We start from the raw sequence: 57,671 nt of genomic DNA, 5'->3' as shown, positions 1-57,671 counted from the left end.
GTCGACGGCGACCGCGGCGCCGCGGACGGCGGGCAACCGTCTGGTGACCACGGTCCCGTCGGGAACGGGACGCGAGCCGAGCCGGTCGGCGGAGAAGCCCGACCGCACCGTACCGCCGACGATCAGGGAGAGCTTGTCCTGGTGCGCGTCGTCGTATCCGGAGTTCAGCAGGGTCTTCAGGTCGAACAGACTTGGGTCCACCGTGCCTCGGGCGATCAGCCGCTCCGCGTCGGAGGGGATCACATACAGGTGCTCTCCGGTGTCCTCGACCCGGAAGCCGATGTCCTCACGGCCCTTGGCCGGCTCGAAGGACAGGAGCCCGCCGTCCGCGTCGAGGCGGAAGCGGTCCCCGGTGATCAGCGTCACCGCGGTCGTCGCGGACGCGGCACGCGGTGAGCCGATGGCGGCGGCCGGTTGGGCGACGGACGTCACGAGTGCCAGAGGCGCGAGTAACGTCGCGCAGGCGAACCAGGTTCTTCGAAGGGGTGACACGAGGCGGCCTCCGTGGAGGTGAGGGGGCAGGCGCACGCACCACAAGGTGACAGACGGCCGTTACCGCAACAACGAGATCGGAAGGCTCGTCCACGCCATGACGCAAACACGCCAGCCTCGACGCCGGCCGACCGCGTCGGCCTCGGTCCGGCGACTACGCCGCAGGTCGCCGCCGTCCACTTCACGCACACCGCGTCGACGAGGACACAAGGACCGCTCCCGCAGCGCCCTGGGGGCCGGGCGGGAGACACCTGGCCTCCCGCCCGTCCCCGGTTCCACCGAGGTCAGGGCGCCGCACCGCCGGTGGGCGGTGCGGTGCTCCGCCTGTCCCGGGTCACCAGGTCGGGTTCCAGCCGTCGGTGCCCGCGAGGTACTTCCGCGGGGTGCAGTCCCCCGCCTGGGTGGGGGTGAGCTGCGGCCGGTTGGCGTTCACCCCCGCTCCGGGCCCGCTGTTGTGGTACTCGGAGAACCGGGCCGACTTCCAGGAGTAGTCGGGGGTCATGTCGGTCCAGGGCTGTGCGGCCGTGATGGCCGCGGGCAGCGAGCTGTCCCGGATCACAGCCTGGGGCTGGGCGGTCGTGGTGTTGTGCCACGGCTGGCCGAGGAAGAAGGTGTCCGCTGCGGCCGAGGAGGTGATGCTGCTGTTGGTGATGAGGATGCCGTACCTCTTCGACTTCGCGCCGTCGTCCACCGCGTCCGGCGACAGCTGTCCCATGACCGCGGACTCGACGTTCCTGATCTGGGCGACCGTGAACTGGACGCTGCGTGCCGTGGTCGGTACCGGCCAGTCCGCGGGCTTCTCCCCGAAGGACGAGGCCCAGTCGGTCGGGTTGGCCACAGTGAGGTCGGAACGGTCCTTGGGGAAGATCAGGACCGGGCCGATGGTGGGGTCCTCGAAGGCCGCCAGCGCGCAGTTGTAGTCCCGTAGGGCCTTCAGCTGCTGCCACTGGAGGTCGGAGCGGTCGTCGTTCAGACCGCTCGCCGGGACTGGGGCGGGTTCCGGTGTCTCACCCGCGGTCCGGTTCTCCGGAGCGCACTTGTCCGAGGGCTCGGTACTCACCGGCGCCTTGATCTCCAGCTGGTCGGGGTACGTCGTTCTGAGCTGGTCGGTGACGGACGCGGGCGCGTCGATCCGCACCACGATCCGGTCGTTCTCGCCGTCGTAGTAGTAGTCCAGCTCGTACGCGGTCTCGGGGACGAGCGTGTCCGAGGTGGGCCGCACCCGGTCCACGACCGCGTCCTCGATGTCGTCGATCTGCTGTTGGGTGAACTGGCTGCGTACGACGGAGTCGGGCTTCGGCCAGGTCGTGGGGTCACCCCGTAGTCGGACTTCCAGTTCTTCGGGGCGACCAGGCAGTTGTTGCAGAATTTGTCGTCCGGGTAGTCCGAGGACACACGCATCCACGCGCCGGTGCCCCCGGTGATGCCCGTGTCCTGCTGCCCCATGGCCAGTACGCCGCTGTTGTGGGCCAGCGCCTGGAGCTGCTGCCACTGCACCTCGCGCCGGTTGGCCTCCTCGGCCACCTCGTTCGCGGCCAGCGCCCGGTTGTAGACGCGGCAGTCCCGCATCCGGCCCTTGAAGAGCTTGTCGCCGGAGTTGAGCGACCGTCCGACGTAGTCGGCGGTGGTCGTGCCGCCGCCGATCGCGCTCGGCTTGACGCTGACGGCGGTGTTACGGGCCTTCTCCACCCCGTTCTCGTAGAGGACGCCGGTGCTGCCGGTCTCGGTTTAGGTCACGTGCTTCCACAGGCCGCGCGACAGCTGGTACGCGGCGGCGGGCTGGGTGCCCTGCTCACCTTGGGAGTCGCCCGTCGTGATCGCGGCACGGAACTTGTTGCCGGTGGCCGACAGGTAACCGTTGCCGGAGGAGCCGCTGGTGTTGCCCAGCGAGAAGAAGGAGTACGGCGCGTCCAGGCTCGGGTCGGTCCACACGTCGAAGTCGACGGTGATCGAGCTCAGTCCGGACATGAGGCTGTCGGCAGCTTGACGTAGGTGGTGGAGCCGTTGAACTTCAGCCCGTCCTTGCCGCCCCAGTCGGCGGTCCCGTTGACGGTGCCGTCGTGGTTGTTGCCCGAGGTGTCCGTGGACCACCGTTCCGGAGAACTCGTCGAGCGGATAGTCGAGAAGCAGACCGCTGGTGACGTCCGCCTGGTCGGGCGAAGTGACACCGAAGGCGAGACCGCCGGCGGTCAGGACCACGGCCAGGGCGCCGCAGACGCCGGCGATCCGGCGCCGGCGCGCCGAACTGCCCCATGTCGTTGTTCGCATGCTTTTCCTTTCGCCGCTCTCGCGGCACATGCCCGCACGCCGGAGACAGCGCTGTGGTCCGGCGATCGCGGGAGTCGGGGCGGGGCGCGTCGGCGATACGGCCTCGGGTCCGCGGCGCGGGGCGCGAGAGCGGCGCGCACACGACAAACCTGGGCCGGTCACGCCTTCACGACCGCCCACCGATTGACAGACCGTCACGAAAGACGGCGCCCGGCAGACGGCGGGCGAATGCCGCCCGTCGTCGCCGCGCCCGCACCCGGTACCGCCCTGCAGCGGGTCCTGCTTGTCGTGGCCCGGTCAGGAACCAGCCTGGGTGCACGGGCGGGTCCCGGACCACTCGGGCAATTACCGGTGTTCGGCCCCCGGTGTTTCTACGGGGCCGAGGATTCCTGCGCGACCCACCAGGCGGCGACCTGGGCGCGGTTGCCCACGCCGAGCTTGGCCCGGATGTTCTCGACATGGAAGTCGATCGTCCGCGGTGACACGACGAACTCGGCGGCGATCTTCCGGTTGCTCATGCCCCTGGCCACCAGTTCCGCGACCTGGCGCTCGCGACGGGTGAGCGGACCGGGGAGAGCGGACGCGGTCGTGTCCTGGTTCCCGGGCTGCTCGTCCCGCGCCGGGTCCAGGGCGTACGTCACGGCCAGGCAGGGCCTGTCGTGGCGTCCGCCCACCGCGAGCGCCTGCTCGTACGCCGCGTGCCCCAGGGCTTCGGCGACCTCTTTCGCGCAGCGCTCGTGATGCTCGACCGGGCGCGGGCCGAACGCGGCGAGCGCCGTGCCCGCGGCCTTCCACAGGGCCTCCGCGGCCCCCATGAGCCCAGCCGCACGTTCATGACAGCCGCCCGACGCCGTGGCCCAGGCGAGGAGTTCGAGCATCCGCCCGACCATCGCGTAGTCGTCGAAACCCCGCATGTTCTCCAGCGCGGACCGGGCGTGTGCCCCTGCGGTCTCCGGATCGCCGTGCTCCCAGGCGTGGTGGCCGAGAGCCATCAGCAACTGCGCACGGCCCCACCGCTCGCCATCGGACTCGAACCCCTCGAGGACCTCCCTGCCGGTCTCGCCGGCGCGCGGGTCTCCGGCATACGCCTGGACACAGGACAGAGCGAGGAGCCAGGAGACGGCCTGTCGCTCCTCACCGAGCGCGTTGAGGGCGGCCCACGCTCTCTGGTACAGCTCGATGCTCTCCTGAGGGCAGCCGTGATAGTGCGTCGACGCCCCACGCAGGCCGAGTGCCTGGGCCGTGGTCACGGGGTCGCCCAGTCGCTCCCCCAGCTCGGCGGCTTCGTCGAGCCAGCGATCGGCGGCCACCAGGTCGCCCTGCGTCAGCGCCACCCAGACCGCCGCGAGGAGCGCCTGGCCCCGCGCCACCGTGGCGTCGGGTGCAGCCGCAAGGGCCAGCTCCAGCTGACGACGTCCCTCACCCAGGAAGCCGCCGACACACCAGTGCAGCCCGAGTGTCCCGGCCAGCCGCAGCCTGGACTGCGGATCGACGTCCTGGTCCAGGGCCGCCAGCAGGTTGGGGTGTTCCAGCCGCAGTCGGCCCAGTGCCGCCACTTGGCCAGGGCCGTACCAGCGTTCGTCCACACGGCGGGCCAGGGACAGGAAGAAGTCCCGGTGCCGGCCCCGCAGTTGCTCCTCCTCCCCGGACTCCGCGAGCCGCCGGAGCCCGTACCGCCGAATCGTCTCCGGCATCCGGAAGCGTGCCGGGCCCTCGCCCTCGGTGATCAGGACGACCGACTGGACGACGAGGCGTTCGAGGAGGTCCAGTACCTCGCTGCGGGCGATGCCGTATCCCCCGCAGACGGTCTCGACCGTGTCCAGACCGAATCCGCCGGCGAAGACCGACAGCCGGTTCCACAGCAGCTGTTCGGCGGGAGAGCACAAGTCGTAGCTCCAGCCGATCAGGTCCCGCAGCGTGCGCTGGTGCGGGCGAGCGGTCGCGCTGCCCCGTGTCAGCAGGTCGAATCCGTCCACCAGCCGCTCCGTGACCTGTCCGACCGTGAGTGTGCGCAGCCGGAACGCCGCGAGTTCGATCGCCAGCGGAAGTCCGTCGAGCGCGGCGCACAACCGGGCGGCCTCGGCCCGGTTCGCCTCCGTCACCTCGAAGCCCGACCGCACGGCGGCGGCACGGTTCCGCAGCAAGCGGATCCCGTCCGCCTGCGGCAACGGCGGTACCACGAGCACATGCTCGCCCGTCATGCCCAGTGTGTGCCGGCTCGTCGCGAGAACACACAGCCCGGGTGCAATCGCCAGCAGTGTCCCCGCCGTCTCGGCGCACGCCTCGACCACCTGCTCGCAGTTGTCGAGGACGATCAGCGTCCTGCGGGCCGCCAGAAACCCCGTCAGCCGCTCCAGGGCGCCCCGGGCGCCCACGTCCGGCACGCCCAAGGCCGTGGCCATCGCGTCCGCCACCGCCGCCGCCTCCCGGACGGGGGCCAGATCCACCAGCCACACGCCGTCCGGGAACACATCCGCGGCCACCGCGGCGGCCTCCAGGGCCAGCCGCGTCTTGCCCACCCCGCCAGGCCCGGCAAGGGTCACCAGACGCGCTTCACCGAGCAGGCTTCGGATCTTCGCGACCTCCGGCTCACGGCCCACGAAGCTGGTCAGAGCGGTCGGCAGGTTTCCCACCCGCTGCGGCCGGGCCGTCACCACGCTGTCCCGCACCCGCGACGTGGCGAACCCTGGCCCGACGTTCTCCGGGCACGGTCATCGCACGCCCCGTGCGGGGGCACGCTCCGGCGGATCTCCCGGACCGGAAACCGCTCAGCCGCGCCGTTCATGCCCAGCCTCTCTCTCAGGTGCCGATCGCTGCCGGGTCACAACCCGACGCACCTCCCCCTAAAGCGCTTAAATAATGCACCCCGCCCTGCACGCCGTCACCCGCATCCGACGGTGATGTCCGCAACAGAACAGGTTTGCGGTACGTCGGTCACCGGCCGTATTCAGCAGCGTGTCGGACCCCGCTCGCCGTCGGGCAGGCACGGCGGCGTCAGGAAACACCTCCTGGCGCTCGGCGCGAGTGTCGCCGACGGCAGGCGCCTCGCAACGCCCCTCTCGGCATCGACGGCCGGGAGCCACGAGATCGAGGACTTCGCGGCGGCACTCGGCCGGATGGCCGCGGGGCATCGTGGTCCCGAACGCCGTCGGATGATCAGTCATCCGGCAACCGGCGGCCGGGGCCATGCTGCCGGTCCCGTCCTTGCCTAGCACCCCTTTCCGGGCGAACCACCGCTCGTGACACGCTCCTTGTGCCCACGCGTCACGTCCTGGGGGCTCGCCCGCAAGGCGTGATCGCGTGGGTAGACAGCCTCCAGCAGCGGACCCGTCATGGCAGTGGTCACAAGGGCCATCACCACCATCAGCGAGTACAGACGGGTGTCGAGGATGCCGAGCTGGCGGCCGACGCTGAGGATGATCAGCTCGGTGAGGCCGCGGGTGTTCATGAGGACGGCTATGGCGGACGAGATGCGGTGATCGAGTCCGCCCGCGAGAGCGCCCGCGTACGCGCCGAGCAGTTTCCCGCCGATCGCGACCAGCAGGATCAGCGCCAGTTGGAGAAGGTCGGACCATCCGAGCCCGGACAGGTCGACCTGGAGGCCGGCGGTCAGGAAGAACACGGGGAGCAGCAGGACGTTGTTGACGGTTCCGACGCGTTCGTGGAGGTCGGCGCGGAGCCGGTCGGTGCCCGGGCGCGGGACGGCGACGCCGAAGAGGAAGCACCCGAAGATGAAGTGCAGACCCATCCATTCGGTGGCCGCACCGGACAGCAGAAGGCCGGCGAACATGAGGGCGAGCAGCAGCGCGGAGGGTCGGCCGTCGACCGTCGGCCGGGGCAGCAGCCGGCCCACCAGCCATCGGACAGGGCCAAGCATCAGCAGCAGGTACGGCACGAGGAGCAGCGCTCGCCAGGGGCTCCCGCCGGGGGAGACGACGGCCACCACCACGGCCAGCAGTGACCAGGCGAGCACGTCACTGAGCCCGGCGCAGCACAGGGCAAGGGCACCGAGCGGCGTACGGTGCATGGCCCGGTCGGTGAGGATGCGGGCCAGGACCGGGAACGCGGTGATGGACATGGCGGCACCCATGAAGAGGACGAAGCCCGTGTGGTTGTGGGTGGGGTATGCGTGCAGCAGCTGGCCGGCGAGTGCCATGCCCAGTCCGCAGGGCAGCACAAGCGCGGTCAGGGACACTGATGCGGCGATCCGGCCGGTGCCGCGGATCAGGGTCCGGTCCAGTTCGAGCCCGACGAGGAACATGAAGACCGCGACTCCGACGTCGGCCAGCGCGGTCAGTAAGGGCCTGGTGGCAGCGGGCAGCAAGGTTCGGGAGACAGCGCCTGCGAACAGGGTGGGGCCGAGGAGGACGCCGGCGAGGATCTCGCCGACGACGGGTGGCTGGCCGAGTCGCCGTGCGAGGTTTCCGAGCAGTCCGGCGGCGACGATGACAGTGGCGAGGGCGACGAGGAGGGGGGCCGCCTGCGGGGAGGTCACGGCTGTCCGACCCTGATCCTGCCGGAGGTGAGCAGATGGACCTTCTTGTCCGGCGCCACCCGCGGCACGGGGCGGTGTTTCATCCACATCGTGCCCTGGTGCGCGAGGTGGTCGAGGTACTCGGCCCGCACCTCCTGGTAGCGAACCGCGGTCTCCGGGAAGACCAGTTCGTAGATCATGTCGCAGAGGTCGAGGTTGCGCCGCCAGTGCTCCTCGTCCTGCGCGGTGACCGGCATGACGCCCCAGAAGCGGAACGGCACGTCGAGGAGCCGGTCGCGCGCGTCGGGAATGTAGGGCGTGTAGATGTTGGACTGGATGTGGTAGTTGGGCACGAGGCCGCGGTCGATGATCTCGCGGATGTAGTGGATCTGGGCCAGGTCGACGTCGTAGTCGATGTCCAGCAGACCGGAGATGAAGCTCGGTTTGATCGAGATGCCCATGCCCGCGGCGACTTCGAGCCGGTCCTCGAACCGGGTCACCTCGACCGGTTTGTTGATCTCCTTGCTGGTGAAGTTCTCGATCCCGACCAGGACGGACCGGCATCCCGTCTCGGCCATGCGTTCCAGGTTCGGGTCGGTGAGGGTCACCAGGCAGGTCTGCTGCGACCAGGCCATGCCGGAGTCGGCGAACACGTCCATGATGTCGTCGGCGTGTTCCTGGCGCATGAAGAAGAAGGGGTCCGCGACGGAGACCGCGTCCGCGCCGTACTCGTCCCGGAGGCAGCGGAGTTCTTCACGGAAGATCTCCGGATCCTTGTAGTTGATCTTGTAGACCATGGGGTTGAGGCAGAACGTGCACTTGTAGGTGCAACCGATGCTGGTGACGACGGTGTAGCGGATCTTGTCCCGTGTCTCGGGCGGGTACGTCTCGGCGATCCACGAGTTGTCGGGCCGGAAGGTCCGGAACTTCAACTCGTCGACCATGCCGAAGACCTGCTTGGCCCAGGCGAAGATGTCCCGGTCCGTGACCACGAACTCGCAGTCGACGTCGAGTTTCAGCAGGTCGGGCCGTAGGAAGTAGTTGGAGCTGACCGCCGGACCGCCGACGAAGAGCTTGGCCGCCGATCGGCGGGTGACGTCGACCGAGATCTGCTTGGTGCTGTCGTAGGAGTTGACCGTGGACGAGATGAGGATCGCGTCGGGCCGGTAGTCGAGGACGCGCTGCACGTTGTCCTCGTGGCTGCCGAAGTTGAAGTCGACGACCCGGACATGGGGCGTGTAGTGGCGGGCGGTGCTGTACAGGTAGGTGAGCGCCTGCGCTATGTGGTATGTGGAGCCGTTCCTCACCTCCGTCGCCAGATGGGGGCGCCAGCCCGTGCAGTAGCCGACGTGCGGAAAGACGATGACGACCCGCATGGGTTTCCTTCTCTCTTCAGCGTGTCTCGTGTTCGAGCGGCGTCAGGACTCCGTGCGGGTCGAAGCGGTGTTTGGCCTGTACGAAGTCGTGCCATCGGGGTCCGAAGTGCCTGCGCCAGTCCGCCGCCGACATCGGCAGCGCGTTGACCGGGTACGCCACCGCGTCGACGGCCAGCGCCCGTTCGTAGAGGGAGCGGTTGGCCGAGACCGCGGAACGCTCCGTGCCGGGGGCGGTCGTGCGCAACAACGCGAACATGAAGGCCGTCGTCGCGGCCGGCGTCCGGACGAACGGTGTTCTCAGCCGCGCGGTCGGTACGGGGTAGGCCATGACGAGTCCGGATCTGCCCAGGGTGTCCACGGTCAGCCCGGCGAGCGCGCTCCGCACGAACGCCGCGGTGGCGTGTGCGGGCAGCAGGACGTTGAGCCAGGGGTGTGGCCGGAACCAGTCGCCGGCCGCCCGGAGCCGGGACTCGCCGGCGGCCATGCGGTTGATGAAGTCGGCGTGGACGAGGTCCTCGGCCTGCTCGACGTCGCGTGCGCGGCCGCACGCCGGAAACAGGCCGGCCGCGTCGGGCGGTTGGCGGCGGGTGTAGTGCCGGGCGAGTTCGATCCGATACCGCCAGGTGCCGTCGGCCGCCGGGATGATCCGGCCCTGGACGTGGTCGTACATGCCTTCGTCCACGAAACGTTGCTCATCGGCGAGGAAGAACGCAAGGTCGTCGTACCAGATGCGGTACCAGCGGGTACGCTCGCGGGCCGGAGTGAGGCTCAGGGTCGCCCGGGTGATGACGCCGAACCGACCGAGTCCGCCGCGCACGCTGTCGAACAGCTCGCGGTTCTCGGTGGCCGAGCAGGTCAGCCGGGTGCCGGTACCGGTGACGACCTCCAGGGCCAGTACGTTGTCGGTCTGGGCGCCGTGCCGGTGGCTGGCACCGCCGAATCCGCCGACCGACAGGGTGCCCCCGACCGTGGTCCCGAGGTAGTCGGTGAGCACGGGCGGGGTCAGTCGGCGGGTGAGCGAGGCGTCGACGACGTCCGACCACAACGCGCCCGCGTCCACGACGACACGGTCGGCGGCCACCTCATGCACGGCGCGCAGCCCCGTCATGTCCAGCACGATCCCGTCGGCGCACTGGCTCTGGCCGTACGTCGAGTGTCCGGCGCCGCGTGCGGCGACGCGCAGTCCCCGGGTCCGCGCGTAGGAGATCACTCCCTGGACCTCCGCCGTCGAACCGGGTACGACGACCGCCGCCGGACGCGCGCTGACGCAGTGCCCGAAGTCGTCGGCGGCCTGGGCGAGTCGGACCTCGTCCGTGCAGAGGCGACCGACGGAGAGCGAGGTGTCGAAGGCGTTAATCGAAGACCTCCGAGAAGATCCTGTCCTGGAGGAATCCGTGCTCGGCGTGCCGGTCGCCGACCATCGTCGACAGCTCCTCGAGCATCGGCTCCGGCAGATCGAGGTCGGCAACGCTCTGCGGCGGGATCGAGTGTTTCGCGCACCATTCGAGAACGCGGTCCGGGCCGGGCAGCACGGCGACGAACGGCCGCCGTTCCGGAGCGGTCCACGCCGCCACGAACTCTGTGAGCAGGCTTCTGCCCAGGCGATCGGGCAGCAGCATGTGCCGGGCCCGGGCGCGCAGCCGTTTCCGGTAGCCGTCCGCGTCGATGATCCGCATGACCCGCACGGACATCGGGACGGGCAACGCGTCGCGCCGCTCGGCCAGCCCCAGCATGACCGAGACGGAACCGCCCTCCAGCACCACGAGCGGGTACTGGTCGACGAGTTCACCGAGGCTGGTCAGCGCCAGATCCACCGCCACGGCCGGCGGGATGTCGCCGTCGCGGACGGTCCGCTCGCCGAGCCAGATCCGGCGGATGCCCTGGGCGTCCTCGTCGGTGGCCCTGCTGCTGGTGACGGCCAGGTCGGTGAAACACTGGATCCGGTCGGCAACCAGGACGGGAGCACCGGTGACGGAGGCCAGCTCGGTCGCCGCAGCGCTCTTTCCGACACCCGTCGGGCCCACGATGGCGTGGACCCCGGACTCACCCGGCATCCCGGCCTCCCGGTTCGAGGACAAGGAAGGACCTGATCTCCTTGCCCAGGGTCACGGGGTCGAGGCCGTGCAGGAGCTCGTGCTCCTCCGGGGTGCCGTAGCTGCGGACCTCCAGATCGCGCCGGACGCCGAGCGTCAGCAGCCGATGGGGGACGTCCACGAGAGCCGAGGCCACCTGATGGGCGGATGTTCCGGCCAGATAGGGCTCGACCAGGACGATGTCGGTGCGCTGTCGGGCGAGCACCGCGGTGCGCAGGCCGTGGGCGTCGAAGGGCCGGATCGTCGACGCGTACAGAACGGTCACGTCCAGCACGGAGGTCGCGGCCAGCACCTGGTCCAGGGTCGGTCCGACGGCGAGGACGACGCCTCGTCGGCCTTGCCTGAGCACCGTGAACCTGCTCGACACCGGGTGCGGCCGGCTGTTGGTCCGGCTGGACAGCCGCAGATACACTCGCCCGTCGCCGGGCAGCGCGTGTCGCAGCAGGTCACGGGCCTCGTCCGGGTGACCCGGGACATGGATCGTCCAGTTCGGCAGCGAGTCGAGCGCGGCGACGTCTCCGGGTGCGAAGTGCGAGAAGGCGTACGGGGGCAGGTCGTACGAGGCACCCATGCTGACGAGCACCGCGCCCACGTCCTGCTGCGCGAAGTTCAGTTTGACCTGTTCGAAGGGACGCTCGATGAGGAAGGGCGCCACCGTGTGCACCACCGGTCGCAGACCGCACAGCGCGAGCCCGCCCGCGACCCCCATCATGAGCTGCTCCCGGATCCCCACGTTGATGATCCGGTCGGGATGTTTCCGCCTGGCCTCCCTGAACAGATGGGTGCCGATGTCGGCCAGGACGACGGCCGTCCGCGGGTCGTCGTCCAGAGCGTCGGACATCGCCCCGCCGAACGCGCTCCACATATCCCCGTAGGTCTTCTCGACGCTGAGTTCGTCTTGGGATTTCACGCTGATCCGCTCCTGGTGGACGGGGTTAGCGGCTGACGGTGGCCACGACGGCGAGCGGCCGGTCGGGGTGGTCCCGGGTGAGCGCGGCGAGGATGTCCTCGTGGTCCTCCCCGTCGACGACGGCGGTGTCCCAGCCCTCGCCGGCGAAGCGCCGGTGGATGCCACCGGGCCAGCCGTGGCTGGCCGTCCCGTTGTCCAGGGCGATCACCGTCAGGCGGTCCAGCCGCATCCGGCCAGCGACGGCCATGGCCTCGTGGTTGCTGCCCTCGTCGAACTCGCCGTCGCCGATCAGCACGAAGACCCTGGGCTTCGTCCGCCCCTGGATACGCAGGCCCAGTGCGACACCGACCGCGAGGGGAAGTCCGTGGCCGAGGGAACCGGTGGACATCTCGGCTCCCGGCACGTTCGCCCGGTCCGGCGAGTAGCCGAGGGGCGAGTCGAAGGCACCCCACTCGCTGAGCTGTTCCGGCCGCAGGAACCCCTTCGCCGCGAGGACGGCGTAGAAGGCCATGGGGCCGCTCGCTTTGGAGAGCATGAAGCGGTCGCGGTCCTCGTCCTCCAGGCGGTCCGGCGCTACGTCCAGTACGCGGTCGTAAAGGACCCACAGGACGTCCTTCGTGGATGACGAGGAGAACGAGTGGCGTTCGTCGCCGGTCAATCGGGCGATCAGTTCGGGAAGTTCGCCGTACCCGAATATCTTGGATTTCATGGTCCGCTACCCCTCAGATTAATCCCGGCGCTGTGCTGCCCGGTAGCCGACCGAGGCAGACGTTCGGCAGAATTCGAGCCTATGTATTCGACTCTTCGGTGGCCATGCTCATCAATGCACAATCGCGCTGCTCGCTTTTACATAGTGGTAAAAGACGGGCCGTCGAAGTTCACGGTGCGGAGACCGTCTCCGGCGGTGGGTCCGGGGTCGATGCGCGGGTCCGCTCGGCCCGGGTGCGCAGAGTAAAGGTGGCCGCGATCGTGCCCGCCGTCACGAGTGCGGCCGCGGCCAGGAAGCCGAGCCGGAAGCCGTCCGTCGACGCCTGGCGCGCGGCGACGCCGTGGTGGACCTCGTGCGCGGTCCACCAGGTGGCCAGCGAGGCGAGTAAGGCGAGCCCGAGGGCGCCGCCGACCTGCTGTGACATGTTGATCAGCCCACCGGCCAGACCCGCCCGGCGTGGTTCGACCCCGGAGACGGACAGGACGATGAGCACGACGAACCCGAACCCGCCGCCGACGGAGACCAGTGCGGCCGGGCCGAGAATGTCGGCCGCGAAGGAACCACGGGGCGACAGGAACGAGAACCAGACGTACCCGAGGACCGCGGCGCCCATACCCGTCAGCAGCGTCCTGAGCACACCGACCCGGACCAGTCGACGCGCGGCGATCCGCGCGAACACGACCTGGCCCAGCGCGAGCGGCAGGAGGGACAGGCCGGCCCCCACAGGTCCGTAGCCGATGACCTGTTGGGCGTAGAGGGTCACGAAGAAGTTCGTCGCCACCACACCCGCCATGAACACCACCATCATCGCGTTGGCCACGCACAGCGCGCCGGAGCGGAAGACGTCGAAGCTGATCAGGGGCGTGGACGCACGGAGTTCGGTGAGCGCGAAACCCACCAGCAGGAAAGCCGCCGCCCCCAGGGCGGCAAGGGTGGCGCTCGAGCCGAGACCGTGTTCGCCGGCCTGCACCAGGCCGAAGATGAGGAGGGTCAGACCGGCGGTGGCGGTGAGCGCGCCCAGGACGTCGAACTCCCGCGCGGACACACAGCGTCGAGCACCGGCATCGGTGATCAGCCGGATGCCGAGCAGGGCCGCGCCCAGGGTCAGGGGTGCATTGACCCAGAAGACCCAGGGCCAGCCCAGGGCGTGGGTGAGAACACCGCCGAGCACGACTCCGGTGGCACCGCCGGCGCCGGACACGGCCGTCCACGTGCCCATGGCCCTGTTGCGTTCCGTCTCCTCCTGGAAGGTCACGGCCACCAGGGAGAGTCCGGCCGGCGACAACATCGCACCACCGAGTCCCTGCACGGCGCGTGCGGCGACGAGTTGCCAGCCGGTCTCGGCGAGCCCGCAGGCCACGGAGGCCAGACCGAAGGTCACCAGTCCGGTGAGGAATATCCGCTTGCGTCCCAGCAGGTCGGCTGCCCGCCCGCCGAGCAGGAGAAAGCCGCCGAAGGTGAGCAGGTACGCGTCGACGACCCAGGCCAGATCCGGTCGGGAGAAGCCGAGTGCCGTCTCGATCGACGGCAGGGCGACGTTGACGATGGTGATGTCCAGGACCACGGCGAACTGCGCCGTGGCAAGCAGTGCGAACGCCTGTCGGCGGCGGGCCGCCGAAGCGTGTTCGTCGGTCATGGGGGCCTCGGATTCCGGTCTCGGTGCTGCCACGGGGAGCGCGGGATACGCGGGCGCGTCCGCGCGCAGTCTCGCTCCAAGGGCCGTCGCACCGGAACTTCCGTGAGGAAAACTTCACCGTTTCTCACCTCCCGCTGGCGCAACGGCACGCTTCGACAAGAAAGTGTGCGCGGGATGACAAGAAAGCCCGACATCGCTCTGGCACGATTCGGGTTGGAATGAAATCGGCCGCCGCCTGGCGAGAAGTCGGCATTCGCTGTCTCTCATCCCCTCGGTAACGAAGCTCGGTAACGAAGGACGAATTACTATGCCGATAGAAGCCGTCACCGTGTTCTGCGGAGCAAAGCCGGGTCTGGCCGAACAGCACCTTCGAGCGGCGGGCGAGCTGGGCCGGACGTTGGCCCGGGCCGGGCTCGATGTCGTCTACGGAGGTGCCTCGGTCGGGCTCATGGGCCCGCTGGCGGACGAGGCCCTGAGCGCCGGCGGACGTGTCGTCGGAGTGATTCCCGAGAGCCTCCACGCCCATGAAGGTGCCACCCATCCGAGGTTGACGGAGCTTCATGTGGTGTCCGACATGCACCGCCGCAAGGCCGTCATGGCCGACCTGGGTGATGCCTTCGTCGCGCTGCCCGGCGGGCTGGGCACCGTCGAGGAGTTCTTCGAGGTCCTCACCTGGTCCCATCTGGGACTGCACGGCAAACCCTGTGTGCTGCTGGACAGCGGCGGCTACTACCGGCATCTGCACGCCTTCCTCTCCGACGCCGTCCGGGAGGGGTTCGTCACCGCGGGCACCGCTCGCCGCCTCGTGGTCTGCCGGCGAGTCGACGAGGTGCTCGCGGCACTCGGTCACCCCCGCGCGCACACCGTCGTGACGGAGCGCGGGTAGACATGGGCAGGGCAGCCGTGCGCAACGGCGAACTCGGTGCGATCGTCTCCTTCTTGTCCTTGCACGGGCGCGAGGTCGTCGAGCGGCTCTCGGCCGCCGCCGACCGCAGCGTCCCGGCCCATGCCAGGATCGCGGGCCCGCAACGGACCGAGTACGAGGACCTGTTGCGCGCCCTCTGGTCACAGCTCGTCGAGGCGTTCCGCGACGACAAGGACTGCCTGGAGGCCGGCACACGCCCGTTGTGCGAGGTGACGCGCATCCTCGCGGACCACGCGTTCACCGGGGGCGAGGTCCTGCAGGTCGTGCGGGTCGGCCTCAAGACGGCATGCGAGTACGTCCTTGAGCAGAGCCCGCCGGAACTGGTGGTCGGACTCATGGCCTTCGTCTCGTACTGTCAGCCGGCCGTCCGCTCGCTCTCCCACGGCGCCGTGGCGGGATACCACCGCCACCTGATGGAACGGGGGCAGGCAGCCTCGCCCCATGAGACCGTCGGACAGGACCTGGTGTGCGGAAACGTCGCCGACACCGGAGTCGCCGAACTGGGTCCGGCCCGGTTCACTCCGTCCACCGTCCTTTTCCTGTCCTGCCGGTGCCACTCCGGGGAGGGGGCCAAGCACACCTGGCGCAGGGTGGCGAAGGGCCTGGAAGCCGAGGACGTGTTCTGGGCGCTGGTCGGCGACGATCTCGCTCTCGTCGTTCCCGGCCGTCTCGGCAAGAGGGCTGCCGACCAGCTCCACCGGCGGGTGGCACAGGAGTCGGACACGGCCTTCTGGTCCCTGTTGTCGCCGCCCGTGGGGGCCACGGAGATCCAGACGGTGACCAGGGAATGCCAGGCCTCCCTGGCGAGTCTTCGCCGGCTCGGCTATCCCGCCCAGTGCTACGAGCTACGGTCCCTGCTCTTCGAGCGGATCGTCCTCAGCGCGGATCCGGGGACACTCGACCAGGCCATCGAGCTGATCCAGCGGGTCACCACCGACACGAAACTCGCCGACACACTCACCGCCTGGATCGCCTGCCACAGCCATCGTGTCGAGACAGCCTGCTCCCTGGGCATCCATCCGCGGACGCTGGACTACCGACTGCGGCGGATTCGCACCCTCGTCGGGCTCGACCCCACCGAATCATCGGCGATGTCCCTGCTGCGCTGCGCGTCGATCGCCTGGCTGGCCGACAGCGCACCGCCCTCCCGTCCGAACCGTCCTACGAGAAAGGGCGCCCCCTCATGACCACGACCAGGACCGAGAGCCATGCGCGCAACGCCTACGAACGCGACCTCAAAGCCCACTGGGACGCCAAACGGTCCGACGACATCAACCTTCTGCTCGGTGCCGACGACGACCTCTACCACCACCACTACGCCATCGGCGACTACGACCACACGGTCCTGGACACACCGCCCGAAAAGCGAGAGGAGGCGATCCTGCGGGAACTCCACCGCATGGAGAGCGATCAGGTACGGCTGATCGTCGACGCCCTCGCGGACGTGCCGTCCACGGCCCGGGGCATGGACGCCGGCTCCGGTCGCGGCGGCACCGCCTTCACCCTCGCCCGCGAACTCGGCTGCCGGGTCGACGGCGTCAACTTCTGCGAGCACCACGTGGAATTCGCCGAGCGGATAGCGATACGGCACGGCTGGGACTCACAGGTCCGCTTCCACCTCGGCAACATGCTCCAGACGCCGTTCGCCGACGGCCGGTTCGACTTCGTCGTGTCCAACGAGACCACAATGTACGCCGATGCCTTCGAGGCGATGCGTGAGTTCGCCCGGCTCCTGCGCCCCGGTGGCCGCTACGTCATGACGACCTGGTGCCGTGACGACGCGGTCGACCCTCGCTCCGAGGCGACGCGACGCATAGACGAGCACTACGTGTGCCGGATGCACCGGCGCGGCACCTACTTCCGGGCTCTGGCGGCCAATGATCTGGTCCCCTACCGGGTCCGGCGCTACACACACGAGGCCATGCCCTACTGGGAACTGCGCAACCACACCGCCCTGCGCACCGGAGTCGAGGACGCCTTCCTGCAGGGCTACCGAGACAGCACGCTCAACTATCTCGTCATCGCCTCCGAACGCGTCTGAGCCGCTCCGACCGACCGGCCCGCATCCGAACCACCCTGGAGGAGCCCCCATGCCAAACCTGGACGTCGTCACCCTCGGCGAGCACGACATCGAGCAGCGGAGCTACTGGGACACCAAACAGTCGGACGACATCAACCTCCTGCTGGGCAGCGAGGACGGCCTCTACCACCACCACTACGGCATCGGCGACTACGACCACACGATCCTGGACGCGCCGGCCGAACAGCGAGAGAAGCTGATCCTGCGGGAACTTCACCGCATGGAGTCGCTGGAGACCGGCCTGATTCTCGACGCCCTGGGGGACGTGCCGTCCGCGTCCCGCGTCATGGACGCCGGATCCGGCCGCGGCGGCACCTCGTTCATGATCGCCGACCGTTTCGGCTGCCGGGTCGACGGCGTCAACTACTGCGCCCACCACGTCGAGTTCACCGAGGAACTCGCCCTGCGACGCGGTGTCGCCGACCGCGTCCGGTTCCACTTCGCCAACATGGTCAGCGCCCCCTTCCCCGACCGGACCTTCGACTACATCGTCTCCAACGAGACCACCATGTGCGTCGACATCCACAAGGCGTTCGCCGAGTTCGCGCGCCTGCTGCGCCCCGGCGGCCGCTACGTCGCCGTCACCTGGACCCGCCACGACGCCGTGCACCCGCGCTCGGAGGCGTCCCGGCGGATCGACGAGCACTACCTGTGCGGCATGCACAAGCGCAGCACGTACTTCGAGGCCCTGGCCGCGAACGGTCTGGTCCCCTACCACGTGCAGGACCACACCGAGGCGGCCGTCCCCTACTGGGAACTGCGTGAGCGGTCGGCCCTGCGCACCGGAGTCGAGGCCCCGTTCCTGGAGGGATTCGGCGAGCACAGCATCGACTATCTGGTCATCGCCACCGAGCGAGTGTAGGCCGGGCCGGCCCGTGGGACCGGCCTTCCCCGGAAGCCGGACGGAGTACGTGCCGGGGCTCGCCTCGCGTGCCCCGGACGACGAGAGGCGTGAAGATGAGGATGGTGAGCAGGCGATGACCGACGCGGCAGAACTGCCACTCGAGATGCGGCGCGAAGGCCTCGACCCGGTCCAGGAGCTGGCACGGGTCCGGGACCGTGAGGGCGTGGTGCGCCGGCCGACGCTGTTCGGTGCGCCCGCCTATCTGGTCTGCCGCTACGAGGACGTCCGCGAGGTGATGGCGGACTCGACCCGGTTCAGCCTCGCCCGTACCCCGTTGTTCGGGCTGACGAGCGGCGGCGACGTCAGCGAGGCCGAACTGGCCAGGATGCGGGCGGGCAATCTGCTCGGCTACGACCCGCCGGAGCACACGAGATTGCGCCGGATGCTCATCCCGGCGTTCACGGAGCGCCGGATGCGACGTCTGGAGGCACGGGCCGTGGAGATCGTGGAAGCATCACTGGACCACCTGCAACGGTCCGGGCCGCCCGCCGATCTGATGGCCGACTTCGCGCTGCCGATCCCCATGATGGTGATCTGCGAGCTGCTGGGCGTGCCGTACGCCGATCGGGCCGGTTTCCAGGACCGGTCCGCCCGGGTCCTGAACCTGTCGCTGCCCATGCAGGAGCGCAACGCGGCGCGCCGGGCGGACCGGGAGTACCTCGCCGCTCTGGTCGCGCACCGCTGTGCGGATCCGGGCGACGACCTGATCGGGATGCTGGTCCGTCACCACGGTGACGAACTGAGCACGGACGAGCTGATCGGCATCGCCGGGCTGCTGCTGCAGGCCGGCCACGAGACGACCTCCAACATGCTCGGACTCGGCACCCTGGCGCTGCTGCGCCACCCGGACCAGCTGGCAGCGATCCGCGACGACCCGGCTCAGGTCGACGCGGCCGTCGAGGAGCTCCTGCGCTGGCTCTCCATCGCGCACACGCTGCCGCCGCGTACGGCCACGACGGACGTGGAGATCGCTGGAACGGTCATACCCGAGGGCTCGTTCGTCATGCTGTCGATTCCCGCCGCCAACCGGGACAGCGCGTTCGTCAGCAATCCCGACGCCCTCGACATCACCCGGGACGCGGCGGGGCACATCGCCTTCGGGCACGGCGTACACCATTGCATCGGAGCGCCGTTGGCCCGGATGACCATGAGTGTGGCCTTCCCCGCTCTGCTGCGGCGCTTCCCCGGCCTGGCGCCGGCCGATCCGGATGGAGGGGCCGAGTTCCGGGGCTCCAGTCTGGTGTTCGGGCTGAGCTCACTGCGGGTGACCTGGTGACGGCGGGCCGCACCGGGCAGGCCGTGCGGGTGACAGCCGACCGGGAGGCATGTATCGGCGGCGGGATGTGCGTGCATGCCGCCCCCGCCGTCTTCGACCAGGACGAGTACGACGGCCGGGTCGTCCTACTCGTCCCAGAACCCACCCCCGAGCACGCTGTCCACGTCCGCCGCGCCGTCACGATGTGTCCGGTCCGCGCTCTCGGCCTGGTACCCCGCGACGGTGCGCGAAGCTCAGACGACGTCGTGCCCGGCGCGGTACTCACGGGGAGACACTCCGAGGACGGAACGGAACTGGCGTGAGAACTTGGAGGCGTCGTCGATTCCCCACCGAAGGGCGATGGCGCTGACGTTCTCGTGCCGAAGCGCCGGGTCCCGGAGATCGCTCGCGCACCGGTGAATCCGCTGCTCAAGAACCTCGTGCGCGACACCGCGATGCTCCCCTTCGAAGATTCTGTGCAGCTGCCGGACCGAGATATGAAAACTATCGGCGATCATGGCCGGCCCGAGCGAGATGTCCGCCAGATTTCGCGCAATGAATTGCCGTATGGCCTCCGCATCTCCTTCACTTCCTTGTCCCGCATATTCCATGTCATGCATGGACTCAGCCAGTACCGTATCGAGAAGCATTCGTATCGACCGGTACACCACACGAATCGACTCTTCACTAAAATGCGTAAGGTTCATAGTGACGGCCCGTAAGAGACAGGCAGTCGCATTGCTTATACCGGACGTTCCGTCGATGATTTGCACAGAAACATCGGATGAAAGCCAGGCATGGTCGACGGATGCTCCCCCGGGGATACTGATCAAAGCCAATCGCGCCCCCTCGGCCATACATAATCGCCCCTCTCTGCCCAGATCACAGATCCCCAGGTCACCGGCGCCCAACAGAGCCCGACCAGGCTGGTTCTCCTGCCTGATCGCCACTTCTCCATCGACGACGTGGACCAGGCTCCAGAACTCGGGACGCGGGACTCCCTCATCATGCCCGTCATATCTGATCTCGATGTCGCAAGGCGGGGACAGAATATCCGCCAACATCTCTCCGTCGACCCGGCGCCCGGTCAGGTGAGCCCCTCTGTCCGTCCTCGCCCGGTACCACAGGGAATGCCAGCCGGACCGGGACCCCTCACACCACTTTCCCGGCTCACCATGCAGCAAAATCCGAAAGTTTCCGTCGCCGTGCGATAATCGAGCACCGTCCACCATGCCTCCACCCACAACAGATCTCCCCAGGAAGAGATCTCACAGTAACGACACCGCGGCGCACACTTGGTAGAAGTTTAAACTTACTCTTGGAGGGGATTCAACCGCAAGGCCCCCCTTCCGTCACCAAGAAATATTTAAGAAGGTAAATTCCCCGCCTTGGTCAGTTGTTCGGCCATTGAGCTTCTTCGGGTTGGCCTCCGGTCGGGTGACGGTCCATGACGCGCAACGAGCGAGGCCCTCGGGCTCTTGGTCGAGACGTCCGACGTCTCAACCACGCTGGTCGTCACCCGCGAGGGGACCGGCGCTGCAAGGTCCGCCCGTCCCAGCGCGCGACGGCTGCACTGGTGTAACTGCGCGAACACACCACCCTGGCGAAGATCGCCGCCGGGTTCGGGACCAGCCGACGTCACCAGGCCCGTGGACGAGGACGTCCACCGGACGGGCAAACGGTGCCCGCCGCGAACCTTCAGCCCGAGGGGTGAGCCACTGCGGACTGTCGACCGAAGGCCGACAGCTGGTCACCACGGGTGTTCCGCAGCAACACGCATCGACCCCCCCCTTGTCACATCAGCACCAATCGCATGCCCCTCGGGACTCATCTCCCACAAGAAAACCTACAGACCTCCCTGATCAGCCCTCCCCCGCTGCCATATTCGAAAGCCATTTCGGAGGTGGTAGTGGCACAAGAGGCAACAACGTCACGGACGAGGCAGGTACCGCAGCCTGCCCTCGACCGTACGGTCGACCGCATCGCCGACCTGGACGTCCGTCAGGCGCTGGCGACGGCTCCGGGCGGCACGAGACGGCGTGGGCGGTTCGGCGCACGGGAGCGGATCGAACGGCTGCTGGACCCGGGCTCCTTCACGGAGACCGGTCTGTTCGTGCGGGCCCGGCCCGTCGGGGACGGCGCCCGGCGCCCGTTCGGGGACGGGGTGATCACCGGGTACGGCACCGTCGACGGCCGTACCGTCTGCGTCTTCGCCCAGGACTCCACGGTCTTCGGCGGCAGCATGGGCGAGGCCTTCGGGGAGAAGACGGTCGCCCTGATGGACCTCGCCCTGAAGATCGGCTGCCCGGTCGTCGGGCTCAACGACGGCGGCGGGGCCCGCATCCAGGAGGGCGTCTCCTCGCTCGCCCTCTACGCCGAACTGGTCCGCCGCAACGTCAAGGCGTCCGGCGTGATCCCGCAGGTCTCGGTCGTCCTGGGCCCCTGCGCGGGCGGCGCCGCCTACTCGCCGGCCATCACGGACCTCACCGTGATGGTCGACGGCGCCTCGCACATGTTCGTCACCGGGCCCGAGGTCATCGAGGCGGTCACCGGCGAACGCACCGACGCCGAGGAGCTGGGCGGCGCCCGCACCAGCAACACCCTGAGCGGCAACGCCCACTTCCTCGCCACCGACGAGGAGGATGCCCTGGACACCGTACGGGACCTGCTGTCGTATCTGCCCGCCAACAACCTCGAACGGCCGCCGGAGTACGCCCCGGCCCCCGCCCACGACGGCGCCCGGCTGGACGAGCTCGTGCCGGACCGGCTCCAACAGGCCTACGACATGCGGGACATCCTGCACACGGTCGTCGACGACGGTGAACTCCTGCAGATCCAGGAGCTGTTCGCGCCGAACATCATCTGTGCGCTGGCCCGCGTCGAGGGCCGTTCGGTGGGGGTGGTGGCCAACCAACCCCTGTGCTCGGCCGGGGTGTTGGACATCGACGCCTCCGAGAAGGCCGCGCGTTTCGTACGGTTCTGCGACGCGTTCGGCATCCCGCTGCTGACCTTCGCCGACGTACCGGGCTATCTGTCCGGCGTCCGCCAGGAGCAGGCCGGGATCATCCGGCGCGGGGCCAAACTGCTGTACGCGTACGCCGAGGCGACCGTCCCGAAGGTCACCGTCGTGGTCCGAAAGGCGTACGGCGGCGGATACGCGGTGATGGGCTCCAAGCACCTCGGCGCCGACGTCAACCTCGCCTGGCCCACCGCCCGTATCGCCGTGATGGGCGCCGAGGGCGCGGTGGGCATCCTGCACCGGCGGGAACTCGCCGCCGCGGCCGATCCGGTGGCCCTGCGCGAACGGCTGGTCGCCGCGTACGAGAGCACCCACGGCACCCCGTATCTCGCCGCCGAGCGCGGCTACGTCGACGCCGTCATCGCCCCTCACGAAACCCGCGAGCAGGTCTGCCGCGCACTGCGGACGCTGCGCGGCAAGCGCGCCCCGATGCCGGAGCGCCGCCACGGCAACATCCCCCTCTGAACCGGACCGAACGGTACCGAACAGTCCGGTCCGCCCTCTCCTCGCCCTACCACCCGACTCCGTCACCTGAGGAGCCATGCCCGATGGACAGCCAGCGCCCCCCGCTCACGCCGTCGTACCCGACCCTGCCGGAGTACGTGCGGCACTGGGCCCGAACAGCCCCCGACCGCCGAGCGTTCACCTTCGTCGACCATCCCAGCCTGGACTCGCGCGGCGTCCACCGCACCCTCACATGGAGGCGTCTGGACATCCGGGTGAGAGCGCTGGCCGCCCGGCTGGCCCATGAGGCCGCGCCGGGTGAGCGGGTGGCTCTGCTGTGCCCGCAGGGCATCGACTACATCTCCACGTTCCTCGCGGCGCTCACGGCCGGGCTGGTCGCCGTACCGCTGTATCCGCCCGGCATGCGCGGGCACGACAACCGGCTGTCCGCCGTCCTCGCCGATGCCCGTCCGGCGGTCGTCGTGACCACGGGCGCCCTCCTGCATGAGGTGGAGGACTTCTGCTCGGGCATGCCGGTACGGATCGTCGTGGCGGACGAGGTGCCCGACACCGCCGCCGGGGACGGGCCGCCCCCCGCGGCACCCGATGGGACGTCGATCGCCTACTTGCAGTACACCTCGGGCTCGACCCGCACCCCGGCGGGCGTGGAGATCACCCATGCCAACGTGGTCGCCAACGCCCGCCAGGCGCTGTCCGCCTACGGCGCCGACGTCCAACTGGTCACCTGCGTCGGCTGGTTGCCGCTGTACCACGACATGGGGCTGGTGCTCAGCGTCGCCGCCCCGGTGGTGCGCGGGCTGCTCTCGGTGCTCATGGATCCGGCCGCGTTCCTGCAGTCACCCGTGCGGTGGCTCCGGCTGCTCTCGGCACATCCGCACGCGCTCAGCGCGGCGCCCAACTTCGCCTACGACTACTGCGCCTCCGTCGTCACCGACGCGCAGAAGGCCGATCTGCGGCTGGGCGGCATCGCCGCCCTGCTCAACGGCAGCGAGCCGGTCCGTCCCGGCACGGCCGACCGCTTCCACGCCGCGTTCGCCGACCAGGGCCTGGTGCCCGAGGTGCACTGTCCGTCGTACGGGCTCGCCGAGGCGACCGTCTTCGTCAGCGCCGCCCGGCCCGGCGAGCCGCTGCGCCGCTTCGCCCTCGACCGCGACGCCCTCGCCTCCGGAAAGGCGCTCTCCACACGTCCCGACGACCCCAGAGCCGTGCTGCTGGCCGGCTGCGGAATCTCGGCGGGCCAGCGAGTCCTCATCTCCGACCCGGTCTCCCACGTTGTCCTGTCCGAGGGAGAGATCGGAGAGATCTGGGTGCAGGGGCCCAACGTGGGACGCGGCTACTGGAACCAGGAAGAACAGACACGACTTGTCTTCGGGGCCGCGTTCGCGGACACCGAGGACGCGCCGGGTGACTGGTTGCGCACCGGTGACCTGGGGACCGTGCTGGACGGGCAGTTGATCGTCACCGGCCGGCTGAAGGACCTCATCGTCGTGGACGGCCGCAACCACTATCCGCAGGATGTGGAAGCCACGGCCCAGGAGGCGCATCTGGCCGTGCGCCGCGACCGGCTCGCCGCCTTCGGCGTGCCGGGCGACTCCGGCGAGGAGGTGGTCGTCGTGGCCGAACACGTGCGGACTGCGAGCCTGAGCGAAATAGACGTACCGGACCTCGCCCGGGCCGTACGTGCGGCGGTCTCCTCCCGGCACGGGCTCAGGCTCGCCGCCGTCGTACTGGTCCCACCTGGCGCCGTGCCCCGTACGACCAGCGGCAAGGTGTCGCGGGCACTGACCCGAGAGTGGTACCTGGCGGGATCCTACGCGGCGGAGAACGCGGAATGACGGCCCTCGACGCAAGCGCGCTGCGCCGGATGATCGCCGAACGGGTGGCCGTCTGGAACGGCACGTCCGCCGAGGACGTCCCGATGGACCGACCGCTGTCGGACCTCGGCATGTCCTCACGGGACGCGGTCGTCCTGGCCGGGGAACTGTCCCACGCCACGGGCCAGGAACTCCCGACGACGCTGCTGTGGGAGGCGTCCACCGGCGACGCCCTGGTGGCGTACCTGTGCGGGACGGAACCCGCCACGGCCCCCCGGGAAATCCACGTCACGGTGCCGCGTCCGACGGACGAGCCCGTCGCGGTCATCGGGGTCGGCTGTCGGCTGCCCGGCGGTGTGCACGGCCCCGACGACTTCTGGCGGCTGCTGGGCGAGGGCGTCGACGCGATCCGGCGGGTCCCGGAGGACCGCTGGCGCGACTTCACCGCCTTTCCGCCCTCCGACGCACTCCCTTACGGCGGATACCTCGACGACATCGCCGGCTTCGACGCGGACTTCTTCCGGATCACCCCGCGTGAGGCCGCCGTGATGGACCCGCAGCAGCGGATCCTCCTTGAGGTCGTCCACGAGACACTCGACCATGCCGCCGTCCCGGCCGCGTCCCTGGCCGGCAGCAACACCGGCGTCTACATCGGAGTCTCGACCGCCGAGTACGGCCAACTCACCGGCGCCGACACCGACTCGGTCGACCCCTGGGCACCCGCCGGAGCCGCACTCAGCGTCGCCGCGGGCCGCATAGCATACACCCTGGACACCCGCGGGCCGAGCATCACCGTCGACACCGCCTGCTCCTCCTCGCTGGTCGCCGTGCACCACGCGTGCGTCTCCCTGCGCACGGGCGAGAGCGACCTGGCAATCGCCGCCGGCGTCAACCTGCTCCTCTCCCCCACCGTCACGGTCGCCTTCCAGCGGGCGGGAGCCCTCGCCGCCGACGGCCGCTGCAAACCGTTCTCCAAAGCGGCCGACGGCATCGGGCGCGGCGAGGGCTGCGCGGCCGTCCTCCTCAAGCGGCTGTCCGACGCCGAGCGGGACGGCGACCGGGTGCTGGCCGTCATCCGTGCCACGGCAGTCAATTCCGACGGCCGCTCCAACGGCCTTCTGGCGCCCAACCCCGCAGCCCAGCAGGCCCTGTTGTCGACCGCGTACGCGCGAGCCGGTGCCGACCCGGCGCACGTCGACCACGTCGAGGCGCACGGCACCGGCACCCCCCTCGGCGACCCGATCGAGGCGGGCGCGCTGGGCGCGGTCCTCGGCGCGGACCGCGACCCCGACCAGCCGCTGCTGCTCGGCTCGGTCAAGGGCAACCTGGGCCATCTGGAGTCGGCGGCGGGCGTCGCCGGGCTGGTCAAGACAGTCCTCGCCCTGCACCACGACATCATCCCGCCGTCCCTGCACTGCTCAGACGGCAGTGCGCTCGACGACGAACGGCTGCGGGTCACGACCGAGCCCGAGCCGTGGCCCCGCTACGGCGGCACGGCACTGGCAGGGGTCTCCGGTTTCGGCTTCAGCGGCACCAACGCCCACGCGGTACTGGAGGAATGGCGGCCTTCGGTCCCATCGGCGTCCCCTGCCGACAGACCGGCCGCCCACCTGCATCTGCTCTCGGACATTGACGCCGAACGCCTCCGGGACACCGCGGGCCGGCTCGCCGAATGGCTCCGTACGCCCTCCGGAAGCGCCGCACACCTCGACGACGTGGCGCGCACCCTCGCCGGGCGCACCGGCCGCGGACCCGTACGCGCCGCCGTCGCCGCCCGCGGCCACGACGAACTCACCGACGCGCTCACCGCGTTGGCGCAGGGCCGCGATCACGCGCGGGTCGTGACCGGCGACCGCGATCGTCTCGGGCGTGGCCCGGTGTGGGTCTTCTCCGGATACGGCAGCCAGTGGGCCGGCATGGGACGCCGCCTGCTCGCCGAGGAACCCGCCTTCGCCGCCGCGGTGGAGAAGACCGACGCAGAACTCGCCACGGAGTGCGGCTTCTCCCTGTACGACCACCTGGCGTCCGGCGAAGATCTGGATCGCCTGGAAGTCGCCCAGCCCGTCCTGTTCGGCCTCCAGGTCGCGCTCGCCGAGCTGTGGCGCGCGCACGGTGTCGAACCTGCCGCCGTCATCGGCCATTCGGTGGGCGAAGTGGCCGCCGCGGTCTGCTCGGGCGCCCTGGCCGTCTCCGACGGGGCGCGCGTCGTCGCCGTACGGGCCCGGCTACTCAGCCGGCTGGGCGGGGGTGCCATGGCCGTCGTGGACGTCGAGGACGATGAACTCGACACCCTGCGAAGGCACTTCCCCAGCGTCCATGTGGCGGTGCACTCCTCACCCGGTCAGAAGGTGATCACCGGCGAGGAGCGGGAGGTGTCCCGGCTGGTGCGACGGCTGGAACACGAGGGACGGGCCGCCCGGGTCATGCGGGTGGTGGGCGCCGGCCACTCCCCCCAGGTCGATCCCCTGTTGCCGGAGCTGGCCGACGCCCTGGCCGACGTCCGGGGCGGACGGCCGCAGGTGCCCGTCTACTCGACCGTCCTGGACCAACCGCGCGACGAAAGCGTCTTCGACGCCTCCCACTGGGTCGCGAACCTGCGCCGGCCGGTGCGCCTGGACCGGGCCGTGGCCGCGGCGGCGGCCGACGGGTACACCACGTTCGTCGAGATCTCGCCCCACCCCGTGCTGCCCCATGCCATTACCGGCACGGCGCCCGGCGCACTCACCGTCGGCACGCTGCGTCGTGACGCCGACGACTCCACCGCGTTCCTGACCCAGGTCGGCGCCCTGTACGCCGGAGGCGGGCGCCTGCCGATGCCGTCCGGCCGCGTCATCGACGTGCCCGGACCTCGCTGGCGGCACGTCCGTCACTGGTGGACAGACGGACGCGCGCCCGCCGTGGCCGCGCCGTCGGTGCCCGCGCATCGGCCGGAGCCGGCCCAGGACACGTCCATCGGCACCTCGGTCTCCGCCCGGCTGTGCCATCACATCGCCGCCGTCACCGGCCACCAGCGAAGCCGTATCACTCCCACGACCGTCCTGGCCGACCTCGCTCTGGACTCTCTGATGGCAGTCCGCATCCGGACCGCGATGCAACGGGAGTTCCGCACCGAGATAGCCCTGCGCGACCTGCTCGCGGCAACCACGGTGCAGGAAGCGGCCGACCGCATCCAGCAGGGGCTCCCCACAGGTGGCGACTCCCCGCTAAGGCCGCTGAGCCTGGTCGGCTCCGGGGCTCCGCTCTTCCTCGTCCACGCCGCCGGCGGCACGACCGACGTCTATCGCACTCTCGTCGAACGCCTCGGCGAGGACCGCCCCGTGTACGGGCTCGAACGGCTCGAAGAGGCCGCCACCGTGACGGGGAAGGCGCGCCGTTACGCCGAGGCCATCGCCGCCGTCCAGCCCGACGGGCCCTGCATGCTGGGCGGTTGGTCTTTCGGGGGCTTCGTCGCCCAGGAGACCGCACGCCAACTCACCGCCGCCGGAAGGGAGGTGGAGCTGGTGGCGCTCATCGACTCCGTACGGCCGCTCCCCCAGCCCGGCCTCACGCCGGCCGACCGGACCCGAGCCCACTTCACCGGCTTCGCCCGGCACGTCGCCAACACCTACGGGGTCCAGCTGGACCTGCCGTACGACGAACTCGTCGCAATGGAGGACGAAGCCGAGCGCATCGACGCCGTGCTGCGGACTCTGCGCGAGGCCACCGACGTGCCGCCGGCCGCCCTGGAGCACCAGCGCTCCTCCTACCTGGACATGCGGATCGGCGAGGCCCACGACCCGGCGCCCTACGACGGCCGGGTGCTCCTGTTCCGGGCCACCGCCCCCGCTCCGCACACCGTGCACGACCCGGCATACGAACGGGACGACGAAGCGCTGGGCTGGGACGAGATATGTCCGCGCCTGACGGTCGTGCCGGTGGACGGCCACCACTTGTCCCTGCTCGACCCGCCGCACGTCGACCGGATCGCCACCCGTCTGCGGCAAGAAGCCGCCCAGCAGCACTGAACCCGCACCACGAGGAGCCACCATGAACCACCGCACCCGCACCGTGTCCCGCCGCACCGTCACCAAGGGCGCCGCGACCACGTCGCTGGCCGTCCTGCTCGGCGCCGCGGCCGCCACCACCCGCGCCCAGGCGGCCACCCAGGTCGGACCGCGCACCCTCGACGTGTCGGTGTCCTCCGCCGCCCTGGGCCGCAGCGCACCGGTACGGCTGATCCTGCCGTCTTCGTTCGACACCCAGCCCAGACGGACGTACCCCGTCCTCTACCTGCTGCACGGCGCCCACGACAACTACACGTCCTGGACCCGCGAGACGGACATCGAGGCCTTCACCGCGGGCCGGGACCTGATCGTGGCGATGCCGGACGCCGGCCCCACCGGCATCCCCACCGTGTGGCGCAGCGGCGCCGACTACGAGACCTTCCAGTTGAAGGAGGTTCCGGCGCTGCTCGCCCGCGACTACCGGGCCTCCGGCGTCCGGGCCGTCGCCGGGGTCTCCACCGGCGGCTACGGCGCCATGGCACACGCGGCCCGCCACCCCGGGATGTTCACCGCGGCCGCCTCCTACAGCGGCGTCCTCGACACCACCGCAGCCGGCGTGCCCCCCGTCTTCGACGCCATCGTGGCCCGCGAGAACCTGGCGTTCCTCTCCGTATGGGGCAACCCCGTACTCGACTTCCTCACCTGGCAGAACTTCAACCCGCGGGCCCGCGCCACCGGGCTGCGCGGCACCAGCCTGTACGTCTCCAGCGGCAGCGGCGTGTTCGGCGGCACAGGCGACCTGTTCGCAGAGGCGCTGGAAAGCGCGCTATGGCCCTCCGCGCACAGCTTCACCGACGCCCTGGCCAGGCTCCGCATTCCCGTCACCACCCACTTCTACACCGGAGGAGAGCACAGCTGGGCCTACTGGAAGAAGGAGTTCACCGCGTCCTGGCCACTGCTCGCCGCCGCGCTCGGGCTGCCGAAGTGACGCCGGTACCGAGAGGGTACGGAATGGACCACAAGAGCCGTCCGGCCAACACCGCACATTCCGTCCGGCCCGCAGGACACAGTATGGGGGTGAGTCGGTTCCGGGTGAAAGGAGTGTCCACGATGCCCGTCCCCGCACCCCACGAGGTGTCCACCGGCACGGCGGTTCCCCTCGTCCCGCCCGATGTCGTGGAGTTGCTGCGCAGCCACTTCAAGGAGATCGCCGCGCAAGTGGAGGAGGAGGTCCGCAGCCAGGTTCCGGAGTACGGGGCCGACGGGGTCTATCGCCGCAACCTGAAGGCCGGGGTGATGACCGCGCTGAACCTGTTCGTCGACCACATCACCGATGCCTCCGGTCAGGCGGACGCCATCGCGGGCCGTACTACGAACTCGGGCGCGCTGTGGCCCTCGAGGGCCACAGCCTCAACGCCCTGCAGTCCGCGGTGCGCATCGGAGGACTGCATGCCTGGCGCCTTGTCGGCCGCGCGGTGGAAGAGCTGGGCCTCGACTCCCCCGCGGTGGCCGCGCTGGGCGGGCTCGCGTTCCGCACCGTGCACGAGGTCACCGAGGCGGCCGCGGCCGGGTACGCCGAAGGGCAGCTGCGCAACGCGGACACGGTGGGGCGGCGGCGCAAACATCTGCTCGACACGCTGTTGGGTGGGCAGCCTGTCTCCCTGCAGACCGTGCAGGACCTCGCTCGTGGCGCCCGGTGGCCGGTACCGCAGCACGTCGCGGTCGTCGCCCTCGCCGCCACACCGGATCAACGCGACACGGACGGACTCCTTCTGGGGAACGGAGCCCTCGTCGACATGGAGTCACGACCGCCACGGATCCTGCTGCCCGAACCCTCCGACACCGGCCGCTTCGGCGCGCGGAATCTGACCCTCGCCCTGCGCGGCCGGCCAGCCGCGATCGGACCGTCGGTTCCACTCACCGAGGCCGCTCGGTCGCTGAGCTGGGCCACCCGCGCGCTGGGGCTGATGGGGCGCGGCGTCCTGCCCCGCCAGGGCGTCCTGCACTGTGCCGACCATCTGTCGACCCTTCTGCTGCACAGCGACGAGCCTCTCCTCGCGCAGCTTCGGTCACGCGTCCTCGCCCCACTGGACACGGTCTCGGAAGGACAGCGCGCACGGCTCGCCGAGACCCTGCTGGCCCTGCTGCTCAGCGGCAGCAACGTGCCCGACGCAGCCACCCGGCTCCACATCCACCCGCAGACGGTCCGCTACCGCCTGCGCCAACTGGAGGAACTCTTCGGTGACGCCCTCCAGGACGCCGACGCCCGATTGGACCTCATCCTTGCCCTGCGGACCGAAGCCCTCCACAACCAGGAAAACGGTACTTCGTAGGCCCACTCCGAGATAACCCTCGACTCACCTTCGCAACAGAAATCAGGAACCTTCTGAACTATCGTTCGTAACACTCGGCGGGAAAACGCGAATAAGTTCGGGGCGTCCTTTTCCAGAGCCGCATGACGCGCCCGAACCGCAGAGGATTCACATGCGTATCCGCTTGTGTCTCGCCGCACTCTCACTGGCCGGCGGGGCCGGACTGGCCACACTCTCGGCCCCCACGGCAGCCGCCGCCACCTGCACGGACATCGACGTGGTCGCGGCCCGTGGCACTTTCGAGCCGGGCACGCTCGGCACAGTCGTGGGCGACCCGGTGTATGCCGCCCTGCAGAAGAAACTGACCGGCAAGAGCTTGTCCAGCTACAAGGTGGACTACCCCGCGGACCTTTCCCTCACCTCGGCCGCACAGGGAAACCTGAACCTGGTGAGCCATGTCATGAGCCAGGCGTCCACGTGCCCGAACCAGCGATTCATTCTCGTGGGTTACTCGCAGGGCGCGAATGTCGTCGACAACTCCATCGGAATCAGCAGCGCGGGCGCGCTCGTCGGTAGCCCCATCGTGGCCACGATCCCCGCGGCGCTCGCGCCGAGGGTCACCGCGGTGCTGTTGTTCGGCAACCCGATCCGGGCCCAGGGCAAGAGCGTCACCGGCACCTACCAGAGCCGCACCATCGACTTCTGCGCCAAGGGCGACCCCGTGTGTGTGAACGGCGGGGACGACGTCCTCGCGCACCTCGGCTACAGCGCGGACGCCGATGCGGCGGCCACGTTCGCGGCGGGCAGGGTCTGACCTGCGTGCCGGGCCCGGGAGGATCGCAGCCTCCCGGGCCCACCACCGCGTGCTCGTACGCAGGGACGTGCCGCACCGGTTCTGTTGTCCCGGTGACAAAGACCCGTCTCGATTCGGCGCTTCAGGACAGATCCTCTGCGCCGTGACACCCCCGACAATCCCCCTGACGGCCGTATCCGCGGTAAAGGAAGCAACAGTGGAACGTGCACGCTTGTTCGCGCTGCTGGCGCTTCTCACCCTGACCGGCTTCGTCACCACGCTCGACAACACGGTCGTCAACGTGGCCCTGCCAACCGTGCAGCGTGAACTGGGCCTGTCGGTTGCGGACCTGGAGTGGGTGGCGAGCAGTTACGTGCTGAGCTTCGGCGCGCTGCTGCTGCCGGCCGGGCGGCTGACCGATCTGCTCGGCCGCCGGTCGGTGGTGGCCACGGGGATCCTGGTCTTCACGGTGGCCTCGGCCGCGGCGGCACTCGCCGACAGCGGGGGCACGCTCATCGCCGCGCGGACGGTTCAGGGCGTGGGTGCAGCGCTGGTCATTCCGGCCTCGCTGGCCGTCGTGGCAGCGGATCTCCCGGAGCACCGGCGCTCCACGGCCGTCGGGCTGTGGACGGCGGCCCTCGCGGTGGCACTGGCGCTCGGCCCGGTGGTCGGCGGGTTCGTCACCCAACGGTGGTCCTGGGACTGGGTGTTCGCGCTGAACGTCCCCTTCGGCCTGCTGGCGCTGCTGCTGGTGCCGGCGATCCCGGCCGGTTCCACGGAGTCGCTGCGCGGCGGACTGGACCTGCCGGGCGTGTGCTGGTCCGTCCTGTCGTTGTACCTCCTCACCTACGGTCTGGTACGCGGCGGCGAACACGGGTTCACCGCCGCGCCGGTACCGCTCTGTCTCGCCGTCGCCGCCGTCGCCGCCTGCGTGTTCGTGGTCATCGAGGTCAGATCTGTACGCCCGCTGGTCGACCTGCGGTTGCTGCGCGACCGGTTCCTCACCGGCGGGGTGCTCGCGCAGATGCTGTGGGGCGTCGGTGTCAACGGCGTCTTCTTCTTCACGGCCCTCTATCTGCAGCGCGTCCTCGGCTTCTCACCGACACGGGCAGGCCTCGCCTTCCTGCCGCTGGCCGGTGCGCTGCTGCTGTGCACCCCGCTCTCCGAGCGCGCCGCGCGGACGTTGGGCGCGCATGTGTCGATCGCCGCGGGGCTCGGGCTCGTAGCGATCGGGCTCCTCTACGTGTCAGGGACCGGACTGAGGGCCGACTACTGGGACGTGCAGCCGGGGCTGCTGCTGATCGGTGCGGGCTCGGCACTCACCACTCCCCTGACGGTGCGTTCACTCATCCGGGTCCCGGAGAGCCACACCGGCATGTCCACCGGCCTCCTCAGCGCGGCCCGCGAGGTGTCCGGTGTCTTCGGCGTGGTCCTGGTGGGTGTGGTGCTCACCCGCCGCGAGCGCTCCGCGCTGCGCGCCGGGACGGAGCCCCGCAGCGCGTTCCTGGAGGGCTACGACCTCGGCCTTCGCCTCGCGGCATGCTGCGTCCTGGCCGGCGCGCTGGTCACCCTCCTCGCCCTGCACCGCCGCGGCCGCCACCGGCGGGTGGTGGCGCGTAGCGCCCGTGGGCGATCGCATCCGCGCACACGACATACAGATGACCAAGCCCGCCGGAAAGGCCTCACGGAATCCTACTAGGCGTTGTCCGCCCGATCATGTGACTAGCTCCTGCTCGGGTCGTTGATGTGGGTATGGGGCGGGGTGATCTGAGTGATGCCGAGTGGGAACGGTTGCGGCCGTTCCTGCCGGTCAGCAACAGGCGTTGTGGCAGGTGGCGGGATCATCGGCAGGTGATCGACGGGATTCTGCACCGGGTTCGGACCGGTGACCACTGGCGTGACCTGCCCGAACGGTTCGGGCCGTGGAAGACCGTCTACGAACGCCACCGGCTGTGGTCGGGCGACGGGACGTGGGAGCGTCTGCTCCAGCAGGTCCAGGCCGCTGCCGACGCGGCGGGTGAGATCGACTGGGACATCTCAGTCGACTCCACGATCGTGCGGGCGCATCAGCACGCGGCTGGAGCCCGCACCGACGCGCCGCCGGCCCCCACATCAAAGGGGGACGAAGCCCCAGAACACCAGGCCGAGGCACCATGGCAGAGCCTCGTCGCCCGCCTGGTGGAGGTGGTGCTGGAGGTGAGGGCCCAGGCCGCTCCCGCGGCGGGTTCACTGCCAAGCTCCACTTGAGCGCAGACGGACGATGCCGCCCTCTGTCCTTGATCGTCACACCAGGTCAGAGGGCCGACTGCACCCAGTTCCTGCCCCTGCTGGAGAAGATCCGCGTCCCCAAATCCGGGCCGGGCAGGCCCCGCAAGAAGCCCGGCAGCGTCACGGCGGACAAGGCCTGCAGCAACGGGCCGTGCCGCCAGTACCTGCGGAAACGGGGCATCCGGCATACGATCCCGGAGAAGACCGACAGCCGGGCCGCCCGCCTGCGCAAGGGCTCACGCGGCGGACGGCCACCGGGCTTGGACGAAGAACGGTACAAGAAGCGCAACACCGTTGAGCGGGCCGTCAACCGCTTGAAACAGCACCGGGCGGTGGCCACCCGCTACGACAAGCGCGGCTACGTCTACCTCGGCACGGCCATGGCCGCCGCCCTCGTCATCCGGCTCCGCACATGATCGGCCGGACAGCTCCTAGCCGGAGCCGTGCCGGGTTGTCCGGACGGTCCCCGCCGAGTGCTGGTACGGCGAGAAAACCACGTGGCTGGAGGAGCGCCGAGTTCCTTGACGTCCACGCCCGCATCCGCCTGGGAGGAATCCTCCGGATGCCAGGGCCCTTCTCCAAGACCCAAGCGAGCAGGCGCGGCGCCAAGGAGGCCGGGCCACAGAGTTTCCACAAAATCGAACGGGACCGTCGCCTCATGACACGAAGAGACGACTCCCGACTCGTCCCGCTCCGACTCCACCGTCGGGCGCGCACCGCGGCTGTGGCCGCGGTCTGCGCGGTGCTGTTCATGGCCGGCTGCGCGCCTCGCTCCGTGCGGGACGGCGCCGGCCCGGCCACCTCCTCGTCGGTGGTGCCGACCGGCACGTCGGTGCACCGACTGCATGTGGGTGGCCTGGAACGGACCTACCGTCTGTATGTCCCGCCCGGCCTGCCCACCGGAACGCCCGTACCGCTGGTGGTGATGCTGCACGGCGGGTTCGGCAGCGCCGACCAGGCGGAGCAGACCTACGGGTGGGACGGCGAGGCCGACCGGCACGCGTTCGCCGTCGCCTACCCTGACGGCCTCGACCGTGCCTGGGCGGTGGGCGGCGGCTGCTGCGGACGGCCCAGCGTACGGGGCGTGGACGACGTGGCGTTCATCAGCGCGGTGGTGGCGGACATCGAGCACCGCCGCCCCGTCGACGCACGGCGGATCTACGCCACGGGTGTCTCCAACGGCGGGCTCATGGCCTACCGCCTGGCCTGCGACACCCGTCTGTTCGCCGCGATCGGCCCCGACTCCGCGACCTTGCTCGGCCCGTGCCCCAAGCCCGCACCCCTCTCCGTGCTGCACATCCATGGCACGGCCGATCACAACATCCCGTACCAGGGCGGCCGCGGGGAAGGCCCCGCACACATCGACGGCCCGGCCGTGCCCGCCGTCGTCGCGCGATGGCGCACCGCCGACCACTGCACGGCGCCGGCCAGCCGTACCAGCGGTACGGTCACCCAGCTCACCGCCACGTGCCCGCACGGTCGAGCGGTCGAACTGATCACCCTCTCCGGAGCGGGTCACCAATGGCCGGGCAGTGCCCCCCGCACCGCCGTGCAGCGTCTTTTGGGCATGGACGCGCCGTCCAGCGCCCTCAACGCCACCGACACGTTCTGGTCCTTCTTCGCCGCCCACCCGGCGCCCTCCGCACCGTGAACGCCCCGGAGGGCGGGACGAAAGCCTCGGGCTGCGGTCACCGATCAGGAACGGATCCGTCAGACCACTCGCGACGCACAGCACTCGCTCGTCCAGACTCACGGCTGACCGCCCCCGGCAAGATCCGCACCGCAGGTTGAGCGACCGTCGTAGGGGCGCTATCCGGTCAAGGACGCGCCGGTGTGACAATCTCTCCCACGATCCGCATTCGGGCGAAAGGCACACCCGACTTCCATGGCCACCGCAGACAGCACACCGGACGGTCTCCCAGCCGAACAGGTCCCCCCGGAACTCACCCGACGGCTGCGGCAGCTGCTCCCCTCGGTGGCGGACGAGGTGGAGAACGAGGTGCGAAGGCAGGTGCCCGAGTACGCCGAGCCTGACGAGGCCCTGGCGGAAAGACTGCGGACCGGCGTGGTGCAGGCCCTGACGCTCTTCATCGACCACCTAACCGACCCGGGCGGTCAAGAGGACTCGATCACGTGTACTTACTACGAGCTGGGGTGGAACACAGCCCTCGCGGGGCGGAGTCTGGAGGCGTTCCAGTCCGCGGTCCGGATCGGTGGCTTGTACGCCTGGCAGCTGATGGCCGACGCCGCGGAGGAGGTCGGGCTGGATCCGGCCGTCATGTCGGCGCTGGGCGAACTCGCCTTCCACACCCTCCACGAGCTCTCGGAAGCCGCGGCGTCCGGGCACACGGAGGCACAGCTGCGGCACTCCGAGGAGTTGGAGCGCCCCCGGCGGCAGCTGCTGCGGCTGCTGCTCGGCGAGGAGCCCGTGGCGGCGAAGACGCTGCAGGAGCTGGCGCACCGCGCGCGGTGGACCGTACCGGAACAGGTGACCGTCGTGGTCCTCGCGGCCGTTCCGGACGGTCGCGACGACGAGCACGCACCGACTCCCGTGGGGACCCTGGCGGACTTCGACGCACACCCTCCGCGGCTGCTTCTTCCGGATCCCGGAGGCTCCGGAGGCCTTGAGGACAAGGCACTTGTCCGCGCGTTGGGAGGGTGTCCGGCTGCGGTCGGGCCGACCGTGCCGCCGACCGAGGCCGCGCGGTCTCTGCAGTGGGCGGCGCGCGCCCTCCGTCTCGTGGAGCGTGGAGTGCTGCCACGGCAGCCTCTGGTGCGATGCACCGACCACCTCCCGGCCATGCTGCTGTACAGCGACGAGGTGCTCCTGGCCCACCTCGCCGCCGATGCCCTGGCCCCACTGGATGTGGTGCCGGAAGCACATCGTGAAAGGCTCCGCGAGACGTTGCTGGCCTGGCTGCTCGGCGGCGGCAACGTCCCCGACATGGCGGAGCGCCTCAAGGTCCACCCCCAGACCGTCCGCTACCGGCTGCGCCAACTTGAACAGCTCTTCGGCGACAAGCTCCATGACTCCAGCTCACGGCTGCAACTCCTGCTCGCTCTGCAGGCCGTGCACACCGAATGACGCAGCTGCTCGTGTCCTCCCCGGCACCATCCCGATCAGGCTACCGAGCTCATACGCGTGTCCCTTTGCCGCCGTCGGCGTCGGCGTCGGCGTCGGCGTCGGCGTCGGCGTCGGCGTCGGCGTCGGCGTCGGCGTCGGCGTCGGCGTCGGCGTCGGCAGGAGGCTGGCCGGACGGCCGAGCGGTAGCGGCACCGGGCAGCAGACCCAGTGCCGCAGCACTCGCATTGCGGTGACTCGAAAGCGGCGCCGCCCGCCTTTGTGGTTGGTGGCGTCCCGCATGGTGGTACAGGGGATCAAGGTGCCGGAATCCCCAGATCGGAGACGGCGGCTGTGCAGATTCGGCCATTCGGCCCGCTCCAGCGGACCACTTCGCCTCAGAAGGTCGGACTGGGCTTGCTCGGCCGGATCTTCCTCAGCCCCTTCCCGACCTTGGCTCTCAATGCGCTGCGACCACGCCTCGCGGCCTGGCGCGCGCAGGTGGTCCTCGTGGTGCCGGAGCTGCGCACGATGATCAGGACGGCGGTGTGCTCCTACCGCATCCGGCACCAGGCGCCCGTTCCCCCGCCCGACAACGAGCTGTCAACCATTCGCGCGCTACCTGATGCTCGACGAGGGGAGCCTCCTGGTGCATCCACAGCGGCAGCTGGAGCGTGTTCCGCCACTGCTACCGGGCGCGCAGGCCGAGATTGCCGCCGGCACCGGCCACGGACCGCAGATCGACCATGCGGCGGAGACCAATCGCAGTGATCGCCGATGACATCCCGGCGGCCCACTCGCCCCGGCCCCGGCCAATCCGCTCCGGGCCGCGGTACGACGATGGACGAATTGGCGGGCCGGACACTCGACCGCGTACTGGAATCAGCCGACTTGACATGTTCTGCTGGGACGCGAAGCAGTCCATGTTGGGCGACGAAGGTGAGGCCGACCGGGGCCTACACGACCGGGCTCCGGTCGCGAGCCGGGGTCCAGGGGCAGCGGTTGGCGTTGGCGTAGTAACGCATCGACGTGCCCGTGGGGCAGGGATTCGACGTAGTCGCGTGGCGTCCGGTTCGTGATCATCCGAGGCCGAGGAGTGCGAGGGGGCGGCGAGGGTCGCGGGCGTTGCGGCGGAGGCCGGCCGCGATGTTCTTCGCTCCGGCTGGGCGGAGGGCTCCGATGGCGAGGTTGCGCCAGGTGGCCATCGCGCGGGGCGCGTTGCCGGTCCGCAGTTGGGAGGCGTCCTCGGCGAAGGTGGTGTCGCGGACGTGGTGCAGGGCTTCGATCTTCCAGTGGTCGCGGACGAGACGGGCGAGCTGGGCCGGCGTGGCCTGCTCGGCGGTCAGGCTGGTGACGGCGTAGACCGTGCTGACGGTTGTCTTGCCGGTCTTGCGGTCGGTGTGCCGTCGTTTGATCTGGACGGCTTGGCGGGCTCCGGGGAAGAGGAGGCTGTTCACGGTGGCGGCCTTGATCCGGCGGATCTCCGTGCGCCCGTGGCCGGTTCCCCGGGTGCGTCCCTGAAGCGGGATGTCCTTCCAGGGAAGCGACTTGAGCTGTCGGCGCAGCTTCTTCTGGTTGCCCTTGACGATCACGATGTAGTGGGCGTCCCGGCCGAGGAGGTAGCCGGCGTGCTCGCGCCGGGTGTGCATGGCGTCGCTGGTGACGACGGTTCCTGCCAGGTCGGCGACGGTGTCCAGCACCGGCTGGAAGCAGGTGATCTCGTTCGTCTTCTCGCCGACGTCCAGCTGGGCCAGGACCAGGCCGGTGGCGTGCTCCAGTGCGGCCAGCAGGTGTATCTTGCGCCCGTTCGCCTGTGCCGCGCCGCGCAGGCTTTTGCCGTCCACCGCGAGGCCGCGCAGCCCGGTCACCTTCGGGCGACGGTCGGTGAGCCAGCGTCCGACCGCCCGGTCCAGCGCGTCGCCATCGAGGCGGGCCAGGAGTCGGCGGACCGTGCCTCTGCGGGCAGGACCCGCCCCGGCAGAAGCGGATCAGGGACTGCACCGACTTGTTCCAGCACATACCCAGGGGCATCGGCGATCCATTCGCCGACCGCCGGCAGCGAGGTTGCTCCGGCCAGCACCGCGCACGCGGTAAGAGCGAGCACGACGGCCAGGCGGTGGCGCACCCCGCGAGGGTCACGCGGGTCCGGCACCTCGGCCAGCCGCTCCAGCAGGCCCGGGACCTCCGCGGGTCCCACCCGGGGACTCTCGCGCAGTTGGTCAAGGGCAGGCGGGATCAGAGATGATGCGTCGGCAGGCACGGTCTTCCACCTGGATCACGGGGCGTCGAGAACTCCATGGTCTTGGAAGCCGTGCCTGTCACATCCCCGTAGCACAGCCGTTGGTCTGGCAGCACACACCAGTGCGCCGCCTGCCCGTATCTGCCACTATGTGATGTCTTCTTCAACATCACCCGGGGGCAGGGGTCATGCGGACTGCGGTGTCGCTCATATCCACGGCAGCCCTGCTGCTGACACTTGCCGGCTGTTCGGGCGGATCGGGGGACTCCGGCAGCCCGGCGGACAGTGCCACGGCTTCCTCCTCGACGGCCGCCACGGCCACCACCGCGCCCCCGGCCGACGCCGAGGCGATCCGCGCCTGCATGACGGGCATCACCTCGCTCTTCACCGCAGACTGGTCGCCGACGAGCCCGCCGAAGACGCGGCCGTCCGGCTGCGAGTCCCTGTCGGACACCGAATACGGCTACGCCTACCGGAGCGCCATGGCGGCGATCGACCAAGCAGCGGGAGACGCTCTGGACGACATTCTCGAAAGCGGCGGACTTCCCTCCAGCGGGAGTTCGTGAGCGATCCCCGGTTCATCGCCCGGTGCGGATCACCGGCCGTTCGGCCGTACCAGCCACGTCTCGTACACGAACACCGCAGCCTGTGTCCGACCCCGCAACCCCGGCTTCACCAACACCCTGCTGACCCGCGCTCTGATCGTCGGCTCCGCCGCCACCAGCCGCTCCGTGATCTCCGCGTCGGACAGCCCCTGCGCGATCAGCACCAGCACCTCCGTCTCCCACTCGTCAGGTCGCCCTACGCCGTCTGCACAGAGGGCATGACGCGCGGGGCCTCGCCGCAGGTGCTCCCCGTTTCACCAAGAGCACCAACATCGCCGCCAGCATCCCGCCCCCGCCCGTGACACCAGCAGGTCACTCCCCCGCCTCGGACTCACATGATCACCAAACGGACGTCACGCAACTACGCCGACGCCCTGGCCCGTGGGGTTGTTCGCCCAGTAGATCGTGGCATGGGTGAGCAGGTCGTCCTTGGTGAAGACGGACTCGACGTCACCGGCGTTGTCGCTCCAGGCATTCCAGCGTTCCAGGAGCGAGGCGAGCAGTCCGGCGGGCGAGTCGCTCAGGCCGTGCCCCAGGGCCGCGCCGTCGAGCATGTGCACGGCCAGGTGGGATGCCGAGCGGCGGTCCATCTCGATGATGTGGGCGCGGACGTCGGCGGGCTGGTCGTCGGTAGGGGACTGCACGCGGCTCACCTGCTTCGACACCAACGTCGTCGGCCGCCCCATCGCCGCACTCGGACCCGGCCGCCGGCGGCGGTCCCGGGTGGCCGACCGCAGCCGGAAAGCCGGCACCAAGGGGCTGCGCAGCCTGCCCCGGCAGGACACCGCACAGAACAAGGTCTGGCCTGCCGAGAACGACACGTTCCACCGACTTCGTCGGCGAACGCAAGGGAGGACCGAGGTTCGCCTTTGTCGGCTCACTTCACCAATGGGCTCGCGGGGCATGCCACCGGCAGCCGTATCCACGACGTCTTCATAATTGCATTGTGTTTGTGCACAAATAGCAATGAATGGCCAAACAGATAGCCCAGCGCTCTGTCAATCTGCTGTCAGCACGAGGTGACTGGCGAGTAGTCTGCGATCTTTTCGCCGACACCCGAGTTCGGCGCCGCCGGACTCGGCGAACCGCAAAAGGAGCAAGCCACCCCCATGCGTTCCTCACATCAGGTTCTCTCGCAAAGGGCAAGAGGCCCGAAAAGGCCCGCACAGGCACCGTCAAGCGCGCGGCGGCTGTCGGAGTCCTGAGCATGGCGTCGATACTTACTTTCGTCGCACCGGCGAATGCGGCGACCGACCTCAGAGGCAAGGAGTCCTTCAACACCGACAAACTGCTGATGTCCATCTGCAACGGTTCGACGGACAAGCAGTTCTTCTTCATCAACGTGGACAACGGTGAGGTGACCCGCGACATGACAAACGGAGCCACCGCCGTGAGCCTGCCGCACCCCGTCGAACGGTTCCAGGGCTGGTGCCGCTACCCCCAGGCCTCCAGCTGGACCTGGACCGGGACGGAGCAGCAGGTCGGCAACTCTCTGAAGAACTGCGGCAGCGACACATCGCTGCGCCAGGACATCCAGATGAACGGGTCCACGACCAGCACCACCACCAGGAGCGTAGAGGGCTCACTCGGCATCACGTGGACCGCGATCGAAAAGGTACTGGCGTTCGACGCGGGAGGTAGCTACAGCCAGTCCTGGTCCTACTCGAAGACTTCGGGCTGGGCCACGACGATCAGCCTCAGCGCTGCTCCGAAGACGGTCGCCTGGATGGCGCTGGCACCGACGATGCGTACGGTGCGCAGCAACCCTGTCTTCGTCGTGGACAGGTACTCCTGGGGCAGGAACGGCGGCGGCCAGATCAACGTCAGCACCTGGCGCGACCACGGTTACAAGGAAATCAAGTCCTACGGTGCCTACTACGACGCCGTGGGCAACGTGACTGACGGCAACGGCAAGCCCACCGGCACCTACGTGGCCCGCGACAGACCGGTCAACAGCGGCGACCGCTGCTGAGCCGTCGCTCGCTGCCGGCGTGCGCCGTCGGTGGCGGGCGACGAGGCTAGTGTCCTGGTGCGGGCCGCGCGACCATCGCGGCCCGCACCGCTCAGCCCCGCCGTGCCCCTACCCCGGAAGACGAACTCCCCGCCCCGCTCACCGGCGAGGCCACCGATCAGCGCGCGGTCGGGAGAGAGGGAACACGCCGGGTCGGTCCGTACGGCGTCCCCGGTGGGCGCGTACGGATGGCACCGGCCCCCGAAGTCGGCCTCCTGTCGAGGACGGCTCCGACAGGGGGCAGGCATCCAGTCCGTGCTGCGGTAGGCGGCGAACGCCGGGCACTCGCGCCAGATCCACTCCAGCGAGTGCCCGCGGACGTTGGGCAGGTCGAGCGGCAGATCGTACCCGGTCGGCAGGGCAGTATCCGCCCGTCGGGTTCGACGGCCAGCGAGATCGCACCCCAGCCGCCCATGCAGGGCTTCGGCCCTCCGTCGAAGGAGTCCGGCACGACCCGGATCAGCTCGTTGCCCGTCCGCTCCGGCCAGGCCTCCACCACCCCCTGCGCACGGGCGCGTTGGTACCGGGTCGGCATCAGCGCGGCGCAGTTGGCCAACCCCGCCGTAGAACTGGGTGTTGGCGAGTTCGACGGGTACGGCGCTCCAGGCGAAGCCGGGTTCGATGATCGCCTCGATCTCGTCGCGGTCGTACCGGTGCAGGACGACGTTCAACGAACGACGTCTTGCGACGCGCTCGGAGAGACCGGCATCGGCGGCCTGTACAGAGAGCTGGACACTGGGCGCCCGGCCTTCGTCAGCTCGTTGAGGCGGGCCGTGGTCAAGCCGAGGCCGCCGGTCACGAGCTGGGTGTAGACACCCGCGTCGGTGGCGCGTTCCACGATGGCGGCGAGATCCCGTCGCAACAGCGGTTCGCCGCCGGAGAGTTGGGCGTGGACGACACCCAGCCGGGTGGCCCCGGCGAACACACGCGACCACTCCTCGGTCGTCGGCCCGGCGGCAGGACGGACGAGTTCGGCGGGGTTGGAGCAGCAGGGGCAGTGCAGCGGGCAGCCGTGGGGGAGTTCGGCGAGCATCGCTCAGGGGGATTCGCCGCCGGGCTGGGGCTAACCTCAGCCGTCCGTGCTCCTTCACGTCGTCGAGGAACTCCCCGATGTCCGCCGTTCCCTCCGGTGGCAACGCGGCGGTGATCTCCACGACGGTCCGGGTGCCGTCGCAGAATCGCACGACGGCGGCACCCTCGGGGCTGAGAACGATGATCCGCCCGGGGGTGCGATCAGCAGTGTCCGCTTGCGCATGTCACAGTCGCGCAGCGGGGTGCAGGGGGTGAGGGCTGGGCGCCATGCCATGTGCCGGCGCGGTCGACGGCGTCGAAGAAGTCCACAGAACCTCGCGTTTGTAGACGTACCCGAGTGCGGGCTTGAGGCAGGCCGTGCGCCGATCGAACTGAACCATACGGTCGGATGACCTTGCTCGCGGGAAGTCAGGCGTGTACCCACGATCCTGGAGAACGACGAGCCGAACCGCACGTCACTCCGGAGCGGATCCCGTCGGAGAGTGTGCGAGTCGTTGGCGCCGTGGGCAGGGGTCATCCGATCCCGCCTCGCTCCTGCGATCACGGAGACAGAGGAATGCGGCCGCCCAAGCGACACCACCGGCGCCGGACGCGGCGGGCATCACAGCCATCACCGCTCGTGTGACGTCGAGCGAGGACCGGTTGATCTCTGGTCACTCGTCTCCGAGCCGGCCCTCCGACCGCGTTGTGACCGACGGCCGCGTTCGCCGAGCACATGCCGGGCCCGGGGCTGCGGTAACACACGGGCCATGGCGACGACGGCGATGCCCGGCAGAGCGGCGAAGGAAAGGTTCTACGTGCGATCGGATCCCGGTCGACGGGCCCGGGACTCCGCTGTTGCGACGGTCGCCGCACGGTGACCCGCTCGACTTCGCCCCCGGTTCGGAGAACCACGGGAGGGTGCATGAACAGGCCCTCGGCCCGGCACGGGATGCCGGGCCGGGCAGCCCGACCGTGGTCAGGACTTCGACGCCAGGACGTGCTCGGCGGCGAACTTCGCTCCCTTGTCCGCGTCGCCGTTGATGGCGTAGGTGATATGGGACAGCACGTTCGCGCCACTGGCGCAGACCGGGTCGCCGCCCGAGCAGAAGTCGCTCCACTTGGGGCATAGGTGGGGCTGGCGGTTTCGGGCTTCTGGCCGACGATGTGCATCGGGTTGCCGAAGGTCACGACGGCGGCGACGCGCGAGGTCAGCGAGTCCGGGATCGCGGTGCCGGAGCCGAGGACGGTCTTGACGCCGATGGCGATGTCCGTGACCGTGGCGCCCTGGGAGTACCCGCCGACCACGAAGCGGGTGTTCGAGCACCGCGCGGCGAGTTCGGTGATGTGCTTGCTCATGTCCGTCGCACCGGACCCGGCGCTGAACTGAGCGGCGTCGGCGGCGTAGTCGACCGCGTAGGTCGTCACCGTCTTGCCGGACAGGTCAGCGGTGAGGGCCTTGGTGAACGGACCGCCGACGATGCCGACACCAGGCAGTTCGAAGGTGCCGCGGGCGAAGGACACGTCGACGTCGGGGCAGCTCGAGCCGGTCACGGTGTCGGCCTGCGCGTACAGAGTGCCGCCGACGGTGAGTGCCGCCGACGCGACTGCCGCCGCGGCCCACTTGGCCCGGCGGCCACCCGTACGGCGGTGACGCGCGGGCCCATGCGTGGAATCGCAGGTGGGAGCCGAGGCGTGAGATCGTTTGCGCAAGGGAATATCCTTTGCGTGCGAGGCGCATGCTGCGCCTTGGAGTGGGGAATTCCGAATCTATGTGCCTCCAGTGGCTGGGTGTTATAGCCGTGGTCAACGGGTACACCGTCGGCTCTTGAGGTGATTTGACTACCGCGGGCTGTTTCGCATTGTCATCCGGGGACAAAACCCGACCCCTTCATTGCGGGAATCTGAGCCGCTCGGAGAAATGGCCCTGCTCCTCCGATGCGGAGGCCTGCGGGGCAAGAAGGGGCTCCCGCCACCTGGCGGGTGGCTCACCGAGTGGTCGGCGTCGCCGGACGCCGGGCGAAGACCTCGGTGGCGCGGCACCCCGGATCACCTGGGCAGGCCCGGGTGCCTTCGTCATGACGACGGCCGCGAACCGCCCGGGTCAGCTCCCCGAGCCGGCCTGCTCGTACGTGATCAGCGGGGTGTTCGGCTGGGCGGGCGTCGCTTCGAGCAGTGCGACGATGCCGAGGGCCGCGCCCACGGCGAGGGTGGCGGCGAGCGCCACGGTCAGCGCGGCGGCCAACAGTCTGGACATGATGGGGTGAGCCTCTCTCTACGGTTCGCTCTCCGAGGTCCCCACCCCGCGCGTCCCGCCCCTGCCCGTCCCGTGCCAGTGTCGGCAGACATTGACACGCAGTCAAGGGGCGCCTACCGTTCCCGGCTCATGGGAGTGGGGACTCGCACGGCACTTTTCCTTCTTGGATCTGGAGTGCCCGGATGCACCGTAGAACCTCACCCCTCTCCCTGGTCCTGCTGGGCCTCGGAACCTTCCTGCTGGTCCTGGCTCCCCTGCTCGCGTGGTACGTGAAGCCGCATGCCGCAGTGAATCCCATCAACATCGACACCACCGCTGTCTTCACCGGCAGGGGCAGCTACTTCGACACCGCCGTCATCAAGACCGTGCAGGGCAAACGGATCACGGTCACCCAGCAGGTGCGCGGAAACGTCGAGGACAGCGAGCGCAGCGGGCGCGCGGTGTGGGACGTGACGACGTCCGTCGACACGGACAAGACGCTTCCCGCGGCCGATCCGCACGACGCACTGGAGTTCTTCACGAACCGCTGGGTCACCGACCGCCGGACCAACAAGCCGGTGCACTGCTGCGGGGAGAACCCGCGCTTCGAGGGCGACGCGTACCTGAAGTTCCCCTTCGACGTGCGCAAACACTCCTACCAGTGGTGGGACAACTCCCTCGGCGGGGCTGTCACGGTGCACTACCGGGGCACGAAGAAGGTCCAGGGCTACGCGGGTTACCGGTTCACCGCCACCGTGGCGCCCACGAAGATCGGCACGCGCCTCGTACCGGGCAGCATCGTCCACGAGCCCCGGCACGGCCAGGTGCTGGCCGAGGAGTGGTATTCCAACCACGGCATCGAGCTGGTCGCGGACCAGCGCACCGGCCGGGTGCTCTACGCGCAGACCGGCCCGCGCCGCACGCTGCGGGCTCCGAGCGCCAAGAAGGACGCTGTGGTGCTGCTCGACAGCCGGAAGATCGCGTTCACCACGGCGACCCAGAAGGACGCGGTGAAGCAGGCGAAGAAGGAGAGCGGCCAGTTGCTCATGGTGGGACAGACACTGCCGATCGGGGCAACCCTGGCCGGGTCCGTACTGGCCCTGGCAGGTGGCGTTTTGGCAGGACGCAGGAGTCCACGTCCCACCTCCGCGAGTACACCCCCTTTGCCCGTATTGACATGAGGGGGCTTCGGCGCCGGTGACCCCGGCGATTGTCACCGGGTTGAGTGGCCAGGTCGGCGCGGTGTGCAAAAACCGTCGAATCCCACTCGACACAGTGCACCGACGGCTCGCTTACAGGATCATCGCAAGCCCCCCACAGGAATCCCCCGCACGACCCCGTGCGACCTCACCCGTCTGCCTGTGCCTGTCCCCTCCCCCGAAACCCCAAGTCCACATCTTCTGAGACGAGTTGGAGCGACGATGCCCCAGCACGTGCCGTCCCCGCTGCGCACCGCGTCCCCACGCACCGCTCAGCGCCTCTCGGTGCTGCCCCCACACCCGCGCAGGATCGTTTTTCTTGCTCACCGGGACCTCGACAGTCCCAACGCCGGCGGCAGCGAACTCCTTGTCGACCAGCTCGCCGACGGCCTGACCCACCTCGGCCACCAGGTGACCCTGCTGTGCGGCGGCCCCGCGGCTCACCGCGACTACCGGGTCGTCTCGGCCGGCGGCGAGTTCGGCCACTACCTGCGCACCCCCTCGGCCTTCGCCCGCCAGGTCGGCGACTGCGATCTCCTCGTAGAGGTGTGCAACGGCATGCCGTACCTGGCGCCGCTGTGGCACCGAGGGCCCACCCTGTGCCTGGTCAACCATGTGCACACCGACCTCTGGAAGCTGCGGTTCGGCGGGCCGCTGGCACCCGCCGCCCGGCTGGGCCGAAGACTCGAACACTGGGCACTGGCCGGTGCCCAGCGCCGCAACCTGCTGGTCGCGGTGTCGCCCTCGACGGCCCACGCGCTGCAGGAGATCGGTGTCGAACGGGACCGTATCCGTGTCGTGCACAACGGAGTCGACGAACCGGGTCCCCGTGCGGACCGGTCGCCCGAGCCGCTGTTCCTGGCGATGGGGCGGCTCGTCGAGTACAAACGGATCGATCTGCTGCTCAACCTCTGGGAACGCGTCCGGCCCGTCACCGGCGGCCGGCTGGTGATCGTGGGCGACGGTCCCGAACGGGAGCGCCTGGAACGTCTCGCCGGTCCCGACGTGGAGTTCACCGGCCGGGTCTCCGAGGCCGAGAAGCACCGCCTGCTGTGCGCGGCCTGGCTGCTGCTGCATCCGTCCTCCGTCGAGGGCTGGGGCCTGGTGGTGACCGAGGCCGCGGTCCGCGAGACGCCCGCGATCGCCTTCGACGTACCCGGTCTGCGCGACTCGGTGGTGGACGGCGAGACGGGCCTGCTGGCCCGCGGCGAGTCCTCCTTCGCGGCGGCCTGGTGCGCCCTCGCGCTGAGCACCCGCCGTCGCGAACTCATGGGCGAAGCGGCCCGCGACCACGCCGCCCGCTACCGCTGGACCCGCACGGTCGAACAGTTCCGCGCCGTGGCAGCCGAAGCGGTGGCCTTCGGCCGAAGGGAGCCGGGCGATGCTCCGTGCCAGTGAAGCCAGGAAAACCAGTGAAGCCGTCGCCACAGCCCCACGCCCCTCTCCGGGCGCGGTACCGGACCGGAGACCGATGAAAGACCCCTCGTTCCGTCGCTCCCTCGCGCTCTTCCGAGCCTTCCTGCACGAGCAGGACGACCCGGAGTCCTGCTACGCACTGCTCGCGCGTGACGCCGCGGACCAGGTCGAGGCCTACGACGGCCCGGTCGCCGGCCGCACGGTCATCGACGTCGGCGGCGGCAGCGGCTACTTCACCGAGGAGTTCCGGCGACGTGGCGCCCACGCCCATCTCTTCGAACCGGACGTGCACGAACTGGGGCCGAAACCGCCGGAGGGCACAGTGGTCGCGGACGGCTATCTGCTGCCCCTGCACGACGGGGCGGCCGACGTCACCTTCTCCTCCAACGTGCTGGAGCACGTCTCCGATCCGCAGACCTTTCTCAGCGAACTGGTGCGGGTGACCACGCCTGGTGGGCTGATCTACGTGTCGTTCACCAACTGGCTGTCCCCCTGGGGCGGCCACGAGTGGGCGCCCTGGCACTACCTGGGTGCCGAGCGGGCCCGGGCCCGGTACCAGCGCCGCACCGGACGGCCCGCGAAGCACACGCTCGGCGAGAACCTCTTCGCCGTGCACATCGGCGCCACCCTGCGGCAGGTCCGCGCCCGCGACGACGTCACGGTCGTCTCGGCCCGCTCCCGCTACTGGCCGTTCCTCGCGGAGACCGTGGTGAGGACACCCGGACTGCGCGAGCTGGCCACCTGGAACCTTCTTCTCATCCTCCGGCGGTGTGCACCATGACGAGCACGGTCCAGGCCCCTCCTCCCGTACCTGTGCGCCCCGCGCAAGCCGCCTCCGGTCCCCCGGAGCGTCCGCGGTCGCGACGATGGCTGCTGGGGTTCTGGGCCGCGCTGTTCGTGCTGTTCCTCGCCGTGCATCCCGGCCGACAGACCTTCGACACCAAGCTCGGCGTCACGGTCGACCCCTGGCAGTTCCTGTCCGACCTGGGTCAGGTGTGGCACGACCGGGGCGGCTTCGGCGGCATCCAGGACCAGTACGTCGGGTACGCCTGGCCGATGCTGCCGTACTACGGCTTGTGCCGGCTGATCCACCTCCCGGTGTGGCTCGCGGAACGGCTGTGGCTGTCCCTGATCGTCTCGGTGGCCTTCTGGGGCGCGCTGCGGCTGGCGGAGCGGCTGCGTGTCGGCAGCGCTTCGTCCCGGCTGCTCGCCGCCGGGGCGTACGCACTGTGGCCCGTGTTCACGATCGTGATCGGGTCGACGTCCGCCGCCGCGCTGCCCGGCGCTTTCCTCCCCTGGGTGCTGCTGCCGCTGGCCGACGAGCGGTACGGCGCACGGGTCGCCGCCCTGCGGTCCGTGCTGCTCGTGCCCTTCATGGGCGGCGTCAACGCGACGGCGACCCTGGCCTCCCTGCTGCCGGCCGGCCTCTATCTGCTCTCCCGCCCGGCCGGGCCACGGCGGCGCAAGCTCATCGCCTGGTGGGCGCCGGGTGTGCTCCTGGCGACCGCCTGGTGGTGGATCCCGCTGCTGCTGCTCGGCGTCTACGGCGAGAACTTCCTTCCATACGTCGAGACTTCGCAGACCACGACCGGGACCATGTCGGCGACCGAGGCGCTGCGCGGCGGCGGGAACTGGGTGGCGTATCTTCACTTGGGTGAGGCCTGGCTGCCGGCCGGCTGGACGGTCGCCGCGTCGGTGACCGTCATCGTCTGCTCGGCGCTCGCGGCCGGACTCGGGCTCGCGGGGCTGGCGCGACGGGACATTCCCGAGCGGCGCTGGCTGGTCCTGACCGTGCTGGCGGTCGCGTTCATCACCCTCGCCGGGTACGGCGGCTCGTTCGGCGCCCCCTTCCACGGGGTCGTGCAGGACTGGCTGAACAGCGCCCTGTCCCCGTTCCGCAACATCTACAAGTTCCAGACCGGGCTGGCCCTGGCCCTGGTGCTGGGCCTCGCCCATCTGGTGGCGGTCGCCGCCGAGCCCAATGGCGCACGCCCGCTGCGCGGGCGCCGGTTCGCCCCGCTCATCGCGGCCGTGCTGATCCTGCCGGGACTGCTGTGGCCGTACCTCAACGGCTCGATCCTCAACCCGGGCTCATTCGAGCAGCTCCCCAAGTACTGGACGACTACCGCCAGTTGGCTTCAGAAGTACTCCCCCGACTCCCGCGCCCTGGTCGTCCCGGCCACCGCGCACGGCATCTACAGCTGGGGCTCCCCCATCGACCAGCCCCTCGACGTCCTCGCCAAGTCCCCCTGGGCACAACGGGACTACGTCCCCTTCGGCACCCCCGGCAACCGGCGCGCCATGGACGCCGTCGAGGACGCGCTGACCTCGGGCAGCCAAGTCCCGGGGCTGGCGGACTACTTGAGCCGGGCCGGCATCTACTACGTCGTCGTACGCAACGACCTCGACCCGAACCAGATCGGCTCGGTGCCCACCACCACCGTGAAGCGGACCCTGGAGCAGTCCGGGTACACCCGGGTCACCGGTTTCGGCCCGGTCATGACCGGCGGGGTCATCGCGCATGACGCGCCGCTCCAGGTGGAGGGGCTGTATCCACGGCAACGGGCCGTGGAGATCTACAGACCGGCGAGTTCGGACGTGACGCGGCCCGGGCAGGCCCGGCTGCTGCCGGTCGCCGGCACCGCGGTCGTCTCCGGCGGCCCGGAGTCCCTGCTGCCGCTGGTCGCCGACCCCGCGCTCCGGGGCAGGGCCACCGTGCTGACCGGGGACGCCCATCCCGGCCTGGGCTCCGTTCCGCTGCGGATCACGGGCGACGGGCTGCGCCGCACCGACACACGCTTCGGGCTGCTCAACACCAACACCTCTTACACGTACACCCGAAGTGAGCACAACGCGTCCGGTGCATACCAGGACCCCGGTGACGAGCCCCGGCAGATCCTGCCGACCACGGGCATCGACCACCAGACGGTGGCCGAGCTACGCGGCGCCCGCTCCATCACGGCCTCCTCCTACGGCAACTGGCTGTTCTATCTGCCGCAGTACGACCCTGTGAACGCCTTCGACGGCGATCCGGACACCGCGTGGACGGAGGGCGCGCCCGGCTCCCCGGACGGGCAGTGGCTGCGCGTCGGCTTCACCGGCCAGCGGGACATGCCGTCGTCGTTCAAGGTGACCCCACTGCCGCAGGAGAGCGTCCGCGCGGCGGCGACAGAGGTACGTGTGGAAACGGAACAGGGTTCCGTCTCCAGCTTCCTCCAGCCCAACGGCACCACCCAGACCGTCAAGGCCCGTCCGGGCCGGACGAGTTGGATGAAGATCACGATCGTCGACGCCGTGGCTCCGCACTCCGGACTGACCGGTGCGGGCTTCTCCGAGATCGACATCCCGGGCGTGCGCGTCACCCGGATGCTGCGCCTTCCTGCCGACGCAGACGACGCCGACAAGACCGCCGCTGCCCAGATCGTCTCCCTCCACCGCGCCGCCGACCCGACCGGGCTCTCCCCGACGGGCACCGAGTCGGGCCTGCACCGCCGCTTCAGCACGGCCACGGCGGGGACGTACGAACTGAAGGCGAGCGCGGTACCGGTCACCGGTGACGCACTCGACAAGCTGCTCTACAAGGTCGCGCCCGGCCGGCGGGACCAGATCGTCGCGACGGCGGACTCGACGGCGCAGCTGGGCGCGGGACTGTCCGCACGCAACCTCACCGACGGCGATCTGACGACGGCGTGGATCGCGGGCGACCGGCCGACGATCCATCTGCACTGGAAGGGCAAGCAGTCCATAGGCGAGATGGTCCTCGCCCCGGCGGGCGGGCTGTCGTCCCGTCCCACGCAGGTGCACATCACGTCTCCGTACGGCGACACCATCGCCGCCGTCGACGAGAACGGGCGGGTCGACTTCGACCCGATCACCACCGATCGACTGGACATCACGATCACCAAAACGGCACCACTGACCCTCTACAACCCCGCCGCGGACGAGAACCTGCAGCTGCCGGTGGGCTTGACGGAGGCGTACATCCCCGCTCTGGAGAACTATCGGACGCCGCAGCCCTCGGCCTCCCGGACCTTCTCGCTGCCGTGCGGCAAGGGACCGGTGCTGAGCGTGGACGGGAAGACCTACCAGACGGGCGTGCGCGGCACGGTACGGGATCTGACGGAGCGGCGGCCGGTCACGGTGAGGCTGTGCGGACAGGGCCGGCAGGACACCGGGCTGCGACTCGCCCCGGGTGCGCACCAGGTCGACGCCCAGGACACCGGGCCGCTCGCCCTGACCGATGTCGCCCTGACCCGGGGCACCGTCACACCGGCCTCCGACGCCGGCCGCGACCTGCGGATCCGTGACTGGCTGGGCGACCGGCGCGAGGTCACGGTCGGCTCGGGAGCGGCCACGTACCTGACGACGTATGAGAACTACAACTCCGGCTGGAAGGCCACCCTGAACGGCAGGCAGCTGACCCCGGTCCGGCTCGACGGCTGGCAGCAGGGCTGGGAGATCCCGGCCGGGGCGGGCGGCGCCGTGAAGCTGTCGTACCAGCCGAGGACGACGTACGACGCCGGACTGATCGGCAGCGGGGTCGCGCTGGCGGCCCTGGTGGGCCTGGCCCTGTGGCGGCGCCGGGCGCCCAACCCCGATCCGCCGCAGCAGGCGCCGCTCGAGCCCGGGCTCTGGCTCGGCACGGTGGCGCTCACCCTGGTGGGCATCGTGATCGCGGGCTGGTTCGCGCTGCTGGTACCGGTGCTGGCACTGCTCGCGTGGAAGCGGCACGCGCTTCTCGTGCCCGTCGCTTTCCTCGCGCTCGCGGGTGCCGGAGTCGCCGCCGCGACGGGCGCGGGACGCCCGTCCGGCGCGGAGGCGGGCACGTTCGGTCCCACCGCCCAACTCCTCGCGCTGATAGGGCTGTTCGCGGCACTGGTCACCGTACGGGAACCCGTCGGGCGGGAGCCCCGCCTCGGCGGACCGGGGTCGGCGGCACTGCTCTCGTCACGGCCGTACCGGCATCCGACGCAGCCGGGATCTCCGAACGGGCCCGCCTCCAGCGGGACCATCTCCGCGCGCGGCCCCGGCCGGTCCGGGGACCGGTCGACGACGATCGCGTCGTCGTCCCCCGAGCCGGAGTCCGGGGCCGCTCCCGCGGAGGACGCACCGGAGAAGGGCGAGGCGACATGACCGCGGTGCAGCATCCGGCGGGGGCCGAGCCGGCCGTGCGTGTGCCGTTCCCCGTCGTGGACGAGGTCTCCCGGCACTGCCTCCAGGAGGAGGAGCCGGAGACGATCCACATCGAGGTCCACCTGCCGGGCCGCCTGGACGGGGCCCGACTGCGGCGGGCGTTCACCGAGGCCCTGCGCAGCCATCCCCGCATCCTGATGCGGGAGGTGCCGCGGCCGTGGTACAGGCGCCACTACGAGTGGGAGCTGACCCCCGATCCGGATGTGGAGGTGGTGGGCTTCCCGGCTCCGGGCCGGGGCGCCCTCGAGCGCGCCCGGGACCGGGCGCTGGACCTCGCCCCGCCGCTGCTCGATTCACCGCCGGTCCGGCTGGAGGTGGTGTCCGAGCACAACGGGACCGTGCTGGTCCTGACCGTCCACCACACCGCCTTGGACGGCCCGGCGTGCCTGCGGGTCCTGGCGACCACGGCGGAGATCTACGGAGGCAGGGACAACTCCCCGGCGGCACCCCCCGTCCGTCCGGCCGAGGTCCCGCAGGAACCCGCGGACACCGCGTCCTCATGGATCCCGCCCGCCCGAGTCGCCCAGGGCACCCCCGGGCGGTCTCCCGGAAACGGCCTGCTCGTCACTGAGCTCACCCTCCCGAACCGCCCCAAGGGCTCCCCCTACACGGTGAACGACCAGCTCATGGTGGCCACCGCCCTGATGATCGCCCAGTGGAACAGGGAACACGGCGCCCGCCCACGCCCGATGCGGATCACCATGCCGGTGGACGACCGCCCTCGCGACGCCACGATGCCGATCGGCAACGGCACGCGACTGGTCGACGTCCCCTTCGCGGCCGAGGAGCTGGACCGGGCCCATGACGACATGCCCGGCCTCCTGCGCCGCACGGCCGCCCGCACCCGAGCCCTGAAGTCCCGGCCCCGCCCTCAACTCGGCAAGGGGGCGGCCCTCCTGACCGCGCCGTGGGCCCCGGTGGCCGCCCGCGCCGCGCTCACCCGGGGGCTGCGCCGAGCGGCGGCCCCCTGGACGTCGACGACGCTGCTCAGCAATATCGGGCGCGTCCCCTACCCGCTGGACTTCGGCGAGGAGGCGGGCGGCGCACAAGCCGTGTGGTTCTCCGCGCCGGCCCGGATGCCCCGCGGCCTCACCGTGACCACCGCCTCGACGGCGGGCCGCCTTCACCTGGCCCTGCGCTGGTCCCGCGCCCTGCTCGACCACGGCGACGGGGCACGGCTGCGGGATCTCTTCGAACACCACCTGCACACGACAGAGGTGAGCCCTCGCCCATGACCACCGACGCCACACCCCACATGCCGACGCGCACGACGCAGGTGGGCCCATGACGACCGCCCCCGTGAAACCCCCCGAGCTGCGGGACTTCTACGAGGACCCGTCCGTCCCCGTCGCCTCCGGCACCCCTCGTAGCCTGCGCCAGGCCCGGATGCTGGCCGCCGCCCTGGGGCCGGCCGTCGGGCAGGGCGCCGGCACCGTCATCGACGTGGGTTGCGGCGACGGCACCGCCGCCGCGACCGCGGCCCCCCTGCTGGCCGGTCACCGCGTCATCGGCGTCGACTGGTCCCAGGACGCTCTGCGGCGCGCCCGGGCCCGGCTGCCGTACGTCGTGCGCGGTGAACTCACCGGCGGCGGGCTGCCGCTGCGGACGGGGTGCGCCGACGCGGTGCTCTTCAGCGAGGTCATCGAGCATCTCGTCGACCCCGACGCCGCCCTCGACGAACTCCGCCGGGTCCTGCGCCCCGGAGGGCATCTGATGCTGTCCACCCCGAACCTGGCGGCCTGGTACAATCGTGCCCTGCTGCTCGCGGGCGTCCAGCCGGTCTTCTCCGAGGTCAGTCTGCGTGCGATCCACGGCCGCCCGGGCACCGAGGTGGTGGGCCATCTGCGGCTGTACACGGCTCGCGCGCTGCGGGAGTTCGTGACCGCGGCGGGCTTCGAGGTCGTCGCGGTGAAGGGCGCGCCCTTCCACGGTGTGCCGCGTGCGCTGCGTCCGCTGGACCGGCTCGCCTGTGTCAGACCGCCGCTGGCCTCGATCCTGCTGCTGCACGCCCGAAGGACGTAGGGCCGATGTGGTGGGGAGTGGTCGCGGCCCTGCTGGCGAACGTCCTCTACAGCACCGGATTCGTCCTGGAGAAGCGGGCGCTGGCGGCACTGCCCGAGGTGAACATCCGGCAGCCCGCCCGGCTGGTGCGGCTGGTGCTGGGCAGCCCGCTGTGGATCGGGGGCTCGTTGTCGCTCGCGTCCGGTTTCGGCGCCCAGCTCGTCGTCTACCGCACGCTGCCGATCGCCGCGGCGCAGGGCATCTTCGTCTCCGGCCTGGTGATCCTGGTGCTGCTCTCGGCGCGGCTGCTCGGCGAGGAGACCAGCGGCCGCGAGCGGTACGCGCTCGGTGCGATCCTCGCCGCGCTGCTGATGGTCGTGCTGTCCCTGGACAAGAACGCGGACCCGGTCAGCCGCAGCGCCCCGTACCCGCTGATCCTGATGGTCTGCGTGCCGTCGCTGGCCGCGGGCGTGTGGCTGTACTGGTCCGCCGAGCACCACACCCGCAACCGGCACCGGCTGCCGACCACCGGCATCGAGTACGGCGTGGCCGTGGGCCTGCTGTACGGGGTCAGCTCGCTCGCCATCAAGGGCGTCTCCAGCCGTCTGACGGCCGGCGGCATCGGCGCGTCGCTGATCGGCGTGCTGTGCTCCCCGTACCCGTATCTGCTGCTCTTCACCGGTGCGTTCGGCCTGGTCATGTCGCAGGCGGCACTGCAACGCTGCCGGGCCTCGCTGATCGTGCCGGTGTGCACGACGGTGACCTCTCTGTTCACCGCGGTGCTCGGCACACTCGCCTTCGGCGAGGCGCTGCCGCACGATCCCCTGCGCCTGGCCCTGCGCGTCGCGGGCACGGCCCTGGCGGTCGCCGTCCTGCTGTCCATGCCGAAGCACGATCCGGCACCACGACAACCCCTCACCCGACCCAAGGAGTTGGCACACCATGAACCACGACGACCCGCTTCTGCAGATCCTGGCGTGCCCGCTGGACAAGGGGCCTCTGCATCTCGTGGCACAGGAGGAGAAGGAGTCGGTGCAGGAGCCGTCGCCCACGGCGGAGGTGCTGTACAACCCACGCCTCCGCCGCCGTTACCCGATAGCCGACGGCATCCCCCAGTTGCTGCCCGTGTCCGGGGAGCAGGTCACGGACGACGAGCACGAACGGCTGATGCGGATGATCCCGTGACGCCGCCTCCCCGAACCCTCGCGGCGCGCCTCGCGCCCCGCCTGCCGACACGCCTGGTCGCCTCGGCCGCGAGGTACGTCTACCCGCGCTTCGAGCCGGAGCTGCGCAGGCTCCCCGAACTGTGCCCGCGCGGCTGCGGTATGGCGGTGGACGTGGGCGGCTGGTACGGACCGTGGACGCGGCGTCTGGCCCGGCATGCCCGTCAGGTGGTGACCGTGGAACCGGTGCCGCATCTGGCCCGCCTCATCGACTCGGCCAGCCCCGCCAACGTCCGCGTGGTCCAGGCCGCCGCCTCGGACCACCCCGGCGTCGCCCGCCTGTGGCTGCCAGAGGACGACGAGGGCGACCGCGGCGTCTCCTCCCTCGTCCGCCGTGACATCCACGCCCGCGCGCTCGACGTCCCCTGCGTCACCCTCGACAACCTGACCCTGATGGAGGTCGGCTTCATCAAGATCGACGTGGACGGCAACGAACTGGCGGTACTGCGCGGCGCGACTGGCGTCCTGGCCCGCGACCGGCCGGCCCTGTTCGTCGAGCTCGAGTCCCGGATCCAGCCGATCGACCCGGTGGTGCGGTATCTCACGGCGCATGGTTACGCGGGCTGGGTGCTGCCCGAGGACACCTGGGTTCCGCTGTCGTCCTTCCCGCTGGAGGCGCACCAGGAGCAGGCCTCGTACGTCGTCTCTCATGGGCTGCTCCGCCGTGTGCTGCCTTTCCGGGGGCCGCGGTACGTCAACTCGGTGCTCTTTCTGCCCGACGGCCGTCGGCCCGGCGCGTAAGGAGTGGGCAGATCCGAGCCGCGTACTTTGAGGCAACAGTTCGGCTGACCCGTTTGCCTCGCTCCACTTCGAGCTGATCGTGTCGCGCCGCAGAGCCGACCACGGTCAGGAGCCGGCGCAGGACTTCTGCCTCGCACCGGGTGTCTTGATCGTGGGCAAACGCACGGCGAGCAGGCGATGGCGTGCTCCCGCCCGGCCGTCTCACGTCGCGGTTCGGCGCTCGGTACGCCGGGCGTAGGTCGTGAGGCGGTCGGCAGGTGCGCTAGCCGGGCCGCGCTCAGCACGTCGGCGGGAGGGGCCGGCACGTACCTGTCCAACCGTCCCGTGGATCCGTAAGGTCTCCTCACGGCGGTGGCGGGGCGAAGTCCAGCTTCGATGTGTGGATCTCTGTAAGGAGATCCAGGTGCCGGCGATGGGTGTCCGCCCTGGCCCGACACCCGGGTTCGATCGGTTCGGGTCGAGAGCCGCGAAAGGGAACGGACCCGGTGCTTCCGAGCGTCTCAGACACGACTCTCGTACCCCAGGTGGGTGGCAGTCTCCCCAACCGCATCCGAGCGAAAGGCGCAGAAGATGGCCCCCTCACCACACCGCACGACGGACGACTCACTCCTTTCGGTTCCGGCGGGCCTCGCAAAGCTGCTGCGGGATCAGCTCCTCGCCGTCGCCTCCGAAGTGGAGGACGAGGTCCGAAGACAGGTCCCCGAGTACACGCAGGTCGACAAGGCATTGGCGGGCAAGCTGCGCACGGGGGTGATCGAGGCGTTGACCTTGTTCGTCGACCACATAGACGACCCTGCCGGACCGGGTGACACGGTTATCTGCACCTACTACGAGTTGGGATGGAGTACCGCTCTGGCGGGACGGAGCCTGGAGACGTTCCAGTCCGCATTGCGGGTCGGCGGGATGCATGCCTGGCGCTTGATGGGTCGTACCGCAGAGGAACAGGGGCTGGACTCCGC

General features: G+C 70.1%; 42 protein-coding genes and 8 pseudogenes (2 of these 50 cut by a window edge). 28 read left to right on the top strand and 22 right to left on the bottom strand.

Going from position 1 to position 57,671, the window contains the following annotated elements; genetic code table 11:
* The 12 genes and pseudogenes from ACQEWB_RS48650 to ACQEWB_RS48595 form a co-directional block, all read right to left on the bottom strand.
* Window positions 1–432 carry the 5' portion of a hypothetical protein gene (locus ACQEWB_RS48650; RefSeq protein ID WP_432843198.1) on the bottom strand. It extends 321 nt beyond the left edge of the window, so only the first 432 of its 753 coding nucleotides appear in the window; the start codon lies at window positions 430–432; the stop codon falls past the left edge of the window.
* A 394-nt stretch (window positions 433–826) separates the two neighbouring features.
* Window positions 827–1,897 (bottom strand): hypothetical protein, encoded by a 1,071-nt coding sequence (locus ACQEWB_RS48645; protein WP_432843196.1) that lies wholly within the window; start codon window positions 1,895–1,897, stop codon window positions 827–829.
* 125 nt (window positions 1,898–2,022) lie between these two features.
* Window positions 2,023–2,199: pseudogene (locus ACQEWB_RS48640) on the bottom strand (LamG-like jellyroll fold domain-containing protein); the annotation flags it as partial.
* 21 nt (window positions 2,200–2,220) lie between these two features.
* Complete coding sequence (locus ACQEWB_RS48635; protein ID WP_432843194.1) at window positions 2,221–2,760, bottom strand: hypothetical protein; 540 nt, start codon at window positions 2,758–2,760, stop codon at window positions 2,221–2,223.
* A gap of 371 nt (window positions 2,761–3,131) precedes the next feature.
* On the bottom strand, window positions 3,132–5,414 hold the full coding sequence (locus ACQEWB_RS48630) for a LuxR C-terminal-related transcriptional regulator (protein WP_432843192.1): 2,283 nt from the start codon (window positions 5,412–5,414) through the stop codon (window positions 3,132–3,134).
* Between the two features lie 554 nt (window positions 5,415–5,968).
* A complete protein-coding gene (locus ACQEWB_RS48625; protein ID WP_432843190.1) occupies window positions 5,969–7,255 on the bottom strand; it encodes a cation:proton antiporter in 1,287 nt (428 codons plus the stop codon).
* Window positions 7,252–8,610, bottom strand: coding sequence for a B12-binding domain-containing radical SAM protein (locus tag ACQEWB_RS48620; RefSeq protein ID WP_432843188.1), 1,359 nt, complete (start codon window positions 8,608–8,610; stop codon window positions 7,252–7,254). Before ACQEWB_RS48620 ends, ACQEWB_RS48625 begins: the two co-directional genes overlap by 4 nt.
* A 16-nt stretch (window positions 8,611–8,626) precedes the next feature.
* Entirely contained in the window at window positions 8,627–10,078 is a 1,452-nt protein-coding gene (locus ACQEWB_RS48615; RefSeq protein ID WP_432843186.1) for an FAD-binding protein, read from the bottom strand.
* Window positions 9,963–10,664 carry an isopentenyl transferase family protein gene (locus ACQEWB_RS48610; RefSeq protein WP_432843184.1) on the bottom strand — a complete coding sequence of 234 codons (702 nt, stop codon included), beginning with the start codon at window positions 10,662–10,664 and terminating at the stop codon, window positions 9,963–9,965. The genes ACQEWB_RS48615 and ACQEWB_RS48610 overlap by 116 nt, the downstream gene beginning before the upstream one ends.
* Window positions 10,654–11,568, bottom strand: coding sequence for a transketolase family protein (locus ACQEWB_RS48605; RefSeq protein WP_432844399.1), 915 nt, complete (start codon window positions 11,566–11,568; stop codon window positions 10,654–10,656). The genes ACQEWB_RS48610 and ACQEWB_RS48605 overlap by 11 nt, the downstream gene beginning before the upstream one ends.
* A 70-nt stretch (window positions 11,569–11,638) precedes the next feature.
* The gene (locus tag ACQEWB_RS48600; protein ID WP_432843182.1) at window positions 11,639–12,322 is read right to left on the bottom strand and encodes a thiamine pyrophosphate-dependent enzyme; all 684 of its coding nucleotides are present in this window, start codon (window positions 12,320–12,322) and stop codon (window positions 11,639–11,641) included.
* A 169-nt stretch (window positions 12,323–12,491) separates the two neighbouring features.
* Complete coding sequence (locus ACQEWB_RS48595) at window positions 12,492–13,958, bottom strand: MFS transporter (protein ID WP_432843180.1); 1,467 nt, start codon at window positions 13,956–13,958, stop codon at window positions 12,492–12,494.
* Window positions 13,959–14,265: 307 nt separating this feature from the next.
* Between ACQEWB_RS48595 and ACQEWB_RS48590 the strand changes: the two genes are divergently transcribed.
* The 6 genes from ACQEWB_RS48590 to ACQEWB_RS48565 all read left to right on the top strand — a co-directional run bounded on the left by ACQEWB_RS48590 (window position 14,266) and on the right by ACQEWB_RS48565 (window position 19,445).
* Window positions 14,266–14,844 (top strand): TIGR00730 family Rossman fold protein, encoded by a 579-nt coding sequence (locus tag ACQEWB_RS48590; RefSeq protein ID WP_432843178.1) that lies wholly within the window; start codon window positions 14,266–14,268, stop codon window positions 14,842–14,844.
* A gap of 2 nt (window positions 14,845–14,846) precedes the next feature.
* The gene (locus tag ACQEWB_RS48585) at window positions 14,847–16,070 is read left to right on the top strand and encodes a PucR family transcriptional regulator (protein WP_432843176.1); all 1,224 of its coding nucleotides are present in this window, start codon (window positions 14,847–14,849) and stop codon (window positions 16,068–16,070) included.
* Window positions 16,067–16,924 (top strand): SAM-dependent methyltransferase, encoded by an 858-nt coding sequence (locus ACQEWB_RS48580; RefSeq protein ID WP_432843174.1) that lies wholly within the window; start codon window positions 16,067–16,069, stop codon window positions 16,922–16,924. Before ACQEWB_RS48585 ends, ACQEWB_RS48580 begins: the two co-directional genes overlap by 4 nt.
* A 49-nt stretch (window positions 16,925–16,973) precedes the next feature.
* Window positions 16,974–17,825, top strand: a complete 852-nt coding sequence (locus ACQEWB_RS48575; RefSeq protein WP_432843172.1) for an SAM-dependent methyltransferase — start codon at window positions 16,974–16,976, stop codon at window positions 17,823–17,825.
* 115 nt (window positions 17,826–17,940) lie between these two features.
* The gene (locus ACQEWB_RS48570) at window positions 17,941–19,143 is read left to right on the top strand and encodes a cytochrome P450 (RefSeq protein ID WP_432843170.1); all 1,203 of its coding nucleotides are present in this window, start codon (window positions 17,941–17,943) and stop codon (window positions 19,141–19,143) included.
* On the top strand, window positions 19,140–19,445 hold the full coding sequence (locus ACQEWB_RS48565; protein WP_432843168.1) for a ferredoxin: 306 nt from the start codon (window positions 19,140–19,142) through the stop codon (window positions 19,443–19,445). Before ACQEWB_RS48570 ends, ACQEWB_RS48565 begins: the two co-directional genes overlap by 4 nt.
* Here the strand turns inward: ACQEWB_RS48565 and ACQEWB_RS48560 are convergent.
* On the bottom strand, window positions 19,377–19,895 hold the full coding sequence (locus ACQEWB_RS48560; protein ID WP_432843166.1) for a helix-turn-helix domain-containing protein: 519 nt from the start codon (window positions 19,893–19,895) through the stop codon (window positions 19,377–19,379). The two genes, ACQEWB_RS48565 and ACQEWB_RS48560, sit on opposite strands and share 69 nt — an antisense overlap.
* A gap of 1,136 nt (window positions 19,896–21,031) precedes the next feature.
* On the opposite strand from ACQEWB_RS48560, the gene ACQEWB_RS48555 reads away from it, so the two are divergent.
* The 10 genes and pseudogenes from ACQEWB_RS48555 to ACQEWB_RS48510 all read left to right on the top strand — a co-directional run bounded on the left by ACQEWB_RS48555 (window position 21,032) and on the right by ACQEWB_RS48510 (window position 36,861).
* A complete protein-coding gene (locus ACQEWB_RS48555; protein WP_432843164.1) occupies window positions 21,032–22,606 on the top strand; it encodes an acyl-CoA carboxylase subunit beta in 1,575 nt (524 codons plus the stop codon).
* A gap of 83 nt (window positions 22,607–22,689) precedes the next feature.
* Window positions 22,690–24,441, top strand: coding sequence for a fatty acyl-AMP ligase (locus tag ACQEWB_RS48550; RefSeq protein WP_432843162.1), 1,752 nt, complete (start codon window positions 22,690–22,692; stop codon window positions 24,439–24,441).
* Complete coding sequence (locus ACQEWB_RS48545; protein ID WP_432843160.1) at window positions 24,438–28,424, top strand: acyltransferase domain-containing protein; 3,987 nt, start codon at window positions 24,438–24,440, stop codon at window positions 28,422–28,424. The genes ACQEWB_RS48550 and ACQEWB_RS48545 overlap by 4 nt, the downstream gene beginning before the upstream one ends.
* 22 nt (window positions 28,425–28,446) lie before the next feature.
* Entirely contained in the window at window positions 28,447–29,391 is a 945-nt protein-coding gene (locus ACQEWB_RS48540) for an alpha/beta hydrolase (protein ID WP_432843158.1), read from the top strand.
* Between the two features lie 122 nt (window positions 29,392–29,513).
* Window positions 29,514–30,736 (top strand): annotated as a pseudogene (locus ACQEWB_RS48535) (PucR family transcriptional regulator).
* A 151-nt stretch (window positions 30,737–30,887) separates the two neighbouring features.
* Entirely contained in the window at window positions 30,888–31,529 is a 642-nt protein-coding gene (locus tag ACQEWB_RS48530; protein ID WP_432843156.1) for a cutinase family protein, read from the top strand.
* Window positions 31,530–31,725: 196 nt separating this feature from the next.
* Window positions 31,726–33,207 carry an MFS transporter gene (locus ACQEWB_RS48525; RefSeq protein ID WP_432843154.1) on the top strand — a complete coding sequence of 494 codons (1,482 nt, stop codon included), beginning with the start codon at window positions 31,726–31,728 and terminating at the stop codon, window positions 33,205–33,207.
* 53 nt (window positions 33,208–33,260) lie between these two features.
* A pseudogene (locus ACQEWB_RS48520) lies at window positions 33,261–34,192 on the top strand (IS5 family transposase).
* Window positions 34,193–34,434: 242 nt separating this feature from the next.
* Window positions 34,435–35,427, top strand: coding sequence for an alpha/beta hydrolase family esterase (locus ACQEWB_RS48515; RefSeq protein WP_432843152.1), 993 nt, complete (start codon window positions 34,435–34,437; stop codon window positions 35,425–35,427).
* A 234-nt stretch (window positions 35,428–35,661) separates the two neighbouring features.
* Complete coding sequence (locus ACQEWB_RS48510; RefSeq protein WP_432843150.1) at window positions 35,662–36,861, top strand: helix-turn-helix domain-containing protein; 1,200 nt, start codon at window positions 35,662–35,664, stop codon at window positions 36,859–36,861.
* Between the two features lie 49 nt (window positions 36,862–36,910).
* Here ACQEWB_RS48510 and ACQEWB_RS48505 read toward each other — a convergent pair whose 3' ends face one another.
* The 3 genes and pseudogenes from ACQEWB_RS48505 to ACQEWB_RS48495 all read right to left on the bottom strand — a co-directional run bounded on the left by ACQEWB_RS48505 (window position 36,911) and on the right by ACQEWB_RS48495 (window position 39,034).
* Entirely contained in the window at window positions 36,911–37,207 is a 297-nt protein-coding gene (locus ACQEWB_RS48505) for a hypothetical protein (RefSeq protein ID WP_432843148.1), read from the bottom strand.
* Between the two features lie 868 nt (window positions 37,208–38,075).
* A pseudogene (locus ACQEWB_RS48500) lies at window positions 38,076–38,750 on the bottom strand (ISAs1 family transposase); the annotation flags it as partial.
* A complete protein-coding gene (locus ACQEWB_RS48495; protein ID WP_432843146.1) occupies window positions 38,702–39,034 on the bottom strand; it encodes a transposase family protein in 333 nt (110 codons plus the stop codon). The pseudogene ACQEWB_RS48500 and the gene ACQEWB_RS48495, both read right to left, overlap by 49 nt.
* A gap of 230 nt (window positions 39,035–39,264) precedes the next feature.
* On the opposite strand from ACQEWB_RS48495, the gene ACQEWB_RS48490 reads away from it, so the two are divergent.
* Entirely contained in the window at window positions 39,265–39,642 is a 378-nt protein-coding gene (locus ACQEWB_RS48490; RefSeq protein ID WP_432843144.1) for a hypothetical protein, read from the top strand.
* 29 nt (window positions 39,643–39,671) lie between these two features.
* Here ACQEWB_RS48490 and ACQEWB_RS48485 read toward each other — a convergent pair.
* Both ACQEWB_RS48485 and ACQEWB_RS48480 read right to left on the bottom strand, forming a co-directional pair.
* Window positions 39,672–39,890, bottom strand: a pseudogene (locus ACQEWB_RS48485) (response regulator transcription factor); the annotation flags it as partial.
* A gap of 177 nt (window positions 39,891–40,067) precedes the next feature.
* Window positions 40,068–40,313: pseudogene (locus ACQEWB_RS48480) on the bottom strand (epoxide hydrolase); the annotation flags it as partial.
* A 575-nt stretch (window positions 40,314–40,888) separates the two neighbouring features.
* Here ACQEWB_RS48480 and ACQEWB_RS48475 point away from each other — a divergent pair.
* Window positions 40,889–41,653, top strand: coding sequence for a hypothetical protein (locus ACQEWB_RS48475; protein ID WP_432843142.1), 765 nt, complete (start codon window positions 40,889–40,891; stop codon window positions 41,651–41,653).
* Here the strand turns inward: ACQEWB_RS48475 and ACQEWB_RS48470 are convergent.
* From ACQEWB_RS48470 to ACQEWB_RS48455, 4 genes and pseudogenes are all read right to left on the bottom strand, one after another.
* Complete coding sequence (locus ACQEWB_RS48470) at window positions 41,608–42,363, bottom strand: hypothetical protein (protein WP_432843140.1); 756 nt, start codon at window positions 42,361–42,363, stop codon at window positions 41,608–41,610. The two genes, ACQEWB_RS48475 and ACQEWB_RS48470, sit on opposite strands and share 46 nt — an antisense overlap.
* A complete protein-coding gene (locus tag ACQEWB_RS48465; protein ID WP_432843138.1) occupies window positions 42,360–42,725 on the bottom strand; it encodes a radical SAM protein in 366 nt (121 codons plus the stop codon). Before ACQEWB_RS48465 ends, ACQEWB_RS48470 begins: the two co-directional genes overlap by 4 nt.
* A 1,193-nt stretch (window positions 42,726–43,918) precedes the next feature.
* Window positions 43,919–44,227, bottom strand: a pseudogene (locus ACQEWB_RS48460) (cutinase family protein); the annotation flags it as partial.
* A 580-nt stretch (window positions 44,228–44,807) separates the two neighbouring features.
* On the bottom strand, window positions 44,808–44,960 hold the full coding sequence (locus ACQEWB_RS48455; RefSeq protein WP_432843136.1) for a hypothetical protein: 153 nt from the start codon (window positions 44,958–44,960) through the stop codon (window positions 44,808–44,810).
* 182 nt (window positions 44,961–45,142) lie between these two features.
* Between ACQEWB_RS48455 and ACQEWB_RS48450 the strand changes: the two genes are divergently transcribed.
* The 10 genes and pseudogenes from ACQEWB_RS48450 to ACQEWB_RS48405 form a co-directional block, all read left to right on the top strand.
* Window positions 45,143–46,120, top strand: coding sequence for a DUF3068 domain-containing protein (locus ACQEWB_RS48450; RefSeq protein ID WP_432843134.1), 978 nt, complete (start codon window positions 45,143–45,145; stop codon window positions 46,118–46,120).
* 240 nt (window positions 46,121–46,360) lie between these two features.
* The gene (locus ACQEWB_RS48445; RefSeq protein WP_432843132.1) at window positions 46,361–47,536 is read left to right on the top strand and encodes a glycosyltransferase family 4 protein; all 1,176 of its coding nucleotides are present in this window, start codon (window positions 46,361–46,363) and stop codon (window positions 47,534–47,536) included.
* A 73-nt stretch (window positions 47,537–47,609) separates the two neighbouring features.
* Window positions 47,610–48,335, top strand: a complete 726-nt coding sequence (locus ACQEWB_RS48440; RefSeq protein WP_432843130.1) for a class I SAM-dependent methyltransferase — start codon at window positions 47,610–47,612, stop codon at window positions 48,333–48,335.
* Window positions 48,332–52,687 (top strand): alpha-(1->3)-arabinofuranosyltransferase, encoded by a 4,356-nt coding sequence (locus ACQEWB_RS48435; RefSeq protein WP_432843128.1) that lies wholly within the window; start codon window positions 48,332–48,334, stop codon window positions 52,685–52,687. The genes ACQEWB_RS48440 and ACQEWB_RS48435 overlap by 4 nt, the downstream gene beginning before the upstream one ends.
* Window positions 52,684–53,982: a condensation protein gene (locus tag ACQEWB_RS48430; RefSeq protein ID WP_432843126.1), complete on the top strand. Its 1,299-nt coding sequence runs from the start codon at window positions 52,684–52,686 to the stop codon at window positions 53,980–53,982. Before ACQEWB_RS48435 ends, ACQEWB_RS48430 begins: the two co-directional genes overlap by 4 nt.
* Before the next feature lie 49 nt (window positions 53,983–54,031).
* Window positions 54,032–54,769 carry a class I SAM-dependent methyltransferase gene (locus ACQEWB_RS48425; protein WP_432843124.1) on the top strand — a complete coding sequence of 246 codons (738 nt, stop codon included), beginning with the start codon at window positions 54,032–54,034 and terminating at the stop codon, window positions 54,767–54,769.
* 17 nt (window positions 54,770–54,786) lie between these two features.
* Window positions 54,787–55,683 (top strand): annotated as a pseudogene (locus tag ACQEWB_RS48420) (hypothetical protein); the annotation flags it as partial.
* Window positions 55,684–55,690: 7 nt separating this feature from the next.
* Window positions 55,691–55,933 carry a Trm112 family protein gene (locus ACQEWB_RS48415; RefSeq protein WP_432844397.1) on the top strand — a complete coding sequence of 81 codons (243 nt, stop codon included), beginning with the start codon at window positions 55,691–55,693 and terminating at the stop codon, window positions 55,931–55,933.
* Window positions 55,930–56,712, top strand: coding sequence for an FkbM family methyltransferase (locus tag ACQEWB_RS48410; RefSeq protein ID WP_432844395.1), 783 nt, complete (start codon window positions 55,930–55,932; stop codon window positions 56,710–56,712). Before ACQEWB_RS48415 ends, ACQEWB_RS48410 begins: the two co-directional genes overlap by 4 nt.
* 528 nt (window positions 56,713–57,240) lie before the next feature.
* Window positions 57,241–57,671: the beginning of a helix-turn-helix domain-containing protein gene (locus ACQEWB_RS48405; protein ID WP_432843122.1), read on the top strand. The gene runs 850 nt beyond the window's last position; only the first 431 of its 1,281 coding nucleotides appear in the window; it begins with the start codon at window positions 57,241–57,243; the stop codon falls past the right edge of the window.

Origin of the sequence: Streptomyces sp. CA-249302, from assembly GCF_050936785.1 — a bacterium.
In the GTDB taxonomy this organism is placed as follows: domain Bacteria; phylum Actinomycetota; class Actinomycetes; order Streptomycetales; family Streptomycetaceae; genus Streptomyces.
This window is presented reverse-complemented; position numbering and strand designations above follow the sequence as displayed.

What these genes read in the sequence shown, in the direction of transcription:
- ACQEWB_RS48620 (WP_432843188.1), bottom strand. Translation starts at nt 8,610, where the DNA reads ATGCGGGTCGTCATCGTCTTTCCGCACGTCGGCTACTGCACGGGCTGG.
- ACQEWB_RS48440 (WP_432843130.1), top strand. Translation starts at nt 47,610, where the DNA reads ATGAAAGACCCCTCGTTCCGTCGCTCCCTCGCGCTCTTCCGAGCCTTC.
- ACQEWB_RS48475 (WP_432843142.1), top strand. Translation starts at nt 40,889, where the DNA reads ATGGCGTCGATACTTACTTTCGTCGCACCGGCGAATGCGGCGACCGAC.
- ACQEWB_RS48545 (WP_432843160.1), top strand. Translation starts at nt 24,438, where the DNA reads ATGACGGCCCTCGACGCAAGCGCGCTGCGCCGGATGATCGCCGAACGG.
- ACQEWB_RS48570 (WP_432843170.1), top strand. Translation starts at nt 17,941, where the DNA reads ATGACCGACGCGGCAGAACTGCCACTCGAGATGCGGCGCGAAGGCCTC.
- ACQEWB_RS48590 (WP_432843178.1), top strand. Translation starts at nt 14,266, where the DNA reads ATGCCGATAGAAGCCGTCACCGTGTTCTGCGGAGCAAAGCCGGGTCTG.
- ACQEWB_RS48600 (WP_432843182.1), bottom strand. Translation starts at nt 12,322, where the DNA reads ATGAAATCCAAGATATTCGGGTACGGCGAACTTCCCGAACTGATCGCC.
- ACQEWB_RS48430 (WP_432843126.1), top strand. Translation starts at nt 52,684, where the DNA reads ATGACCGCGGTGCAGCATCCGGCGGGGGCCGAGCCGGCCGTGCGTGTG.
- ACQEWB_RS48445 (WP_432843132.1), top strand. Translation starts at nt 46,361, where the DNA reads ATGCCCCAGCACGTGCCGTCCCCGCTGCGCACCGCGTCCCCACGCACC.
- ACQEWB_RS48505 (WP_432843148.1), bottom strand. Translation starts at nt 37,207, where the DNA reads ATGGCCGAATCTGCACAGCCGCCGTCTCCGATCTGGGGATTCCGGCAC.
- ACQEWB_RS48610 (WP_432843184.1), bottom strand. Translation starts at nt 10,664, where the DNA reads ATGCCGGGTGAGTCCGGGGTCCACGCCATCGTGGGCCCGACGGGTGTC.
- ACQEWB_RS48635 (WP_432843194.1), bottom strand. Translation starts at nt 2,760, where the DNA reads ATGCGAACAACGACATGGGGCAGTTCGGCGCGCCGGCGCCGGATCGCC.
- ACQEWB_RS48530 (WP_432843156.1), top strand. Translation starts at nt 30,888, where the DNA reads ATGCGTATCCGCTTGTGTCTCGCCGCACTCTCACTGGCCGGCGGGGCC.
- ACQEWB_RS48465 (WP_432843138.1), bottom strand. Translation starts at nt 42,725, where the DNA reads ATGCTCGCCGAACTCCCCCACGGCTGCCCGCTGCACTGCCCCTGCTGC.
- ACQEWB_RS48435 (WP_432843128.1), top strand. Translation starts at nt 48,332, where the DNA reads ATGACGAGCACGGTCCAGGCCCCTCCTCCCGTACCTGTGCGCCCCGCG.
- ACQEWB_RS48575 (WP_432843172.1), top strand. Translation starts at nt 16,974, where the DNA reads ATGCCAAACCTGGACGTCGTCACCCTCGGCGAGCACGACATCGAGCAG.
- ACQEWB_RS48540 (WP_432843158.1), top strand. Translation starts at nt 28,447, where the DNA reads ATGAACCACCGCACCCGCACCGTGTCCCGCCGCACCGTCACCAAGGGC.
- ACQEWB_RS48580 (WP_432843174.1), top strand. Translation starts at nt 16,067, where the DNA reads ATGACCACGACCAGGACCGAGAGCCATGCGCGCAACGCCTACGAACGC.
- ACQEWB_RS48515 (WP_432843152.1), top strand. Translation starts at nt 34,435, where the DNA reads ATGACACGAAGAGACGACTCCCGACTCGTCCCGCTCCGACTCCACCGT.
- ACQEWB_RS48605 (WP_432844399.1), bottom strand. Translation starts at nt 11,568, where the DNA reads ATGTGGAGCGCGTTCGGCGGGGCGATGTCCGACGCTCTGGACGACGAC.
- ACQEWB_RS48585 (WP_432843176.1), top strand. Translation starts at nt 14,847, where the DNA reads ATGGGCAGGGCAGCCGTGCGCAACGGCGAACTCGGTGCGATCGTCTCC.
- ACQEWB_RS48550 (WP_432843162.1), top strand. Translation starts at nt 22,690, where the DNA reads ATGGACAGCCAGCGCCCCCCGCTCACGCCGTCGTACCCGACCCTGCCG.
- ACQEWB_RS48510 (WP_432843150.1), top strand. Translation starts at nt 35,662, where the DNA reads ATGGCCACCGCAGACAGCACACCGGACGGTCTCCCAGCCGAACAGGTC.
- ACQEWB_RS48490 (WP_432843144.1), top strand. Translation starts at nt 39,265, where the DNA reads ATGCGGACTGCGGTGTCGCTCATATCCACGGCAGCCCTGCTGCTGACA.
- ACQEWB_RS48595 (WP_432843180.1), bottom strand. Translation starts at nt 13,958, where the DNA reads ATGACCGACGAACACGCTTCGGCGGCCCGCCGCCGACAGGCGTTCGCA.
- ACQEWB_RS48455 (WP_432843136.1), bottom strand. Translation starts at nt 44,960, where the DNA reads ATGTCCAGACTGTTGGCCGCCGCGCTGACCGTGGCGCTCGCCGCCACC.
- ACQEWB_RS48450 (WP_432843134.1), top strand. Translation starts at nt 45,143, where the DNA reads ATGCACCGTAGAACCTCACCCCTCTCCCTGGTCCTGCTGGGCCTCGGA.
- ACQEWB_RS48415 (WP_432844397.1), top strand. Translation starts at nt 55,691, where the DNA reads ATGAACCACGACGACCCGCTTCTGCAGATCCTGGCGTGCCCGCTGGAC.
- ACQEWB_RS48425 (WP_432843124.1), top strand. Translation starts at nt 54,032, where the DNA reads ATGACGACCGCCCCCGTGAAACCCCCCGAGCTGCGGGACTTCTACGAG.